The organism is Nitratireductor sp. GZWM139 (assembly GCF_030068685.1).
In the GTDB taxonomy this organism is placed as follows: Bacteria; Pseudomonadota; Alphaproteobacteria; order Rhizobiales; family Rhizobiaceae; genus Nitratireductor; species Nitratireductor aquimarinus.
Genome location: NZ_JAMQML010000014.1, coordinates 55,166 through 110,085, shown reverse-complemented (window position 1 = coordinate 110,085; position 54,920 = coordinate 55,166). Strand labels below are relative to the sequence as shown.

Here is a 54,920-nt window from a genome sequence, read left to right as displayed (position 1 = left end):
TTGTCCTTGCCAACGATATCGATGCATCGGGTACGGCAGGCTGGAATGGCGGTGCAGGCTTCGACCCGATCGGCGTCTACGGCGCCGAATTCAGCGGCAGTCTCGACGGACAGGGGCATGCGATCAGCGGTCTGACCATCGACCGCGCCGCCGACGACTATGTCGGCCTGTTCGGCTATGCCGCTGCCGGTTCGTCCCTGTCGGATCTCATCCTGTCCGGCGGCAGCATCACCGGCAATGGTCATGTTGGCGCACTGGCTGGATACGCCGGATCCACCATCGGTGATGTGCAGACCTCGACGGACGTTTCCGGCACAGCCCACAGCATCGGCGGTCTGGTCGGCACGCTGGATGGGACGGTCGCCCGATCCTCCGCCACCGGTGCGGTGACCGGCATTGGCGGCGTCAGCGATATCGGGGGGCTGGTTGGTGTCGCCTATGGCGGATCGACGATCCATCAGTCCTACGCCACCGGCAATGTGACCGTCGGCGGCGCGATCAACCTGAACTTCAACTTTGGCGGTCTGGTCGGGTACAATACGGGCTCCATCACGCAATCCTTCGCTACCGGCAATGTGACGGCAGGCGGCAACGGGGCCGGTGGCCTGGCCGGCGTGAATGACGGGTCGATCACGGATTCCTATGCGACGGGCGCCGTGTCGGCTGCCGCGTTCGCGGGCGGCCTTCTGGGGCAACTGGCTACATCCGGATCGGTTGCAAGAGCCTATGCCACAGGCTCTGCCTCTGCCGGCGATGGCAATGAGGGCGGCATTGCAGGGCTCGTCGATACCGGCGCTTCCTTCAGCGCGACTTTATGGGACACCGATGCGTCTGGCCTGACGGATGCTGTCGGCTTCTCGTATGATCCCACGGTTCCCGGCGTGACCGGCCTTACAGGCGCGCAGATGACGCAGCTCTCGACCTTCACCGCTTATGGCTTCAACATTGATGATGAGGGCGGGACAGGCGCGGTCTGGCGCATCTACGATGGGTATACGACCCCGCTCCTGCGCGGTTTCATGACCGGTCTCAGCGTGACGGGCGGCAGCGTCAGCAAGGTTTATGACGGCAGCGCAGCAAGTTCCGATGTGGGAACGCTCGTTTATGGCGGCCCCTATGACGGCTCCCGGATTTTCGGCACGGCAGGCTATCTTGCAGCCAACGCAGATGCCGGAACCTACACAGGCGGCAACCTGACCCTGGCGGGGCTATATTCCGGCCAGTTTGGCTATGATCTGACGCTTGAATCGGGTTCTCTCGCCATCACGCCGGCGACCCTGTGGGTGACGGCGAATGCGGCGAGCATGACCTATGGCGACGGTGCGCCGACCCTTGGCTATTCCCACAGCGGACTGGTCGGCGGCGACAACGCATCGGTATTCACCGGAGCGCTGTCCAGTGGCGCGACCTCCACCAGCGATGTGGGCGCCTATGGGATCACGCAGGGGTCGTTATCGGCTGGCGGCAACTATCAGATCGCCTTCACCGGCGCTGACGTGACCGTCAACAGGCGCGCAGTCACGGTGCGGGCGGACGATCTGCAGCGCGACATTGACGAAGCCAATCCCGCGCTGACCTACGCCATCGTTTCCGGATCGCTGGTCAATGGCGACCAGATGAGCGGCAGCCTGTCCACGACGGCGAACCTGAACTCACCGGTCGGCGCATACGCCATTGGTCAGGGCTCACTGGCGCTCTCGCCCAATTACGAACTGACCTATCTCGGCGGCATTCTCACCGTCCTCGACGGGTCGAATATCCCGACACCCGATATCCAGCCTCAGGCATATGAGTCTTCACCGCCTCTGCTGATCGAAGCAGAGGATGGAAAGACCGAGACCTGTGAACCGGTGGCTGTCAGCGAAAGCGGCCCGCTGGCCGTCTACCCCTGTAACCGATCTTACGGCGCATGGCTGAGCGCTGCGGTGGAATGATGATGACATCAGAGTTTTCGATCCGTCAGCATCTGCTGACGCTGCCCATCGCACTGAGCGCTGGCATCCTGTTCCTTCATCCGGCAGCTTTTGCGCAGTCGGCTCTCGAGCGCAACCTGCCGCAGGTTGCGCCGGGTGAGCCGGTTTCTCTCGGCGTTGATGAACAGGAGTTCGGTGCGACAGACACGACGCCGCTCGGGGTTGATCTGGCCGGCGTTTATCTGATCGGGGAAGATGATGCGGCTGCCGCTGCACCGCCGAAAGGCGTCGGGGGAAAAATCGAGATCATCGACCGGCAGGCCGCCGAGACTGCACTGGGCGCGTTCATCGGCGAGCCGTTGACCCTGGCGCTGGCGGGCAAAATCCAGGCGGCAATCGCCCGCGTCTACAGGGATGCCGGTTACCCGTTTGTCTCCGTCACCCTGCCGCCGCAGGAAATCACCAGCGGTGTGCTGCAGGTTCGCGTCATAGAGTTCCGCACAGGCGATGTGACGGTCGAAGGCGTCGCCGCTGGCGAAGCCGAGGGCATCCGGAAGGGGCTGCGCGCGGCGCGCGGAGAGAAAATCGATGCACGGGCGCTGGAAGAGGATCTGAACTGGCTGAACCGCACCCCATACCGGCGCGCCGAAGGGGTGTTTCGGCCCGGCGAGGACACCGCGCTCAGCAATCTTGACGTCATGATCCGGACGCAGCGGCCCTGGCAGGTTTTTGCCGGCTGGTCGAATTCCGGCTCAAGCGACACCGGGCGGGACCGCTATTTCCTTGGTGGTTCTGCGCGTCTGCCCCTGCCGGGCGCACCCTGGATTTCCTATCAGATGACGGCAAGCGACGACATCTGGAGCGACCCGGGGATCATCATTCCGCGGGAGGGTGATTATCCGGGTTACATCAGTCATGCGGGCAGATTGACCATCCCGACCTTCGCCCGCCAAAGTCTGGAAATCGCCCCGGCCCTGGTTGCGAGCAGCGACCGGCCGAACCGCTTTTTCACCATTGAGAACACCACGTTCGAACTGCCGGTGATCTATCGGTCGGCGGTCTCCAACATCCTGCCGGGACGCTATTGGGGCGACATCTATGGCGGTGTTGAGTTCAAGCGTCTCGAACGCCGTACATTGTTCAACGGCGTGTCGGTGGCAGAGGGGAGTGCGGAGCTTTTCCAGCTGGTGCTGGGCTGGAGCGGGGATTTCGAAGACCGCTGGGGCAAAACGGTCGTCGATGTGCGCGTGAAAGCCAATCCGGGCGGTGTGCTTCACGGCAATGACATGGCCAGCTGGCACCCGTTTTCCAACGGTCGTATCGATGACCTTCGATATGCCTACCTGGCCATGGATCTCACCCGCGCCACGCCACTGCCGGCTCAGCTTTCCTGGATTTCCTCACTCTCGGGAACCCTTGCCGGCGAGGCGCTGCCGGATACCGAGCGCGTCTCTCTTGGCGGGCGCTATGCGGTGCGTGGTTACAATTACGATGATGTGAGCGTGGACAGCGGCATCATCTGGCGCAACGAGTTGCGTCTGCCGAACATCTCGCTGCTGGGAGACGGGGTCGGGGGCGACTGGCTTCCGCCCGTTCAGGACAGCCTGTCCCCCTACTTCTTCGCCGATCTCGGCTTCGGGGGCGATCACAGCACGGACCGGAGCACGACGCTGGGCGGGCTTGGAGTGGGGTTCGATTACAGTGTCGGCGAAACCTTCTCAGCCAGTTTCATAGCCGGCGTTGCTCTCAGTGACGGTGGAAACACGCAGGCCGGCGACTGGAACCTGCAGGGTTCCATAACGGCGCGTTTCTAGCTGTCTGGACCGACGCCGTCCCATGCGCGCCGGCTCATGGCATTGACGATTCGGATGTTCCTTCAGGTCGTGAGACGGCTGCTGTCGCCAAGTGATGGCGGCTGTTCCCCGTCGCCCTGCGCGGCTGCAATGCCATCCACAATTAAATAAATGCAGTTGTCGTGGCTGCCAGGCGCATTGTCTGAATACCCTGCCAATTGATGCGCACTGCCGCGGTGACACGCGAAAGCAGTGTGCTTCCGCGCGCCGCACGCGCGACAAAAACGCCGCATCGAATGCCTCTTTCGCTATGCCAAAAACGAAGGTAAATGAAAGTAATATGAAAATTCTGTGTCCGACAGGTATAGACATATTGTTCTTCAGGTGTTGTCATCCAACGGTAACAATAGCTGGTCAAGAGAGATCGGTTTCAAAATCGGCGACCAGCTCTACAGGGAGATAAGAGATGAAATTTCGCGCAATGCTTTCCGCCGCGACTGCTTTAACGGTGGCGCTGCCGGCAATGGTCGGCGTCGCACAGGCCGAAGCAACCCAGATCCAGTTCTGGCATGCTTTCACCGGTCGTCTCGGTGAACTTCTGGACAAGCAGGTAGCGGACTTCAACGCCAGCCAGGACCAGTATGAAGTCGTTGCCACGCTCAAGGGCAACTATTCGGAAGCTCTGAACGCAGGCATCGCCGCCTTCCGCGCCGGCGAACAGCCGCACATCCTGCAGGTGTTCGAAGTCGGCACCGCGACGATGATGGCTGCCAAGGGCGCGATCAAGCCGGTCTACGAAGTGATGGCGGAAGCCGAAGCCGATTTCGACCCGAGCGCGTATCTCGCGCCGGTTGCCGGCTACTACACGAACACCGACGGCGAGATGCTGTCGCTGCCCTACAACTCCTCCACGCCCGTTCTCTACATCAACAAGAACGCGCTTGAGGCTGCCGGTCTCGACCCAGAAACCAAGCCGGCTACATGGTCGGAAGTTGAGGAAATCCTCGTCAAGCTGAAGGAATCGGGCTCCGAGTGCCCGCTCACGACGGCATGGCAGTCCTGGATTCATCTTGAGAACCTGAGCGCCTATCACAATGTGCCGTTCGCCACGGAAGCCAATGGCTTTGCCGGCACCAACACCGAGCTCGCTTTCAATGGCGACCTGCAGGTGAAGCACATCGACAAGATGGGCGCATGGGCGAAAGACGGCCTGTTCAGCTATTCCGGCCGCCGCAATGAGGGCGGTGCGCGCTTCCGTTCGGGCGAGTGCGCCATGTTCACCGAATCCTCCGCTGGCTATGCCGGTGTGAAGGCCGAGGCCGACTTCCCGTTCACCGTGACGAACCTGCCTTACTGGGCGGATGCGGAAGGCGCGCCCTTCAACACGATCATCGGCGGCGCATCGCTGTGGGTCATGTCGGGCCATGAGGGCGAGGAATATGCCGGCGTTGCCGACTTCCTGAACTACCTCTCCAGCGCCGAAGTGCAGGCTCAGTGGCATCAGGACACCGGCTATCTGCCGATCACCACCGCCGCTTACGAGCTGACCAAGGAGCAGGGCTTCTACGACGAGAACCCGGGCACCGACATCGCCATCCTGCAGATGACCGGCAAGGCCCCGACGGACAACTCCAAGGGCATCCGTCTCGGCAATTTCGATCAGGTCCGCGCCATCATCGACGAGGAACTGGAAGCCGTATGGCAGGGTGAGAAAGACGCCAAGACCGCACTCGACGAAGCTGTGAACCGCGGCAACCAGCTGCTGCGCCGCTTCGAGCAGTCGACGCGCTAATCTTGTAAAATTGCGGGGCCGGCACAACAGCTGCCGGCCCCGTATCATTTGGTCGGCCCATGGAAAAACGCGTAACCTTCGACAATCGATTATTGCCATATCTGCTGCTTGCGCCGCAGCTTCTGGTGACCATTGTCTTTTTCTTCTGGCCTGCCGCACAGGCCCTCTACCAGTCGCTGCTTCTGCCTGATCCGTTCGGTCTGGGCGCGCAGTTCGTCTGGTTCTCGAACTTCGAATATCTCTTCAGCGACCCGTATTATCTCAAGTCGTTCATCACGACGGCGGTCTTCACCTTCTTCGTGACGGTGGTTTCCATGTCGGTCGCGCTGCTTTTCGCCGTTATGGCCGATCAGGTCATAAAAGGCGCGGGGACCTACAAGACGCTGTTGATCTGGCCCTACGCCGTCGCGCCCGCCGTTGCCGGCGTGATGTGGCTGTTCATGTTCCAGCCCTCCATCGGCGTCATCGCCTTTTACATGAAGGCCATCGGCATCGACTGGAACCCGGTTCTCAATGGCGGTCAGGCCATGTCGCTTGTCATCCTCGCTGCCGCGTGGAAGCAGATCAGCTACAATTTCCTGTTTTTCCTGGCCGGTCTGCAGGCCATTCCGAAGAGCCTGATCGAGGCTGCTGCCATCGACGGCGCGGGCAAGTGGCACCGCTTTCGCACGATCATCTTCCCGCTTCTGTCGCCCACCACCTTCTTCCTGCTGGTGGTCAACATCGTCTATGCCTTCTTCGAGACGTTCGGCATCATTCACACGATGACGGCAGGCGGCCCCGGTCAGTCGACCACCATTCTCGTCTACAAGGTCTATTCCGACGGTTTCGTCGGGCAGGACCTCGGCTCCTCCGCCGCCCAGTCCGTCATCCTGATGGTTGTCGTGGGCATTCTGACCGTCATCCAGTTCCGCTTCATCGAGCGGCGCGTGCATTACTGAGGAGGGCGGATCATGGTCGAAAAACGGGGTTTTGGAACCATTCTGATGCATGCGGTGCTGATCATCGGCATCGCCATCGTCTGCTTCCCGATCTATCTCACCTTCGTCGGCTCGACGCTGACGCATTTTGACATCATCCGCCCGCCCATGCCGTTGCTGCCCGGGCCGCATCTCATCGACAATTACAGCGAGGCGCTGGCTTCGGGCGTGACCGCGCCTGTCGGGCGCATGCTGTTCAACTCGTTCATCATGGCCATGGGCATTGCGATCGGCAAAATCGCGATCTCCATCCTGTCGGCCTATGCAATCGTCTATTTCCGCTTCCCCTTCCGCATGCTCGCCTTCTGGGCGATCTTCATGACGCTTATGCTGCCGGTGGAAGTGCGTATCGTGCCGACCTATGAGGTCGTGGCCTCGCTTGGCCTGCTCAATTCCTATACCGGCCTGATCCTGCCGCTCATCGCCTCGGCAACCGCCACCTTCCTCTTCCGCCAGTTCTTCATGACCGTGCCGGACGAGCTGGTGGAGGCTGCGCGCGTCGATGGCGCGGGGCCGCTGCGCTTCTTCAAGGACATCCTGCTGCCGCTCTCGGTGACCAACATCGCAGCGCTGTTCGTGATCCTCTTCATCTATGGTTGGAACCAGTTCCTTTGGCCATTGCTCATCACCACAAAGCCGGAGATGAACACCATCGTGATGGGGCTGAAGCAGATGATGCCGACCGCCGATGACTACGGCAACTGGCCCGTGACCATGGCAGCCGCCATGCTGGCCGTTCTGCCGCCGGTGGCTGTGGTGATCTTCATGCAGCGCCTGTTCGTCAAAGGCCTCGTCGAGACAGAAAAATAGAAGGACCGAAATCGGCATGGCGACGATTTCCATTCGCGATATCCGCAAATCCTACGCAAAGACCGAGGTCATTCACGGCGTAAGCCTCGATGTGGCCGATGGCGAGTTCATCGTCATTGTCGGCCCCTCCGGTTGCGGCAAGTCCACGCTTCTGCGCATGGTCGCAGGCCTTGAGCGCATCACCAGCGGCACGATGGAAATCGACGGCCGGCTGGTCAACGATCTGGAACCGCGCGAGCGCGACATCGCCATGGTGTTCCAGAACTACGCGCTCTATCCGCATATGAGCGTGTTCGACAACATGGCCTATGGCCTGAAGATTGCCGGCAAGACGAAGGACGAGATCCGCCAGCGGGTCGACAAGGCCGCCACCATGCTGCAGCTCGAGCCCTATCTCGACCGCAAGCCGCGCGCCCTTTCCGGCGGTCAGCGCCAGCGTGTCGCCATGGGCCGCGCGCTCGTGCGCAATCCTGCCGTCTTCCTGTTCGACGAGCCGCTTTCCAACCTCGATGCCAAGCTGCGTGTGCAGATGCGTCTCGAGATCAAGCAGATGCAGCGCTCGGTGGGCACCACCGCGCTTTACGTGACGCATGATCAGGTGGAAGCCATGACGTTGGCCGATCGGCTGGTGGTCATGAATGGCGGCATTGCCGAGCAGATCGACACGCCGATGAATGTCTATGAACGTCCGGCCACGCGCTTTGTCGCCGGCTTCATCGGTTCGCCGGCCATGAACATTCTGCAGGGCAGTGTTTCAGGTCAGGATTTTGAGCTGGAAGGCGGCGGCAAGCTGGCGCTCGACGCCCAGCCCGCAGAAGCTGGCCGGCCGCTTCTCTTCGGCGTGCGCCCGGAGCATCTGCAGCTTGTTTCGGCGGATGAGGCCACGCTCAACCTGTCGGTCACCGCAGTGGAAACGCTTGGTGCGGACACGCTTGCTCACGGCAAACTGTCCGGCGCCAATGGCGCGGGCGGCGAACTGATCGCCCGGCTGTCCGGCAGCGCGCAGGTCGCCCCCGGCGACACGCTGCCGCTTGCCATCCAGAAGGGCATGACGCATCTCTTCGATGCCGAGACCGGCAAGCGCCTCTGACAAAAAGCGCCGCCGGGCGAAAGGCCCGACGGGCGCTTGAAAATGTTAGCGCAAGCTTATGAAAATCAGGTGCAAAGCGGGTTCGGCATGTAACCGACAAAGCCGGTGATCTTCCAGCGCCCGTCGATCTTCGAGCAGAAATAGAGCGTTTGCCAGTTCAGCCGGTCGACGGTGCCGTCGGCCTTGGCAACCATGCCGTTGAACTTCTTGTGCAGCACCGCGCGGTCGCCATCGATGTCGATGTCGCGCATGTTGGTAACACGGAACAGGGCTTCGCGCAGCGGCTCGGCAAACGTAGTGGCCGCCGTTTCCTTGCCCTGACGCAGCCACTCGTCGCGATAGGTCTCGACGTTGGGAAACTGAAGCCGCCAGGAATCCGCATCGCTCAAAAAATGCGCGTGCATGCCAAAGAAGCGGTCTTCGGCAAAATCCCCTTCCACCATCGACCAGTCCTGCGAGAGGAACGCGTCGATATCGCGCCGCACCAGCATCTCCCATAAGTAATGACGGTCGGCGTCGCCTTCGGGAAAGGGATTCTTGTCGTAGTTCATCAGCTCCTCCGTCTTGATGATGGGGTTTGGGGCAGGGTCTAGAGCGTCCCCACTTTTCCTGGAATTGCTCTAGGTCAGGCGGCCACGCGCGGCGACCGGAACGGTCTCGGTGACGATGTCGCCATCGGCAAGGTTCACCTCGTCATAGAGGTTGGACACCGGGCAGACATGGTTGGGAATGATGCGCACTTTCTCGCCGATTTGAGGTTTTTTGGCAGAGCCTGAAAGATCGATCACGCCGTGCTCCTCGCTGAGCCCGGTAATCACCGCATCGGGATATTCCACGATGTGACCATGGCCGGGCACGGGCGCGAGGTCGGCGGCGAGCGCCTTGGAGCCCGCATCGATGACCGCGCGGTTCTCCGTCGGGCGGCTCACCACCGTGGCAAGCACCGTAAACGCGCAGTCTTCCAGCGTGCCATGGCCGAAAGCCACCTGCATCCGGTCTGAATAGATATAGGTTCCGGGCCTGTGCTCGGTCGCGCTCTTCACGCTTCCCGCCTCGTAGAAATCGGGCGAGCCGCCACTGGAAACCGTGTTCGCCCTGAGGCCGTTTTTCTCAAGTGCAGCGATGGCCTCGCTCAGCCATTCTTCCACCTCGGCGAGTTTCCCGCGCGGCGGATAGGTCATCAAGCCTTCGAAGCGCAGGCCAGGTGCTGCGTCGATCTCTTTCGCGAGCGTCACGACCTCTTCCATCGTCTGCACGCCGCAGCGCCCCGCGCCCGTATCGCACTCGATGAGAACCGGAAGGGGATGATTGGGATCGGTGAAATGCGCAGCATAACCCTCCACCGTCACCGCGCTGTCGGCGGTGACCGAGATGGTGATGCGCCGGTGCAGCGCCAGAAGCCGGTCGAGCTTGCCCGCGCCCAGAATGTTGTAGGGAATGAAGATGTCGGAAATCCCGGCATCGGCCATCACTTCGGCCTCACCGATTTTCTGACAGGTAATGCCCACTGCGCCCAGGTCGCATTGAAGCTTTGCGAACATGGGCAGTTTGTGCGTCTTGATGTGCGGGCGTAGCTTCAGGCCATGTTCGTCGGCATAGGCCTGGGCACGAACAAGGTTGGCTTTCGCCCTGGCGCGGTCGATGACCACCGCCGGCGTTTCCAGGTCGAGAATGCGCACGGCATCAGTCTCCAATGGGCAGTTCGGGATCGCGGATATTCTGGCTGGCAAGGCTATGGCGCACGCGGCGCAGCGGTTCAAGCACCTTCTTGCCGAGCGTCAGGGCCGTCGCCATGGCGATGATGTCGACGCTCGCCAGCAGCGCATACCGCATGGAGGAAGGTTTGTAGAGATTGCCGTCTTCCTTGAAGGTCAGCGGCAGAAGCGCGTCGCCGGCCTCGGCCAGCGGCGTGTTGGGCGTCGTCACCACGTAAGCCCGCGCGCCATACTGGCGGGCGATGGTCACCGCATCCATGACGGAGGGCGCCTGGCCCGAAACGGAAAACCCGATCACCACCGCTTTCGGCTCCAGAACGGAAGCGCTCATGCGCTGCAATTGCGGATCGGTGTGGGCGGTGACGTGCAGGCCAAGGCGAAAGAGCCGGTTCTGCAATTCCACGGCGGCAAAGGACGAGCTGCCGCCAGTGCCATAGATCAGGATCTGGCTTGCCCGGCTGATGCTGCGGGCCATCGGCTCCAGATCGATATCGGCCAGCGCCATCGACATGAGGTCGAGCGCGGCATGTGCGCCGGTCGCCACCTTTGCGACCACCTGACCGGAAAGCGGTAGCTCCTCCACCGGCGCGCTCGGCTCGCGCAGATAGGCCCCGCCAATGGCGAGCGCCTGCGCAAGGTGAAAACGCATGTCGCGCGTGCCGGGGAAACCGAGCGCCCGCGCCAGCCGCGTGATGGTCGGTTCGCTCACGCCCGCCCGTTCGGCGATCTGCGCAATCGGCGCATGCGCCGCGAAATGCGGGTCGGCCAGAATGCTCTCGACCAGACGAATTTCCGCGCCGCGCCCCCGCTCCAGCCGGTCCTGCAGCCGGGCGATGATATCGACCGTTCGTTCCGTGTCGTTGGGCGCGCGTTCGTCCATTTTCAGGCTGCCTTCAGTCGCTGGCCATTGTCGTGGTCGAACAGATGCACGTGCTCGACGGGCACCGCAAGCCGCAATTCCTCACCGGGCCGCGGCAGATCGCGGTCGCGCAGGACGACGCGCACATCCTCGCCCGCAATCGTTCCGAACACATGGATTTCCGGTCCTGTCGGCTCCACCACCGCCACTTTGAGCGCCAGCGGTCCCTGCGGGTCACGCACATAGGATTCAGGCCGGATGCCGATCGTGACCGGGCGTCCGTCGCCCGCGCCGGCGGCGATGGGCAGTTTGCTGCCATCGCCCAGAACGGCAACCGGCGCGCCATCGGCGCTTTCCGTCCGCGCCTGAAGGAAGCTCATGGCAGGCGAGCCGATGAAGCCGGCGACAAAGGTGTTTGCGGGGTTGTCATAGAGCTCCAGCGGCGTGCCCACCTGCTCGATATTGCCGCCATTCATGACAACGATCCGGTCGGCCATTGTCATGGCTTCGATCTGGTCGTGGGTCACATAGACGATGGTGGTGCCGAGCTTCTGATGCAGCGCCTTGATCTCGGTGCGCATCTGGATGCGCAGCTTGGCGTCGAGATTGGATAAGGGCTCGTCGAACAGGAATACTTTCGGATCGCGCACGATGGCGCGGCCCATGGCGACGCGCTGGCGCTGACCGCCGGAAAGCTGTCCCGGCTTGCGATCCAGATAGTCGCCAAGATTGAGAATTTCAGCCGCCTTTTTGATGCGGCGCTCCGTTTCGTCCTTGGGCTCGCCGCGCACGCGCGGACCGAAGCTGATATTGTCGCGCACGCTCATATGCGGAAAGAGCGCATAGGACTGGAACACCATAGAGGTGTCCCGCTTCTGTGGCGGGATATCGTTGGCGCGCGCGCCGCCGATCATGAGGTCGCCGGCGCTGATCGCTTCCAGCCCCGCAATCATGCGCAGAAGCGTGGACTTGCCGCAGCCGGACGGCCCGACCAGAACGACAAACTCGCCATCGTCGATGGCCAGAGACAGTTTCTCGATGACTGTCAGAGAGCCGTAGCGTTTGCAGATATCCGTCAGTTTCAACTCAGCCATGAAGGGGCTCCTTAGCCGGCGATCTGTTCGAGAAAGGGCAGGTTTCCGGCGGAAATGCCTGCATCCACGGGAAGCACCGTGCCGGTGATGCCGCTTGAAAGCGGGGAGGCGAGGAAAGCGGCGGCGCGCGCCACTTCCGTGGGCTCCACCATGCGGCGCAGCGGATAAAGCGCTCCGACCTTGCCGAGAATCTCCGGGTCGCGCTCGATGCGATGATCCCACGCCATGGTGCGAACGGAACCAGGTGTGATCGCATTGGCGCGGATCCCGTTCCGGCCTTCTTCCGTGGCGACCGCGCGCATCCAGGCGATCAGCCCCGCCTTGGCAGCCGCATAGGCGGGGTTGCCGTAATGGGAAAGCGCGTTGATCGAGGAGATGAAAACAAAGGCCGCACCGCCTTCGCGCTGGCGCAGGGCGGGCAGAAACGCCTGCGAAAGACGCGCCGCGCTGCGCAGATTGAGGTTCAGCTCATGGGTCAGCGCTTCGGGCGTGACATCATCCAGCGTTTCGGCGCGTGTCCACCCGGCATTGGAGATGATGGCGGAAGGGATCCCGTTTTCGCAGATCCGTTTTGCAGCCGCCTCGACCGCTTTATCGTCCAGCAGGTCGAAACGCTGCGCCTCGGCAACGCCGTCGAACGATAAGTCAGCCTCATCCAGATCGCACGCGACGACTGAAGCCCCGAAACCCGACAGAACCTCCACCATGGCCCGGCCAATGCCACCGGCCGCGCCCGTTACGACGATTCTCTGGCCACCAAGATCGATCATTGCACTCCCATTCATTCGCTCGTTTCGTCCGCCGCTTTTGTGCTCGTGTTTTTCGTTTCACAGGCAGACGGGGCGTCGGCAGTTACACCAGCCGACATCTAAAGCTTGCCGAAAAATCGTAATTTAGCAACACGATTGTGCGATTTTCCTTGCCAGAAGCGAATTTCTGTAAAAAAATTACATAAAAGATTGCCGCTCACGCCGAGAAGGCAGCCGGGAAAACAGGTCAGGCCGCCGCCTCCCGAACGGGAGATGGAACAGGAACCCAAGAGAGGAACAGGGAGACAGACATGAAAAGGACTGCACTCAGGACAGCCGTTGCCGGCGCTGCTTTGTTAGCCGCGATGGGATGGGCGCATGCAGAGACCGTGCGCGTGACCGTTGCGGAATACAGCTCGAAAACCGGCCCGTATTTCGAGGAAGCCGCAAAAGCCTTTGAGGAAGCCAATCCGGGCTCCGAAATCCAGGTCGAAGTGGTGCCGTGGGATGTGCTTCTGCAAAAGCTGACCACCGATATTTCCGGCGGCGCCAATGCCGATCTCTCGATCATCGGAACGCGCTGGCTGATCGACTTTGTGGATCAGGGCATTGCCGCGCCGCTCGATGATTACATGACTCAGGACTTCAAAGATCGCTTCTTCCCGGTCTTCCTTGAGCCTTCGGTGATGCAGGAAAAGACCTATGGGCTGCCGGTCGCCGCATCGGCCCGCGCCATGTATTACAACAAGGACCTGTTCGAGCAGGCCGGCATTACCGAAGTTCCCGACACGTGGGATGAGCTTGCCGAGGCAGCCAAGAAGATCGGCGCGCTGGGCGATGATATTGCCGGCTTCGGACTTCAGGGCAAGGAAATCGAGACGGACGTCTATTTCTACTATGCGTTCTGGGCCTATGGCGGCGAGCTGGTGGAAGAAGACGGCACGTCCGGCCTCGACACCGACGCCGGCTACAAGGCGGCGGAAATGTACAAGTCGCTGATCGATTCCGGCGCAACGCAGCCGGGCGTCACCTCTTACAATCGTGAGGACGTGCAGAACCTGTTCAAGCAGGGCAAGGTCGGCATGATGATCACCGCGCCGTTCCTTTCCAACCAGATCAAGGAAGAAGCGCCGGATCTCAAATATGGCGTGGCGGCCATTCCGGCCGGTCCCGAGGGTGACCGTGGCACCTATGGCGTGACCGATTCCATCATCATGTTCGAGAATTCCGAGAACAAGGATCTGGCCTGGAAGTTCCTCGATCAGCTGTTCACCACCGAATGGCGCGCCAAGTTCACCTCCGGCGAGGGCTTCCTGCCGGTCAATCCGGAAGTCGCGGCGCAGCCGGCCTTTGCCGACAATGCCGATCTGAAGGAGTTCACCGCGCTTCTGCCGGACGCCCGCTTTGCACCGGTCATCGCCGGCTGGGAGGAGATCGCGGCCACCACGTCGGATGCGGTCCAGACCATCTATCTGGGCAATGGCGAGGCCAAGGCCACGCTTGATGCCGCTGCCGGCGAGATCAACAGCATTCTCGGCAACTGATCACGGCCTGACCGAACCGGCATGCGCGGCCCAGCGCCGCGCATGCTGACTTCCAAGTTTCATCCGGCGATGAGCCGGCAAAACGTGACGGGACCATGATCCGCTCGCCTTTGACCAATCCCTATCTGCTGATCCTGCCGGGGTTCCTGCTCGCCGCGTTCATCATCCTGTGGCCGCTCTACCAGCTCGGCACGATTTCGCTCAATGACGTCAATCGTTTCGGCCAGTTGCGCGGTTTCAACGGTGTCGAAAATTACGTGGCGGTCTTCACCGATCCGGATTTTCTGGGCGCGCTGTGGCGCACCTTCATCTGGACCGGCGCCATTGTCATCGGCACGCTCGTCGTTTCCGTGCCCGTCGCCATGATCCTCAATGAGGATTTTTATGGCCGCGCGATTGCGCGCGTCATCATCATGCTGCCCTGGGCCGTGTCGCTGACCATGACCGCCATTGTCTGGCGCTGGGCGCTGAACGGCGAAAGCGGCATGCTCAATTCCGGCCTTCATGGCCTCGGTCTCATCGACCAGAACATCCAGTGGCTCGCCCGCGCCTCCACCGCCTTTCCGGTGCAGATCATGATCGGCATTCTGGTCACAGTGCCCTTCACCACGACGATCTTTCTGGGCGGCCTCTCCTCCATTCCCGACGATCTTTATGAGGCGGCGAAGCTTGAGGGCGCGTCGCGCTGGCAGACATTCCGCGAGATCACCCTGCCGCTGATGAAGCCGTTCCTGAACATCTCCATCGTGCTGAACATGATCTATGTGTTCAACTCGTTCCCGATCATCTGGGCCACCACGCAGGGCGGTCCTGCGAACTCCACCGACATTCTCGTCACCTATCTCTACAAGCTGGGCTTCCGCTTCGGGAAACTCGGCGAGGCCTCGGCCCTTTCGGTGATGATGTTCGTGCTGCTGCTTGCCTTCACCGTTCTCTATGTCTCGCTGGCCATGCGGAGGGAGCGCACATGAGCCCGAAGCTGAAGAAATCCTTCCTCTACTGGGCGCTGCTCTCGCCGCTCATCGTGTTGATCCTGTTCCCGTTCGCCGTGATGTTCATCACCGCGATCAAGCCGGCAAATGAAGTGCTCTCGCCCACCTGGTGGCCGCGCGAGCCGGCATGGCGCAACTTCATCGACATGTGGGCCGTAACCAATTTCGGCAATGCGTTGTGGAACTCGGTCTATGTTTCGGTTCTGTCGACCGTGCTGGCGCTCGCCGTCTCCATTCCCGCAGCCTATGCGATGAGCCGTTTCCGTTTCGCGGGACAGGGCTTCTTCCGCCAGTTCCTTCTGGTCACGCAGATGCTGTCGCCCATCGTGCTGGTGATCGGCCTGTTCCGACTGGTCGTGTGGCTCGGCCTGCTCGACAATGTGAATTCCATCGTCTTCGTCTATGGCGCGTTCAACGTCGCCTTCACGGTGTGGATGCTGCAGAGCTATTTCTCCACCATCCCGAAGGATCTGGAGGAAGCCGCCTGGATCGAGGGCGCGAGCCCGGCAAAGGCGCTGGTGATGGTGTTCCTGCCGCTTGCCCTTCCGGCGATGACGGTCACCGCCATCTTCTCCTTCATCAATGCCTGGAACGAGTTCGTGATCGCACTCACCATGCTGCGGCGGCAGGAGAGCTACACGCTGCCGATCCAGATCTTCTCGCTGGTTGCCGGCCGCTACACGGTCGAATGGCACCATGTCATGGCGGCCACGTTCGTCGCCACAATTCCCGTCGCCATCATCTTTGCCTGGTTGCAGCGCTATCTCGTGCGCGGCCTCGCCATCGGCGCGGTGAAATAGGTCTCAAAACGGAGTTTATCGATGACCAAGCAGTGCTTTGGCACATCCCATGTGCCGCTTTCCCCCGCCGTTCGCGCCGGTGACTTCGTCTACATTTCGGGCCAGGTGCCCGTTGGTGAGGATGGCGTTGTCGTTCAGGGCGGCATCACCGAGCAGACCCAGCAGGTGATGGCCAACGTCAAGGCCGCGCTGGCGCTCGCCGGCTGCTCGCTGGACGATGTGGTCAAGACGACCGTCTGGCTGGAAGACGCGCGCGATTTCGGCCCCTTCAACGCCGTCTATGGAAAGCACTTCCCCAAGGATCCACCGGCCCGCACCACCGTTGAATCGCGGCTGATGCTCGACATCAAGATCGAGGTCGAGGCCGTCGCCTACAAGCCGCTCTGATCCAGACAAACCGGAATCTCATCGCATGCGTGTCTTCACGGCGTCGCTCGCCACCGAAACCAACACCTTTTCGCCCATCCCCACGGATCGCGGGGATTTCGAGATGGCTTTCTACGCCGGACCCGGCGACCATCCCGAAACCCCGACGCTCTGTTCCGCGCCGATCCCGGTTCTGAGGAGGCGGGCGAAGGAGGAGGGGTTCACCCTGATCGAGGGCACCGCCACCTGGGCGGAACCGGGCGGTTATGTCCGTCTCGATGTCTATGAGGCGCTGCGCGATGAGATTCTCGATCAGCTACGGGCCGCCATGCCGGTGGACTGCGTGGTGCTCGGCCTGCACGGCGCGATGGTGGCGCGCGGGCTCGACGACTGCGAGGGCGATCTGCTCGCCCGTGTGCGCGAGATCGTCGGCCCCAATGTGATCGTTGCCGCCGAACTCGACCCGCACAGCCATCTGACGGCGAAGCGCGTTGCGGCGGCGGACATTCTCGCCGCCTTTCTGGAGTTTCCGCATACGGATTTTCTGGAGCGCGCCGAGCATGTGGTGGATCTGGCGCTGCGCGCCACGCGCGGCGAAATACGCCCCGTGATCTCCACCTTCGACTGCCGCATGATCGACGTCTTTCCCACGAGCCGCGAGCCCATGCGCTCCTTCGTGGACCGCATGAAGGCGCTGCAGGGCAGTAGGGGCGTTCTCTCGGTCTCGCTGATCCATGGCTTCATGGGCGGCGATGTGCCCGAGCTTGGCACGCAGGTCATGGTCGTCACGAACAATGCGCCGGAGGCCGGTGACGCACTGGCCGAAGAACTGGGGCTGGAGGTGCGCGGCATGCGTGGCGTGACCGCGATGAACAGCCTCTCCATCGATGACGCCATCGCGAAAGCCGGCGCCGGCGGCAGGAGCGGAAAACCCGTCGTGATCGCGGATATGTGGGACAATCCCGGTGGCGGAACCGCAGGCGACAACACCGCGCTTTTGCATGCGCTTGTTGAAAGCGGCATCACGCGCGCGGGTGTCGCGACCATCTGGGATCCGCAGGTCGTCGGCTTTGCCCATGGCGCGGGCGAGGGCACCATTCTCGACATGCGCATCGGCGGCAAGGCGAATGCGGCCAGTGGCACGCCATTTGACGGCACATTCGAAATCCGCAGGCTGGCGGAAGAAGGGTGGCAGACCTTCGGCACCAGCCGCGTCACACTTGGCCCGGCGGCTGTGGTGCGGCTTGTCGGCACCGAGATCGACATCGTGCTCAACACCAACCGCACCCAGACCTTCGAGCCGGATATCTTTTCCAATCTCGGGGTCGATCCGCTGGAAAAGCAGGTGCTTCTCATCAAGTCGACCAACCACTTCCATGCGGGTTTTGCGCCCATCGCGGAAGAGATCATCTACGCGGCGGTGGAAGGGTGCTATCCGAACAATCCGAAGACGGCGGGATACACCAAACTCGCCCGCCCAATCTGGCCGATAGACGAGAACGCATTCCAGTAGAAAAGCTGCGCTCAAATGCGGCCTGTTTGACCAATCGCAAAGTGTGCCTCCATGTCGACGGCTAGAAGGAGCCGTCGATATCAAGCGTTCGAAGCCGAACCCAGGAGACCATTCATGAAAGCGATCAAAACTGCCGCCGTGGCACTAGTTGCCGGCCTTGCCCTTGGCATCGTCGCAACGCCCGGCTTCGCCGCCGAGTTTGAGATCAGGATGCTCAACAAGGGCGAGAAGGGCGTGATGGTTTTCGAGCCGGATTTCGTTCGCGCGCAGCCCGGCGACACGATCAATTTCGTCTCGGTCGATCCCGGCCACAATGCCGAGACCATCAAGGGCATGGTTCCTGAGGGCGCCGAAACATTCCGCAGCAAGGTCAGCAAGGATTTCTCGGTGACGCTGACGGAAGAAGGCATTTACGGCGTCAAATGCACCCCGCATTACGGCATGGGGATGGTCGCCCTGGTGGTGGTCGGCGAGCCGGGAAATGCCGACGCTGCGGCGAAGGTCAAGCACCCCGGCAAGGCGAAGAAGCACTTTGCCGAACTGTTTGAAGCGCTGCCGGAAAAACTCGCCGCCAACTGATCCGGGCAGGGCTATGCCGGGCGGGTTTCCTGCCCGGCTTTAGTTCAGGGCCGGGGCCGCAGGAGGCTCCAGCGCAAGGCCCAGAAGCCCGGCAAGCGCGGAACGCTCGGCCACGAGATCGGCAAGCGAATAGCGGTCGAACACCGCCAGATATGCATCCAGCGCCTCGGCCACGACGCCCCTCAGGCGGCAGGCCGGGTTCAGTGCGCAGCGCGTCGCGCCACCGCCCATGCAGGCGACCAGCGCGAAACTTTCCTCCATCTCCCGCACCACCGCACCAAGGGTGATTTCCTCCGGCGCACGCACCAGCGCGATGCCACCGGAGCGGCCGCGCTCCGTGGTCACCACACCCATCTGCGAAAGCCGACGCGCGACTTTCAGCAGATGGTTGCGCGACAGATCATAGGCATTCGCCACCTCGCTCACCGTGCAACCGGCATCGCCCCGCAGCGCCAGATAAATCAGCATCCTGAGCGCATAATCCGTCTGCTGCGTCATACGCATGGCGTCACCCCTGCGCTGCGCCGGAAACCCTGTGGGAGCGCACCAGACCGAACAGGGCGCAAAGCGATGCGCCAAGCAGGAGTAGCGCTTTAAGGCCCTCGCCGGAAGCGTAGATGAAGTGATGCATGGAGGCTGGCAGCGGCGAACCGGCAATGACGGCAGCCATGCGCGCGTCAAGCACGGGCAGAAGCCAGAAGGATTGCACAGCGAGGATCACCACCAGAAGCGCCGTCGTCAGAAGAAGCACGCGTCGCCGATAAACGAACACCGTCGCCATCATCAGCAGGACGGCCAGCGCCCATTCAACGCGCGAAAAGGCTGCGAAGGTGACATTGCCGATCTCCAGCGCGACAGGCAGCGACATCGAGCCCGCCTGAAATTTCACCGGTGTGGCCAGAAAGGAAACGCCGCACACCATGCCCAGCCAGATGAGGGCGATGAAGCCATAGGCGGCGAGCGCTGCGGGGCTGGTTTCGTTCTCACGCATTGCCTGCACTCCTCGCACGCGCCGCATCCGGTCCGAGCGCTGCAGGCAGGCGGAAGAACATGGCCAGCCGCAGGCTCCTTGCAATGCGCTCGGCCCGCTCGACGAAGACCGCCGCGGTGCCCGGCGCGCACAGATCTGCAACCGTCTGCCGGAAGATGCCGAGCCAGATGTCGAAGTCGGATTCCTCGACGGTGGTGAGCTTCACATGCGCAGGCACGGGTCGGCCGTGATAGCTGCCATCCTTCAGGATCACGGCGCACCAGAAGTCCGTCATCTTTTCCAGGTGCGGTTCCCAGTCGTCCTTGATCTCTCCGGCGAAAATCGGGCCGAGACGCGCATCGCTGCGAACACGGCGATAGAATTCCCGCACCAGACGGCCGATGAAAGCGCGGTCCACCGCCGGGTCTTTCAGGGCCTCGTCCGGCTGCGGCCTTGGGCGCGCCGACAATGCATCGCTCATGGCATGCTCCTAAAGTGATATATTTGATGCCACTTTTATCATGAAGGCGCGTCCACTCAACAGACGCGATGTCGCAGCGCCGATCTGCCTGGCAGGCGAGGGGGCGGCGGTCTCAGCCATGGGTTGTGCAGCGCCTCTCATTTAATCTTGACAAAGATACTCATATTAATGATGATTGGGAACGAAAACAGCGGATCACTCGTGATGCAGTATCGTCTCCTTTCGCCAGAAAGCCTGATACCGACCGAAGACGTCGACCCCGACCGGGTTGCCGGGCTTCAGGACGTCATTCTGCGCCATGGCTTCTGGACCGTGCCCATCGCGGTCGAGAGGAACGCCCTGTTCGTGATGGATGGCCATCATCGTCTCGCCGTCGCCCAGCGCCTGCGTCTTGCCGTCGTTCCGGTCGTGTTGCGCGACTATTGCGATGTGAAGGTGGAGAGCTGGCGGCCGGGCATGACGATAACGCCAGCGCGCATCTTCGCGATGGCGCGCAGCGGCCGCAAATTCCCGAGCAAGACAACGCGGCATCTATTCGTGGAGGATCTGCCCGACTGCGCGCTGCCGCTTGGCCATTTGCGTCACCCGGGCATCGCGCCGCGTTTCTTCGGGCCAGCGCCCGAGGCGCGCCCGTGACGTTTCATGGCCACAAGCCCAGTGCCGGGCTCTCCCCCGTCTTAAGCCCGGAAATCGAAAGAGTTCTGGCCGAAGAAAGCACGCTTCTAATGGAGTGGATCGACCGGCACGGCTCCCCGCTCAACCTGATCTGGCCCGGACAGCTGGCGAAGAATCTTGCCGCGATGGAGGCGGTTTTCGCGCAGTGTCGCGTCGCCCATGCGGTCTATTATGGCGCCAAGGTCAACAAATCACCGGGCCTCATGGCCACGGCATTGAAAGCCGGTGCAGGCATCGACGTATCGAGCCTTTATGAGCTTCAGGACGCCCTGCATCTCGGAGCCGATGGGGGAAAGCTCGTGGCAACGGGACCGGCGAAATCCCGGGCGTTTCACGAAGCCCTGATCGATTGTCAGGCCCTGATTTCGGTCGATTCACCGGAAGAACTCGATGATCTGATCGCCCGCCTTCCAGACCGGGAGTGTGTGCAGCCGGTGCTTTTGCGCCTGCAGCCTGCCGGTCATGAAAAGAGCCGTTTCGGCATGCCCGCACCGCGCCTGCGCGCCTGCCTTGCGCGCATTGCCGCCGAAAAGAGACTGCGCTTCGATGGGCTGCATTTTCATATAAGTGGTTATGCCTGGGAGAAGCGCGCAGAAGCGCTGCTTGAGGCCGCTCCGCTGATCGCTCAAGCCCGCGCCATGGGGCTCGCCCCGCGCATGATCGACATTGGCGGCGGATTGCCGGCGCAATATGTCGATCCGCACGCCTATCGCGCGCATTTGCAGGCGCAGAGGCCTGACGATTATCGAACCGGAAGAGTGCCATCCGCGTTCTATCCCTATGGGGGCGCGCTTTCCGCCGCCGACTGGCTGCGCCATCTGCTCGACGCTCCCATGGGTGATGGCCACAGCGTTGCGGATTATCTGAAGCGCGAAGCGCTGACGCTTGGGCTGGAGCCGGGGCGCGCGCTCGCCGATCAGACGGCGCTGACGCTCTTTCGGATTCTGCGGGTCAAGGCGCTCACCGCCGATGACCATGTCATCTTCGTCGAAGGCAGCAGTTTCAGCGCCTGCGAGACGTGGTTTTCGTCCGAATTTCTGGTCGATCCGATCCTTTTGCCGACGGCGCGCGCAGCACGTTTATCCAGGCCCGTTCGTGCCTACATCGCAGGCCACAGCTGCCTGGATGAAGACGTGCTGTGCAACCGATGGCTCACTTTTCCGGTTGCACCACGCGCCGGAGACATTCTGGTCTGCGCCAACACTGGCGGCTACCAGATGGACCTCCTCGAAAACGAATTTCATCGCCACCCGATGCCGGGCCGCCTTCGCGTGGTTCAGGACTCAAATGGGCAGCCAGCTCTTGTTCCTGACTCACTGACGAGAGGCGCACATGCTTTGCAGCACCATTGGCCAGTTGATCGGTTATACGCCGGTCATGACGATCCCTGTGCCGAATAGCGACGCTACGCTGGCACTCAAAATCGAGAAGAACAATCCAGGCGGTTCGATGAAAGACCGCATGGCGCGCAGCATGGTCATTGCCGCACTTGAAGACGGAAGGCTTTCCCCCGGCGGGACGATTGTTGAATCCTCTTCCGGCAATACCGGCATAGGCCTGGCGCTTGCCGCACAGGAGTTCGGTCTGCGCTTTATCGCCGTGGTTGACCACCACGCCGCACCCGACAAGATCCGCACCATGCGGGCGCTCGGCGCGGAGATCCGCTTTGTCGAAGGCGATTTTCGCGAAGACGAGGTTGCGGTGGTGGAGCGGCAGCGGCTTGCCGCACAGCTTGGCGCGCAGCTACCCGGCGCGCTCTTCATGAACCAGTCCGACAATCCGGCGAACCCGGATGGCTATGCCGGCTTTGTCGATGAATTGCTCGTTCAGTTTCCCAGAGGGATCGACGCCTTTGTGGGCTGTGTCGGTACCGGCGGCTCCATGACCGGCATCGCCCGGCGTCTGAAGCGGCACAACCCGCGCATTCGCACGATCGCGGTGGAGCCTGCCGGCTCCATCGTCTTCGGCAAGCCGGGACATGCCTATTATCAGTCTGGCACGGGAACCCCGGCCGGCGACGAAGTGGGCAAAGTGCTCGATTACACCTGCATCGATGAAGGCGTGCAGGTTACCGACACGCAGGCGTTTGAAACCGCGCGCCATGTCGCCCGCCATCATGGTCTTCTGGTCGGGGGCTCCACGGGCGGTACCATCTACAAGGCGCTGGAATTCATCGCGTCGGGCCATCTTTCGGGCACGGTTGTCACCGTGGTGGCCGATGGCGGCGAGAAATATCTGGGCTCCATCTTCGATGATGACTGGATGCTCAAACGCAACCTGCTCGACCCCGCGATTGGCGAGCAGCTCGAATTCTGGCTCTCCGGCATGGCGTGCGCGGCATGAAGGTCACGATCTGCGGCGCGGGCCGCACCGGACATCTCAACGCAGTGCTTTTCAGGCAGCAGCCGAATGTCAGCGTTTCCGTCTTCACCCGGAACGCCGAACTGGCCGATTTTTGGGCCTCTGGCGAGGGCCAGTGGGAGGCGCACACCGCTGACGGCGGTGTGCTCTCGGCGCGGCCAGACTATGTGGGCGCGGATGCCGAGCGGGCGCTCTCGCAGACGGATCTCGTTGTGGTGACCCAGCCCGCACAGGCGCGCGCCGGGCTTCTTGAACAGCTTGCGCCACACCTTCCGCAGGAGAGGCGCGTCTTTCTCGGCGCGATTCCCGGCTTTTGCGGGTTCGACTGGCTGGCCGCCGAGATTCTGGCTGGACACGACAATGTCGTGATCTGGGGCATGAAGGATGTGCCCCACACGGCGTTCGACCTGACGCCCGGAAAGCGCGTGCGCATGGGCGGTGCAAAGGCGCAGCTTTATGCAGCGCTTCACCGCCGCGAGGATGACGCCCACGGTGCGGAACTGGCTGGCCTGCTTGCCAGGCTGTTTGCGGCCCCGGTGACGATGCTGCGCGACTATCTGGAAATCACGCTCACCCCCGGCAATGCGCTCATGCACCCGGCCGTGCTCTACGGCCTGATCGGCCCGGACGGGCCATGGCAGGGCAGAGCGTTCGACGCACCGGTCTGCTGGTGGAGCGATTGCCCGCAAAATGGCGCGGATCTGCTTGAGGCGTGTGATGCGGAAAATCAGGCGATCCGCCATGCGGCAGAGGCGAAGCTCGGCATCGATCTCAGCAGCGTGAAGCCGCTCCGGCAGGAATTGATCGAAGCCTATGGCGACCAGATCGGGGATGCCCGAAGCCTCTATTCGCTCCTGCGCACGAACCGCGCCTATGCCGGTATCGAAGCCCCCATGACGCCTGATCCGCAGGGGCGGGGGCTGGTGATCGACCGCGAAAGCCGCGCCTTCCACGAGGACATCGGTTTCGGGCAGGCCCTGCTGGTTGAGATGGCGAAACGGCTCGGCGTGGCGGTTCCCAACATCGCGAAAACCTATCGCTGGGCCTGTGATTATCACGGCGGGTTGGCCGAAACCGCGCCGGCCTATCTGCCCCGCAACTGGCCGGAGGCTGCGTGATGGATGACATTCGCCTTTACACCGCCGCCAGTCTCGATGAAGCGCCTTTGCGGGAAAACGCAGTGCAGAACGCACTACGAAGGCTCATCCGCTGCCTGTTCGCCGAAGGCCTGCTCGATCCGGCGGCCCTGCAATGGGCCGGGGACAGAAATGAGGCGGAACTTCCGCTCTGGCCATCGCGCCGGGTTCTCCATTTCGCTGATCTGCGTCGTGCGCCCGCCGGCACACTGCGCAATTTCGGACCGATGGAGCTTGTGGATGCGGCAGGCGTTCGCGCCCGCATCGAGCACCCCGTCACGCTGGTGCGGGCGATTGCCCCGAGCCTTGCCATGTCGCCCGCGGCCAATGGCATCACACATCTCCTGCGCGACATCGAAAACAGCATGGCAAACGACATTCTGGCGCGTCGCTACCGCGCGGATTGGAGCGCGGGGCTGCGACGCCGGATCGATGATGGGAAGGCCCCCGGCCTCCTTGCCTATCTGCAGGAGACCCTGCCGCCCCATCTGGCGGCGATGTTCCTCGATCAATGGGGCGCGCTTGAAGGGCACCCCTTCTATCCAACGTGGAAGGCGCGCCCGGGCCTCTCGGCAGAAGACGTGGAAGCGTTCTCGCCCGAGTTCGGCGCGCGGGTGCCGGTGCGTATTGCCGCGCTGCGCAGGGACTGGGCCCATGTCGAGAGAATGCCTCATGTGGCCGATTATTCCGACTGGTTCGCGCAGAATTTCCCCGATTGCTGGCGGGACTGGTCGCACCGGTTGGAGGCGTGCGGCCAGGTGGTAACGGAGTGGATACCGCTGCCGATCCATGCTTGGCATCTGACGCATTTCGTGCGCCACGAATTTGCAGACGAGATCGCCCGTGGCGTGCTCGACCCGGAAGGCCCCGACTTGGTGACGCTGCCTTCCATGTCGTTCCGCACCATGCTGCCGGAGACGCAAACCCCGCGCCCCTTCATCAAACTGCCGGTCGCGATCTGGATGACCAGCGAGCAGCGCACCCTGCAGGCCAAGTCCATCCATATGGGGCCGCGCCTCAGCACGATGATCCGCGATATCCTGATGCGCGAAGGGGAGGCGCTAACCGACAGGCTCGACATTTTCACCGAGGAGCTGGGCGCGATCCTCCGCGATCCCGAAACGGGCGATGAGCATCCCGGCCGCTTTCTCTCGGTTGTCTATCGCAACACCGATGTGCTGAAGCTTGCCGACGGTCAGATCGCGGTCGCCGTTGCCGCCCTTCTTGCCGAAAGCCCGCTCGATGGCCGGCCTCTCATCTGCGAGCTGATCGCCCGGGGAGACGAGGGCGGCGAGGGCGATGCGGCGGTGGAAGCCTTCTTCCGCTCCTATGCACGCACCATCATCGAGCCTGTGCTCACCATGTATCTGCTCTATGGCATCGCCTTCGAGGCGCATCAGCAGAACAGCACCATCCTGTTCGATGCGGCGGGCAGGCCACGAAAACTGCTGATCCGCGATTTCGGCGATGGCCGCAGCTTCGCACCGCTTTTCGAGGAACGCGGCTTCCGGCTGAAACCCTTCGTGCGGGAGGGCATTCTGCCCACCACGTTCGACGAGGATATCGGCCCGGTGCGGTCCTTCCTCATTGATGCCTGCTTCGTCTGCCATCTGCACGAGATCGCGCTCACCCTCACCGATCACTATGAGCGCGGCGGCACAGGCCTGTGGCGCATTCTCAGAGAAGAAGCGGAAAGCGTTTTCGACGCGCTGCGCCCGCGCATGCTGAGCGACGCCTTCTGGCAGCGGGAGCGAACGGCGTTTCTCGAAGAGCCCTGGCCGACGCGCTCCGTTCTGCGCATGCATCTGGAGCGATACCGCGACTACCGCGCCGAGCACACGCTGCCCAATCCGCTGGCGGAGGTGCAATGACGCTCACGGCAACGGTCATTCGCGGCTTCGGGCCGGTCTTTGTTCTGCTCTTTGCGCTGCAATTCGTTTCCATGGGCGCAATGGAGATGAGCGGGCCGTTCTGGCCGCTGCACATCGAGGCGCTGAGCGCTTCTGAAAACGCCTTCGCCCTTGCCGGCATCGGCGTCTACGTGCTCCCCATGCTCGGCATGTCGCTGACCAGCGCTTTCTGGGGGCGGATGGGAGACCGCTACGGCAACCGGTTGATGATGGTGCGCGCGCTTGCGGGGCTGGCCGTCACGCAATTGCTGGTGGCCTTCGCAACCGATGTGTGGACCATCATGGCCCTGCGCTTTTTGCAGGGGGGATGCGCGGGCTATATCGCCCCAGCGCAGGCCTATGGGGTTCAGGTCACCGGGGGCAGGGACCGCACAAGCCTGTTCGCCTGGCTCCAGGTGGCCACCAATGTGGGCTCGCTTGGCGGCGCGTTTCTGGGCGGGCTGATCCTCGATGCCTATCCCTTCGCCGTGATCAACCTCACCGCCGGCGCGGTCTGCGCCCTCTGCGCCCTTGTCGCCTGGCTAAGCCTGCCGACACCGCAGGGCGAAGCGCCCGCCGTGGGCGCGGGCAGGGTGCAGGCGCGGCCGGCCGAAGCGCCTGTCACCGCGCTCTTTGTTTTGATGAGCACGCTCATTGCCAGCCGCATGGTGCTTCAGGTTCCGTTTGCGCTTTACATGACGCAGGTCTTCGGCGCGGCCCACTGGGTTGCCGGCTTCAGCTACGGCCTGCTCGCTCTCGGTTTCGTGCTTGCCGCGCCGCTGTGGGCGCGGTTCCTCGAAGAGCGGCCCAACGCCTTTGTGCTGGGCTGGAGCGTGCTGATCTCGACCGCGTGCCTGCTCGTCACGCATCTCGCCGGGGCCACCAGCTCCGTTGCGACGTTCACCATGCTCTATTTCCTCTGGGGTGTGCTTCTGGGCGGCACCACGCCCGTTCTGCTCTCGCTTGTCTCGGCAGCCACGCCGGGCGACCGGCAGGGGCGGGCGCTTGGCCTCGCGCAAAGCTGGCAGCAGGGCGCATCCGTGATCGGCATCACCGCCGGCGTCATCGCAACGCGGCTCTTGGGACTGGAAGCCGCGTTCCCACTCGTCTCATCCCTCTACGCCCTCTCCACCTGCATCGCGCTCGGCACATGGCTGAGGGAGCGACACTCAAACAAACAGGAGATTTCAAATGACTGAAAGACGAACCCTGCTTGGCTCCATCGCCATGGCAGTTCTGCTGACCCTGACCGTGCCATCAGGGTTGGCTCTTGCCAAAGACAGGCCGGCGGCTCAGGCGCAGGCACCGCTTGTCGTGACCGATATTGCAGGCCGCGAGGTCGCCGTTCAGGCGCCCGTTCAGCGGATATTGCTGGGCGAGGGCAGACAGCTTTACCTCATTGCATCGCTCGCCCCGGAAAACCCGCTTTCGCTCATCGTCGCCTGGCGCAACGACTTGATCGAGGCGGACCCCGCCACCTATGCGCAGTATCTGATGGCGTTTCCCGAGCTTGCGGACCTCACCACGTTCAAGGGGCAGGAAGACAGTCTGATCGATATCGAGTCGGCCATCATCCAGAAGCCCGATGTGGTTCTGCTCAACCTCGAGGCCATGCGCGCCAATGAGGACGCCGAATATGTCGAGAAGCTCGCCGCGCTCGATATTCCGGTTCTCTATGTGGACTTCCGGCACATGCCGCTCGAAAACACCGATCCGACAATCCGCCTTCTCGGCAAGATCATGGGCCGCGAGGACAGGGCCGAGGAAATCGTCGCCTTTCGGCGCAAGGCAATGGCCGAGGTGACCGATGTCATCGCCGCGCAGAGGCCTGAACGACCGAACGTGTTCATCGAGCGCATCGGCGGCTATTCGGAGGAATGCTGCCTCACATTCGGGCCGGAGAATTTTGGCAAATATGTCGAGCTCGCCGGCGGCCACAATATCGGCAGCGATTTCCTGCCCGCGACCTTCGGCCAGCTCAACCCGGAGCAGGTGATCGTCTCCAATCCGGAGCATGTGGTCGTTACCAGCGCGGACTGGGAAGCCTATGTTCCAGGCGGACGCTGGATACCGGTCGGTCCGGGCGAAGACACCGAAAACGCGCGCGAAAAGCTGGACTGGTACACGACGCGCAATGCCTATGCCGGCACCGAGGCGCAGGAAAAGCAGAATTTCCACGGCATCTGGCACCAGTTCTACAACAGCCCCTATGATTTCGTGGCCGTGCAGCAGATGGCGAAATGGTTCCATCCCGAGCTCTTTGCCGATCTGGACCCGGACGAGACATTTGCGGAATATCACCGCCGCTTCCTGCCCGTGGACTATCTGCCGGGCTACGCCGTGAGCCTGTCCGACAATCCGTCATGACCGGCATTCGCAGTGAAACAGCGCCCCTTTCGGGGCGCACCTCCTATCAGGCGCTGACCCTGCGGCGAAAGCTCGTTCTCGCCGCACTCTCCGTCGCTCTCGTTCTTGCGCTGATCGGTGACATCGCCACCGGCCCTGCAAGCTATGGCCTTTGGGATGTGGCGCGCACGCTGATCGCGCCGGCCGAGGCCGATGCGCAGATGCGGGTCATCGTCTGGTCCATCCGCACGCCGGCCGCCTTAATGGCCATCGTCGTGGGCATGGCGCTCGCCATTGGCGGGGCGCAGATGCAGACCATTTTGAACAACCCGCTGGCGAGCCCCTTCACGCTGGGCATTTCAGCCGGCGCGAGCTTCGGCGCGGCGCTGGCCATCGCCTTCGGTGTCGCGCTCATTCCGGCAGCGGGCGAATATGTGGTTGCGGTCAACGCTTTCGTGGTCGCCATGGCGACGGCCTGCCTCATCCACATGGCGAGCATCAGGCGCGGGGCGTCCATCCAGACCATCGTTCTGTTCGGCATCGCGCTTGTCTTCAGCTTCAACACCGCGCTCGCCATCACCCAGTATTTCGCCAATCAGGAGGCGGTTGCTGCCATCGTGTTCTGGACCATGGGGAGCCTCGCCAAGGCCACATGGCCAAAATTCTTCATGACCGCGTTTGCCGTGGCCATCACGCTGCCGATCTTCCTGCGCCGCCGCTGGCAGCTTTCCGCGCTGCGGCTGGGCGAGGCGAGGGCGGCCAGCTTCGGCATACCGGTGCGCCGCCTGCGGCTTGAAACGCTGATCCTCGTATCGCTCCTTTCGGCCATTCCGGTGGCCTTTGTGGGCACGATCGGCTTCGTGGGGCTCGTCGGCCCGCATATCGCGCGCATGATGGTGGGCGAGGACCAGCGTTTTCTCCTGCCGGCAAGCGCGTTGACCGGCGCGCTGATCATGTCGCTGAGTTCGATCCTGGCAAAGGTCGCCGTGCCCGGCGTCGTGCTGCCCATCGGTATCGTGACCGCGGCCGTCGGCCTGCCGGTCTTCCTCTATCTGATCCTCAAGAACGGGAGAGAGATATGGTAGTTTTGAGCACGGATCGCCTCGGCGTCCGCTTCGGGTCGCGCGATGTGCTGCGCGACATCACGCTGCCGCCCTGCGACGGCGGCAAGGTGGTTGCCATTGTCGGCCCCAACGCGGCGGGCAAGTCGACCCTCTTCCGCCGCATCGCCGCCCTTCTGCCAGGGCCGGGCTCCTTCAGCATCAGAAATGTGCGCGATCCCGCCCGGGCCATCGCCTACATGCCGCAGGACCAGAGCGGCAGTGCGGTTCTGACCGTCTTCGAGGCCGTTCTTCTGGCCCGCAAGCAGGTGAGCGGCTGGCGGCTGCGAAACGGTGACCTGATGGCGGTCGACCAGACGCTTCAAACGCTTGGCATCGACCATCTCGCCGACGAGGTGTTGTCGGAACTGAGTGGCGGGCAGCGCCAGCTTGTCGGGCTTGCCCAGTGCCTCGTGCGCGATCCGCAGGTGTTGCTTCTGGACGAGCCGACCAGCGCGCTCGACATGAACCGCCAGCTGGAAGCCCTGAGCTGTGTGCGCGGGCTGGCGCGCGAAAAGGACATGCTCGTCCTGATCGCGCTGCACGACCTCAACCTGGCGCTGAAATTCGCCGACGAGGTGGCGATTCTGTCAAACGGAACGCTTCATGCTTTTGGGCCGGCGGCCAATGTACTGACCCCCGACAACCTCGCCACCAGCTTCCGCGTGCGCGCCCGCGTCGAGCCCTGCTCACGGGGCGAACCGCATCTCATCGTGGATGAGGCGATCTGAGGGAGCCATTCGACGTTCAGTCTTGCGCGACCCGCCCGGAAATGCTTCGAACCGGCTGCAATCTATAACTGTTGTGGCTGAGTGCATCATGGCTTGCCTGATCGGCGCCTGCGCACATCTCGGCCGATTTCGGGAGCGGCAACATGCAGGACCCATTCAGGCGCGCCACGCTGGGGGCGGGCGTCTTCTACCGCGATCCGACCGCAGCACTGGACTGGCTCGAACGCGCATTCGGTTTTGAGCGTCATACCGTGGTGCGGGACAGGGACGGTGAACTCGTTCACTCCGAAATGCGCATCGGGGATGCCTACATCATCGTCGATTCCGAATGGTCTTCCCATGTCGCCAGCCCGGCCTCGGTGGGTGCGAAGAACACGCAGGCTCTCTACATCAAGCTCAAGGGCGCGCTCGACGATCATTGCGAGCACGCCCGACAGGCCGGCGCAGAGATTTTGCAGGAGCCGGAAGACCAGATCTACGGCGACCGCACCTATCGCGCACGCGATCCCGAGGGACATGTCTGGACATTCATCCAGCCTGTCCGATCCGTTTCCCGCGAGGAGGTTCAGAACCTGACAGGCTGGTCCATTGAGGGCTGGCACGGGGAGTAGGTGTGTGATGGGAGTAGTGAAGCCAGAGCGATGGCGGAGAGTGAAACGCCGGCGGCTGCATGCTTGTTACGGAGTTGTATAGTTCGTCCCTGAGGAACCGGAAGTTTGTCATGAGCCGGAGAACTCCACGCTAGCATGGTTCCTTACGCGAATTTGCTCACCGTAAATCAACGCGCTGGCGCCTGCCTGCATCCTCTTGAAATCGATGGTGAGACGGAGCCGCTTGTTTGAAGATTGCAACAAGTGTAGCCTTTTAGGGTGCCAATGGGTGGATTTTTGTGAGGTACACGATGGTTCGGAATATACTTGTCGTTGCAGCAGCCGCCTTTGCCATAGCTGGCTGCACCACCACAGAGCGGGACGTTGGCGTGGGGGCCACAGCAGGCGCCGTCGTTGGCGGATTGGCCGATGGTGGTCGAGGAGCGCTTATTGGCGCCGGCGCAGGGGCGCTGGGCGGGCTTCTCGTTCGAAACCTTCGCAACGGATATTGCGAATATCGCGGTCGCGACGGTCGGATCTACAGGGCCCGGTGCCGTAAGTAGTTCCCGATCCGAATGTGCAGGATTTTCAATTGGCGGAATTAGACGTCCGACAGGATTTTCTGCCGGATGCGCCGCAATCCCTGAGGCATCGACAATCGTTCGTGCCCAGGGAACTTCATTGCTCGGCCCGGTGACGCTTTCGCGCGGCCTTAGACAGTTATGAATTGACGCGCTTCATTTTCGTGATCTTTTGCGGCGATGTTCGGCGTTGCCGTTTTCTCACCGCAGGCTGATCCCTGCTGGCTTCGCACCATTTTTCTGTCCTTAGTCCTCTGGCTTTTACTTTGACAGCCTGATCGTCTCCTTCTGGAGAAGGACAGGTGGCGGCTCCATCTCTGTCATCCCATGAGTACTGGCGGCTGCCCGAAAGCTGGCGTTCCGAGCGTAGACGGCAACCGGAGAACCCCATTCCTTGTCGTAATAGTCGAGGAACTCCGGCGCCGCACCTGACCAGCTACAGCGTGGTTCACCATCGGCTCATGTGAAGAGCTTTGGCATCGTTCAGGCTTTCAAGAAGTCAAGCGCGGGTGTTGTCTTCTTGACGTCGACTTCGGTGATCTCGGCAATGACGACATTGTGCTCTACGAACGGATCGGTATTGATACGCCTCTCGATCTCTTCGCGGCTTTCTCCTGTCGCCAGAATCGCGCCGCCGCCTTCCGGTGTCAGGGAGCCCACACACTGAAAGATGCCGTCGCCGAAACCCTGAGCGATCCATTCGTTGTGGGCCGGCATGAAATCCGAGGCGGCTGATTTGTTTTCGGAGAAGCGGAGATAGATGATGAACACTGTTGTCTAGTCTTTCGTTGAGGTTTGAACGGGAAGTCGGTCAAGCCACGCCTCCAGCGCGGAGACTTCCGCCCTGAGGAATGCCTCATCCTTGAGGGCGGAGACCATCACTGCGATGCCTTGCGAGCGGGCGAGAACATGCAACGCCAGAGCATCGGCATCGTCCTTATGCCCGAGCGCCCTGAACTGATCCGCAAGCCAGTCGCGAAACAGGCCGAAAATCTCGGCGGCGCGCGATTCTGCGATGTGATCCAGCTTGGCCAACTCGGTCGTTAGCGTCCCGACCGGGCATCCGAATGCCATGATCTTGGTCCGATTGGTGATGAGGATACGGATGAAAGACCGTATTCGGTCTTTCGGTGCGGAATCCGTTTCCCAGGACTCGAGCAGTGTCTGTGTTGCTGCCAGGCGACGGTCAATGACCGCGTCGAGAATATCGTCCTTGGATTTGAAGTGGTGGTAGAAATTGCCGCGGGAGATGCCGACCGCTCCCGCAATGTCCGCAAAGGATGTCGCCTCGAAACCTGCTTCGTAGAAGAGGGCATCGGCCTTTTCTTCGATACGTTTGCGAGTGGCTGATCGTGACATGGAGGCCCCTGAAGAGTCGCTGCAGTCGAGATTAGGGCGAGCGTCCTAATCCGTCAAACACGAACTCCGAAAGCGGCCGTCGTGCATCGCGCAGCATTCGGTAGCATGGGCTCAGAGCGGTCGCCGGGGCCGTACACCAGCAATCCGAATGACTGCTGTCAAAATGGCGGGTTGGAGCCCGGAGTGCGTGATGCTGCGCAGCCGCTGAATGTCGGCTTTCTTCAAGACCGCCATCCCATCGTGGCCTATCGTTGTGGTCGCATTGTTGGAGACACCTCACATGATCTTTCGCTACACGATTCTCTACGTGGATGACGTCTCGTCGTCGCTCGACTTCTTCGAAAAGGCTTTTGGGTTCGAACGCGGCTTCCTTCACGAAAGCGGCGATTACGGCGAGCTGCTAACAGGGGAAACCAAACTGGCTTTCTCCTCAAGAACCCTCATGCGTCAGTTGGACAAGGACCCGGCGCTGCCGAGACCGGACGCCCCGACGTTCGAGATCGCATTCGAGACGGAGGATGTGGCTGGCACCCTGCAAAGGGCGCTCGACGCGGGGGCCACGCTCATTCAGGACGCGCGCGATGAACCATGGGGGCAGACAACGTCATACGTGGCGGACCCGAATGGGTATCTGATCGAAATCTGCACAGCAGTACAGTTGCCGGGTTGAGGCCATGATGGAGGAGTCAGAGAAAGCCAAAATTGTCGCTCAGTTGAAAGCTGTTGTCGCAACGGTCGAGCCGGAGGCGGCCTTTGTCGCGAAATATGGGGGAACCATGGTCGAGAGCGTTCCCGGGCAGCCCAAATCGCAGTTCTGCGGGATTTTCGCCTACAAGGACCACGTTTCCCTAGAGTTCACCAACGGCGCGCAGCTGGCTGATCCGGAAAAGGTGCTAGAAGGCGGCGGAAAGCACCGGCGTCACATCAAGCTCGCCAGCCTCGCCGACATCGTGGACAAGCGATGCGGGGATTTCCTACGTCAGGCCCGCGATCTCCAATGACCAGTTGCCAAGCCCGGGTTGCGCCAGATCGGCAATCGCAGCAGGGTTCCGGCGGAGTTGGACGGGCGTCCAGCCGAACCACCGCACGAACTCTCGCGTCATGTGGGCCTGGTCGCTATAGCCGTAGTGCGCCGCGATCTCGGCAAGCGGAACGCGACATGGTAGGGCCTGAACCGCCCGCCGGGCCCGACCCAGCTGACGCCAGAAGGCCGGGGTTGGAAGCGACAGGTGCCTGAACCGACGTTGCAGGGTTCTTTCCGATACGCCCTGTTGCCGGGCCAGGCGATGAACGCTGTTGCCCGGCAAGCAAAGGGCATCGATGATTTCCGAAATCTCTTGGTCATGCCGCGTGAGGGCTTCGATCTCTGTATCAAGGTTCGACACGTCACGGTCCGCGATCTCGAATTCGGCAAGGTCTAGCGTGGTGCCAGGCCGCAGCCGATATCCAGTCAGGCAGGTTCCTGCGTCGAGCCTGACCAACCTTGGCGCGAAGTCCCAGTCAGTGACTTGAAGAACCTCGCTTCCCGCCCTGCCGCAGGACAAGACAAGCAGATCGACACAACCATCTGGAAGAACCACCGAGACTTCGTTGGCCCCAACTGCGTAGGTCCAGCGATGAACGCAGGGGGGGTAGCTTGGGTCAATGCGGGCATGACAGTCAAAGTAAACGAATAGCTGCCGCTGATCCAGAGCGAAGCAACGGCTGGCTCGTCCGCATGACAGTCATTGGAGGCTGCTGGCAGGTGGCTTTGTCACGAATGCCCGCTATTTGACCTCGCGGAAAAACGTTGAACGATGCCGGTCGAGTTTCGCGGCGTTGTGGTCAACGCTAATGCCGGCCATCCGCCAGCGGGCAATCTTGCGGCGTTCATCCACGCCAATCTGTGAGTAGGTGCGTTTCATGGGGTGTTCCTTGCGAGAGATAAGTCGTTGTTATCTCTCGCAAGTCGCAAGTCGCACTTCAAGATAGGACTCACCCTGTTATATCAAATGATCGCATAACATACATTATGGAACCAATCTAACCATCCGAGCGCTCCGGCGGTGCGATGAGTGAGCCGGCGGTGTAGACGAGGATCGAAAGTCCCACCGCGCCCAGCGCCGCGATGCCGAGGAAGATGATGACGTCAATCGGCCCGCCGAGATCCGACAGGCTGGATTTCGTCACCCACAGCACCAGCGCCACCGCCGCCACCGCGCCGAACGGCATGGAAAGCTGCGCCCACAGGAACTTCTTCATGGAAACCGAGCGGTCGCGGATCAGCACATAGATATAGGCCAGCGTGATCACCACGGCCGCCACAACCAGAAACCAGAACAGACCGCGTCCGAACATTTCTTCGAACACCGCGATCATCGTGCCAAATGTAAGGTCTTTCATGATCCTGTCCTCTCAGGCTTCGCCGCGCAGCATCGCGTTGTAGGTCGGCTTGAGCGCCAGCTCCTTCATCAGCCAGCTGATCCATAATTCCTCCAGCGGCGCGATGATGCCCGGAAACGATGGAACGAGATTGTTCTGATAGTCGAACTCGACCAGCATCGCCCGGCCCACGCGGGTAATCATCGGGCATGAGGTGTAGCCATTGTAGCTTGCCGTGCCTTCGTTCCCCGCAATGGCCGCGACCAGATGATCCTCGACCACCGGCACCTGCCATTTCACGCTGGCTGCGGTCTTTCCCTTGGGCACGCCAGCCACATCGCCCAGCGCGAAAACATCGGGATAGCGCAGGTGGCGCAGCGTCTGCATGTCCACCTCGACCCAGCCCTGATCGGTCCATTTGTCCGCCCAGGAAAGGCCCGACTGGCGCACCACATCGGGCGCGCGCTGCGGCGGGATCACGTGGAGATAGTCGTAACCAAGCTCCTTCTCGCCCTCCGGCGTGTCGAAGGTGGCGATCCGGCGGCCGGCGTCCACACGCTTCAGCACATGCGAGAGCGCCGGCGCGATGCCGCGATCCTGAAACAGCATGCGCACCTTCTCGGCCACGATGGGCACACCGAATAGCGCCTGCGAATTGTTGGCGTAGATGATCTCCGTTTTGCCGGCATTGCCGTTGGTTCTGGCAATGTCGTCGATGAGGAAGGTGTGCTTGAGCGGCGCGCCCGCGCACTTCATTTCGGTGGCGGGCCGTGTGAACACGCCGATACCGCCCTCCTCGGTGAATTTCGAGGCCGCAGCCCAGGTCCGCGCGGCATAGTCCGGTCCCGCATAAAGCGCGCCGATGCCGTTTTTGCCGACCATGTCGAGCGAGAACCCCTCGATGGCGTCGTGATCCAGAACCAGGCCCGGTGCCACAACGAGGAGATCATAGCGAACCGTCTGGCCGCCGCTGGTCGTGACCGTGCGGGCTTCCGGGTCGATTTCCGTGGCGGCCTCGGCAATCCAGTCGATGCCGTCCGGCAGCCAGTGCGCCGTCGAGGAGACGACGTAATCTGCCGGTTTCAGCCCGGCTGCAACGAGGGAGAGTCCCGGCTGATAAAGATGCCGCTCGCTTGGATCGACGATGGTGATCTTCGCGCCATCGAGCCTGCGCACCAGGCGGTTGGCGAGCGATGTGCCAGCGGCCCCTGCCCCGATGATCACGATGGAAGCGGATGTTTTCACGGTCTGGGCCGGCGCGGTGTGGGCGGATGCGCCAAGAAGGGCGCCGGCGGCGGAAAGAGTGATGAACTGGCGTCTGTTCAAGGTCAGAGCCTCCCTGCTTGTCGTGGCCTGCGGGATACTTCATCCGGAGCCACATTCATTGCGATGGATAAGACAATAGACGGCTATTTTCCTTGATTAAGATCAAGCGGGGTGATGCAATACTGTCGACGCGCAGATCTCGCATCCTGTCGACAGGAATGGAATGCCCTTGATCTGCATCAACGACTTTCAGTCGGTTTCGGCTGAAGGTCAGAGGCAATGGCAGCAGCAGGAAACAGGCTCGATGATCATTCGCTCCCTGACAGAAGAAGAATGCGTCGCGGTGCTGGATCGCAACCGGCTCGGCCGGCTTGCCTGCGCCCGGGATGGCGAGCCCTATCTGGCGACGATCCACTATGTGCATGCGCAGGGCAGCCTTTATGCCTTCTCGCTTCCCGGTCGCAAGATCGATTTCATGCGCGCCAATCCGCGTGTTTCGATGCTGATTGAGGAGAAGGACGAGAAGGGCTGGCGCAGCGTGGTCGTCAATGGCCGTTTCGAGGAACTGCCAAACGAGATCGGCCACAAGAAGCAGCGTGAGCAGGCGTGGCAATTGCTGAGCCAGCACGAAAACTGGTGGCTGCCTGGCGGTCTGAAGCCGGTTCTTCCCGTCACGACGAAACAGCCGCACCTGTTCTTCCGCATTGGGGTCGAGGAAATGTCGGGCCGGCTGGCCGACCGTGAGGCGGAGTAGAGCCATGGCGCAGCCTTCCGCCTTGATCCAGAACAAGGCGGATGGGCCGGACAGAGACCATACTTGATTGCATTCAACGGTTTTGGGAGAGCGACGATGTCTTACAAGACAATACTCTGTGTGATCTCTGCCAGTCAGGGCGACAATGACCTGAAGCAGGCGCTGACGCTTTGCGAGCAGAACGAGTCTCATCTGGCCGTTCAGGTGCTCGGCATCGCCGCTCCACCGCCGGTTGGCACCTATGCCGCCACCGTTTCGGAAACCTGGGCCGTCGAGCGCCAGGCAGATATCGAGCGCCTCAGCCAGCGGGTGAAAGAGGTCAATGATATCATCGCCAGGGCGCAGGTTTCGGCGGATGTCGACAGTGTTTTCGTGGAGCGGACCGTGGTGGACGATGTGGTCGGCCGCCGGGCGCGCTATGCGGATCTCGCCGTCATTGGAGCGGATCTCAGAAACAACGAGGATCTGCGCGGCCCGGTGCTGAACGGCCTGTTCTTCCATGCCCAGATTCCCGCCATGATCTTCCCGGACGACAGGCCCATGGCGCTCGTCGCGAGCAACATCATGATTGCCTGGGATTGCCGTCTGGAGGCGTCGCGGGCCGTGCATGAGGCAAGGCCCCTGCTCGCGGCTGCCGGCAATGTTCATGTGGTGATGATCGACCCCGAGGCCGGCGAGCGCGCGGATGGCGAAGAACCGGGCGCGGATCTTGCGACTTATCTGGCCCGCCTGGGTGCGAAAGTGACCGTGGAGCGCGTCACCAGCTCCGGCCGCAGCGTCGCCGATACGCTTCAGCGTCGCGCGCAGGACATGCAGGCCGATCTTGTGGTCATGGGCGCTTACGGGCATTCGCGGCTGCGCGAACGCATTTTCGGCGGCGTCACGCGGTCGATGATCGAAGAACCGGCAGTGCCGGTCTTCATGGCGCGCTGAGCACGGGGCACGCTGAATGGGGGCACGCTGAACGAGAGGCGCGCCAAACCGACGAAAGGGAAACGTCTGCAATGTCGATCACACCCGAACAGTGCCGCGCGGCGCGGGCCATGACCCGCGTTTCCAGAGAGGTGCTGGCCAATGCCGCGAATGTGCCGATCTTCGTTATCGAGCAATATGAGCAGATGCTGTCGGAACCGGATGATGCGCAGCTTGAAAGCATCGAGACGGCGCTTGAGACGCTTGGCGCGGAGTTCATCGATGAAGACAGATATGGCGGCGCAGGTGTGCGCCTTCGGTTCGATGCGACCCTTTCCAGAAGCATGTCCGACTGGGAAAGCGAAGGCGGCCGCGCCGCCGACAATGACGTGCCCTGAGGGCCTTCTTCAGGAGAGAACGCCCTGCTCGCGCAGCATACCGATCTCGGCGCGGATCGTGTCGATGAAGGCGTTTTCGATGCGGCTCAGCGGGCGGTCTTCGTGATGGAAGATCGCCATTTCCCATGGGATGGAGGGCTTTAGCGGCCGCTCGATCACATCGTCGCCCGAAGGCAGAAGACTGCTGAACGGATCGACGATGGCAATGCCGACGCCACGCCGCACGAGGCCGTGCACCGCGCGCAGGGTGCGCGCCTCCGCCGCGATCTGGCGCTGCGCGCCGGCGGTCTGCATCATGTAGTCGACGCGGGTGCGCAGCGGGCTGCCGATCGCCAGCTCCACAAACACTTCGCGCCGCAAATCTTCAATCTGCACCACATCCCTGCCCGCCAGCCTGTGCCCTTTCGGGATCAGGCAACGCGCCTCGCAGGCCCCCAGGTTAATCAGGCTCGCGCCATAGGGGCTCGCATCCAGCGTGATGCCGACGCCCAGATCGCAGCTTCCCTCGTTGAACATGCGCAGAAGCTCTTCAAGGCCCGTATCGACGATCTTCACCGCCACGTCCGGATGCGTCTGCTTGAAGCGCGCCACCACATCCAGCAGGAACGTGTCCACATAGATCGGCTGTGCAGCCACCACGATGCGCCCCACCTGCCGGTTGGCGATGGCGCGCGCTTCGCGCTCAAGCTCCTGAAACGCGGTCAGTGAACGCGAGACATTGGTGTGGAACAGGATCGCCTCATGCGTCGGCATGAGCTGGTTGCGTTTGCGCACGAACAGGGGGAAGCCAATCGTCTCTTCCAGCTGGCCGAGAAGGCGGCTCACCATGGGCTGGCTGATCTTCAGCGCCGCTGCCGCGCGCGTTGCGGAACCATGGCTCATGAAGGCGTCGAACGCCTCGAGCTGCTTCAGGTTCATCTGCGCATCCTCAATAGTCACTATTAATAATAGTAATACTAACAGGCATAATTTGCGAAATAAAGCATGCTGTGCAAAAAAAGCGTGCGCTCGGTCCATCCGGGCGAATGGCTTCACTCTCCCAGGGAGGACCCTGCATGAAATCTGTACTGAAAAACATTGTGGCTGCTGCCGCTCTCGTTCTCGCCGCCGGCACGGCGCACGCGGGCGATTATCCGGAAAAGGCCGTGACCATCGTTGCGCCTTATGGCGCAGGCGGCGCTTCGGACATGGCGGCGCGCGCATTGGCCGAGACCGCTCGTGACTATCTCGGCGACCAGCCGGTTGTCGTGGTCAACAAGCCGGGCAATGGCGGCATGATCGGCGCTCGTTTCGTTTCCGAGATCGAGCCGGACGGTTACACGCTTCTTCTCGCCCGCGTCGGCATGGCGCTCTACCCGGCGGTTCAGGAAAGCTCCCCGGTCGGTTGGGATGGCTACACCTTCCTCGGTTCGCTCGAAGCAACCCCGATGATCCTCGCCGTGGCGGAAAACTCCCCCTACAAGTCGGCTGAAGAGCTCATCGCGGCGATGAAGGCCGAGCCGGGCGCCCTCACCTATGGCGCATCCGGCGCGACCGCCATTGACGGCTTCACCGTTCAGGCGCTGCTGGCCGACAATGAACTCGACCCGCTGACGGCAGCGACCCTCGTGCCCTACAAGGGCGGCGGCGCTCTCGCGACCGCGCTTCTGGGCGGCCATGTGGATTTCCTCGCCATCGCGGCCGGTTCGCTGATGCCGCACATCGAGTCCGGCAAGATGCGCGCTCTGATGGTCTACGCACCGTCGCGCATGGACACGCTGCCTGACGTCCCGACCGCAGCCGAGCTCGGCTTCGACAAGGCTGGCCAGATCACCGGCTGGAGCGCACTCTACGGCCCGAAGGATCTGCCGGAAGAGGTCGTGACCCGCTGGCAGGAAACCCTCAACAAGGTTGGCGAGGACGAGACCTGGCTTGAGCTGGCCAAGCGCCGCGGCTCCATCTCCACGGCTGGCAAGGAAGACATGCCTGCCTATGCCAAGTCGCAGTACGAGCTGTTCAACGGGCTCGCCCGCGAGTTCGGCTACATTCAGTAAGCCAACTTAAGAACCAGGAGGACGCGGCATGCTGAACAAGGGAATGCTCCGGGGCTTTTTGATCGCCCTTTTCTTCGGCGTGGTGCTTTTTGCACTGATCCCGATCCACGTGCCGCGTCCTTCCTTCATTCCAGGCTTCGCGCCCCCGCCAGACATGTGGCCGCGCACCGTCTCGATTCTGGGCCTCGCGCTCGGCATTCTGGCGATGGTGCTTGTGGCTCTCAGCGGCGGGCGCACAGCTCCGGAAGAGGCGGAATATTCGCCTGCCTCGCCTGCGGAATGGCGCAACCGGCTGATCCGGCTCGCGCTGGCGCTCGCCGCCTTTGCAGGCTTCGTCTTTCTCGCGCCGCGCCTCGGTTTTCTGCCGTCATCGATGCTGCTGGCGCTCGCTGCCTTCATTCTCGCCGGAGCTTCGTCGCGCTGGGTCGCAGTGCTTGCGCTGGCCGTCCTGCTGCCGCTCGGCCTGCAGCTCTTCTTCGGCAATGTAACGCACACGCCCTTCCCTCAGGGGAGCTGGGGCATCTTCCCCACCTTCAACTGAGAACGCCACCAGGACCGCTCAACACATGTGGAACGATCTTCTTTTCGCATTCGAATCCGTCGCCACGCTGGCCAATGTGCTGGCCATGGGCGCGGGCATCCTGGCCGGTGTGATCATCGGCGCCATTCCGGGCATGACCGGCACCATGGCGGTGACGCTCGCCCTGCCCTTCACCTTCTATCTGTCGCCCGTCACCAGCATTCTTTTGCTCGTTGCGCTCTACAAGGGCAGCACCTATGGCGCGTCGATCTCGGCGATCCTCATCAAGACGCCGGGCACGGCGTCCGCCGCCTGTACGGTGCTTGATGGCTGGCCGCTCGCCCAGAAGGGCAAGGCCGGCAAGGCGCTCAACATGGCGCTCATCTCGTCCTGTATCGGCGATTTCCTGTCCAACATTTCGCTGATCTTCCTCGCGGCCCCGCTGGCGCTTCTGGCGCTGCGCGTTGGTCCGCCGGAATATTTCATGCTGATGGCCTTCGCGCTGACCATGGTCGCCTCCATTTCCGGCGGCTCGCTGCTGCTCGGCGTCGTGTCGGCCTGTTTCGGTCTGCTTCTGGCAACCGTCGGCGAGGACATGTACGGCTCGTTCCGCTTCGCCATGACCGAGGACATGAAGGGTGGCCTTTCCGTGGCACCCGTTCTGATCGGTCTGTTCGCCCTGCCCGAGCTTCTGCGTCTCATCGTTTTCCGCGAGGAAAACCATGGCCAGGCCATGAAACTTGGCGACAACCGGCTGACGCTGGCGGAATTCCGCGGCTCGGTGAAATCCATCATCCGCGGCAGCTTCATCGGTGTGATTCTGGGCGCCATTCCGGGCATCGGCCCGTCGGCCGCCGCCTTCTTCTCCTATGGTGAGGCGCGTCGCTCCTCCCCCAACAGCGAGAATTTCGGCAAGGGTGAGCTGGAGGGCATCGCGGCTTCTGAATCGGCCAACAATGGCTGCTGCGGCGCGACCATGATCCCGCTTCTGGCGCTCGGCGTTCCCGGCGACGTGATCACCGGCGTCATGCTCGGCGCGTTCATGATCCAGGGCCTCACGCCCGGCCCGCTTCTGTTCCAGAACAATCTGAACGAGGTCTACATGCTGTTCATCGGCATGATGTTCTCCTCGGTCCTGCTGTTCGGCGCGGGCAAGCTGACGGTGCGCTTCTTCTCGCACATCGCGTCGATCCCGCAGGTGCTTCTGACGCCTGTGGTCCTGATGCTGTGCGTCTATGGCATCTATTCGATTTCCAGCAACATGTTCGACGTCACCGTCCTGCTCATCATGGGCGTTGTCGGCTTCATCATGCTGCTTTTGAACATCCCCCCGGCGCCGTTCCTGATCGCCTTCATTCTGGGGCCGATGTTCGAGGACAATCTGCGCCGCGCGCTGGCCATTTCGCGCGGTGACCCGTCCGTCTTCTTCCAGTCCGCCATTTCCTGGATTTTCGCAGGTCTGATCGTGTTCTTCGTCGGCCTGACGATCCGCCGGGAGTGGCAAAAATACCGAGAGAACCGTGCTGCACAGAATGCCTGAGGCCGAAAAGTCCACCATGTCACTGCTTGAGAATGCCAAGAGCCACCTGAAGGATCTGGTCGCCTTCGATACGACGAGCCGCTACTCGAATCGGCCGCTCATCGACCACATGGCGGCGTTCCTGCGGGAATACGGCATCGAGCCGGTCATACTGCTGGACGAGACGGGCGAGAAGGCAAACCTGATCGCCCGCATCGGCCCTGCCGACGTTCCCGGTGTCGTGCTGTCCGGCCACACCGATGTGGTGCCAGCGCTGGAAAAGGGCTGGACCTCCGGCCCCTTCGACCTGACCGAGCGCGACGGAAAGCTCTATGGCCGCGGAAGCTGCGACATGAAGGGCTTTGCCGCCTGTGTCATGGCGATGGTGCCGCAGCTTGCAGCCGCGAAGCTGGAAAGGCCGGTCTGGCTCTGCTTCTCGCATGACGAGGAAGTGGGCTGCCTCGGTGCGCCGGCCATCGCCGAATGGCTGGCCGCGCTCGACGTGCCGCCCATGCTGGCGATCATCGGCGAGCCGACCGACATGACGCTGGTGACCGGCCAGAAGGGCAAGATCGCCATGCGCTGCCATGTGCATGGCACGTCCGGCCACTCCTCCTTCGCGCCCGATCATGTCAACGCCATCGACTACGCAGCGCGCATCGTTTCGATGATCGCCGAACGCGGTGAGCAGATCGGCGAGGAAGGCCCCTTCGACCGCGACTTCACGGTGCCGCATTCGACCATGCTGGCGACCATGATTTCCGGCGGCGTCGCCACGAATGTGACGCCGGATCTGTGCAGCTTCACCTTCGAGATTCGCAGCCTGCCGACCCATGATGCGCGGGCCGAACTGGAATCTCTGAAAAAGCGCGCAAACGAAGAAATTTTGCCGAAAATGCAGGCGAAATGGGCCGAAACCGGCATCGAATGGGAAGAAATTTTCGCCTATCCGGCGATGGGCGACAGCACGTCGACCGACGGCTTCGCCTTCTTCCGCGACATCATGCCGGAGTGGTCGGGCAAGGTGTCCTACGGTTCGGAAGGCGGTGTGTTCGAGACCATCGGCGGCATCCCCTCGGTGATCGTCGGCCCCGGCTCGATCCGCCAGGCGCACAAGCCCGACGAGTTCGTTGCCATCGAGCAGCTGGACCTTTGCCTCGATTTCCTGGGCAAAGTCGCCCGGAAGGTCACCGAACCGGCCTGACCTAAGCATTCCGGCCCGGCCGCTCATCGCGGCCGGGCCTCCCCTGACGCAGAGTTCTGCACAACCGCGTCAGCCTGCTTGACAAGCAGCACCGCCTTCGCCCACCCTAAAGCCTCACCTGGGGGGTCCCGCCAAGGGGCTGAGATTCTGCTGGCATGGTTTTCCATGCAGCGCAGTGACCCGATGAACCTGATCCAGTTCATACTGGCGTAGGGATGGTGCATGCTTGGCGGGTCACAGGCTTATCGCGGCCGAAAACCGTTTCCGTACAGGAACGTCACAGCTCTTCCTCCTCTCGGCACGAACTGGGTCTCCATTGCTGAACGAGCAGAGGAGGCTCTGAACCCATGGACGCATTTGCCCCGACCGTAACCACCGGCCCGTTGCCGGCGTCGCGCAAGGTCTACAAACCCGGAACGCTTCACCCCGAGATTCGCGTGCCCATGCGCGAAATCGCCGTGCATCCAAGCGCCGGCGAACCGCCGGTGACCGTCTACGATTCCTCCGGCCCATACTCTGATCCCGACGTGCTGATCGAGATCGACAGGGGCCTGCCGCGCATCCGCGACGCCTGGGTAAAGGCGCGCGGCGACGTGGAAGCCTATGAGGGACGCCACGTCAAACCGGAAGACAATGGTTTTGCCACCGGGGACCGGCTGACGCCGGAATTTCCCATTCGCCATCAGCCGCTGAAAGCGAAGGACGGCAAGGCCGTCACGCAGCTCGCCTATGCGCGCGCCGGCATCATCACGCCGGAGATGGAATTCATCGCCATCCGTGAAAATCTCGGACGCGCGCAGGCCAAGGCCGCGCTTGCCCGCGACGGCGAGAGCTTTGGCGCATCGATCCCCGATTTCGTGACGCCGGAATTCGTGCGTGACGAGGTGGCGCGCGGCCGGGCCGTGATCCCCTCCAACATCAACCACCCGGAAGCCGAGCCGATGATCATCGGCCGCAACTTCCTTGTGAAGATCAACGCCAATATCGGCAATTCCGCTGTCACCTCTTCCATGGCAGAGGAAGTGGAAAAGATGGTGTGGGCGACGCGCTGGGGCGGCGATACGGTGATGGACCTGTCGACCGGCCGCAACATTCACAACATCCGCGAATGGATCATCCGCAATTCGCCCGTGCCGATCGGTACCGTGCCGATCTATCAGGCGCTGGAAAAGGTGAACGGCATTGCCGAAGACCTGAACTGGGAGGTGTTCCGCGACACGCTGATCGAACAGGCCGAACAGGGCGTCGACTATTTCACCATCCATGCGGGTGTGCGCCTGCACTACATTCCGCTGACGGTCGACCGTGTCACGGGCATCGTTTCGCGCGGCGGATCGATCATGGCCAAGTGGTGCCTGCACCATCACAAGGAGAGCTTTCTCTACGAGAACTTTGCGGAAATCTGCGACATCTGCCGCGCCTATGACGTGTCGTTCTCGCTGGGCGACGGCCTGCGGCCCGGCTCCATCGCCGACGCCAATGACGCAGCCCAGTTTGCCGAGCTGGAAACGCTGGGCGAACTGACGAAGATCGCCTGGGAGAAGGACTGTCAGGTTATCATCGAAGGCCCCGGTCATGTGCCCATGCACAAGATCAAGGAAAACATGGACAAGCAGCTCGAGGTCTGTGGCGAGGCCCCGTTCTATACGCTTGGGCCGCTCACCACGGACATTGCGCCGGGCTATGACCACATCACGAGCGGCATCGGCGCGGCGATGATCGGCTGGTATGGCACGGCCATGCTCTGCTACGTCACGCCGAAAGAGCATCTGGGCCTGCCTGACCGCGATGACGTGAAGACAGGCGTCATCACCTACAAGATCGCGGCGCATGCGGCGGACCTCGCCAAGGGGCATCCGGCGGCGAAGATCCGCGATGATGCGCTTTCGCGGGCGCGCTTCGAGTTCCGCTGGGAGGATCAGTTCAACCTCTCGCTGGACCCGGAAACGGCGCGTAATTTCCATGATCAGACCCTGCCGAAGGAAGCGCACAAGGTGGCGCATTTCTGCTCCATGTGCGGCCCGAAATTCTGCTCCATGCGCATTTCCCACGATATCCGCGCCGAGGCGCAGAAGGAGGGGATGGCGAAGATGGCGGAGAAGTTCCGCGAGGGCGGCGATCTCTACATGCCGCTCGACCAGGTGGCGGCGGAGAACGGGGACTGACCCATGCATGTCCTCATTCGCGGGGCCGGCATTGCCGGCCTCACGCTGGCCCATGAGCTTGTCCGGGCGGGCGCGCAGGTGACTGTCTGCGACGTTCGCACCGGATCGGCGGGCAGCGCCTCATGGCTTGCCGGCGGGATGCTTGCGCCCTGGTGCGAGCGCGAGAGCGCGGAGGAGCCGGTTCTGACACTGGGACGCCTTGCTGCGGACTGGTGGGACACGGCGCTGCCCGGCCATGTGTTGCGCAATGGAACGCTGGTGGTCGCGCCTGCGCGCGATGCAGCGGAACTCAACCGCTTCGCCACCCGAACGGACGGCCATGCGTGGCTGGATGGCGACGCCGTGGCCGCACTGGAGCCCGATCTCGCCGGACGGTTTCGGCGTGGGCTCTTCTTCCGGGACGAAGCGCATCTCGACCCGCGCCGGGCGATGACGGCGCTGATCGCCAGGTTGAAAGCGGCAGGTGTACGCTTCGCTTACGGTAATGATACGCCGGTTGAGGCGGACAGGATTGCCGATTGCACCGGCATGGCGGCCGCTGACGACGGGCTGCGCGGGGTACGTGGCGAAATGCTTCTGCTGCGCACGAAAGAGATCAGCCTTTCACGCCCGGTGCGTCTGCTTCATCCGCGCATTCCGGTCTATATCGTGCCGCGCGAGGGGCATTACTTCATGGTCGGCGCGACGATGATCGAAAGCGATGATGACGGGCCGATCAGCGCCCGCTCGACAATGGAACTCCTGAACGCGGCCTACAGCCTGCACCCGGCCTTTGCGGAAGCGAAGATCGTGGAGACGGGCGCCGGCGTGCGCCCGGCCTATGCCGACAATCTGCCGCGGGTGAAGCAGACCCGGGAGGGGATCAGCGTGAACGGCTTTTATCGCCATGGCTTTCTGCTCTCGCCCGCAATGGCGCAGGAGGCGGCGGCCCTGATCCTGAAAGAACGCGTGGAGGCTCTGAATGAAGCTCACGGTTAATGGCGAGGAGCAGCGCGTGACGGCAACGACGCTTGCCGCCCTTCTCGACGAACTCGACTATGCGCCCGACTTTCTCGCCACGGCGCGCAATGGCGAACTGGTGCCGGCGGGAGAGCGCGTTCTCTGCACACTCGATGAAGGCGACCGGATCGAAATCCTCTCGCCCATGCAGGGAGGCTGACATGCTGACGCTCTACGGCGAAACACTGACATCGCGGCTTCTGCTGGGCACTGCGCAATACCCCTCCCCCGCCATCATGGCCGAGGCGGTGCAGGCTTCTGCCTGCGATATCGTGACCGTGTCGCTGCGACGCGAGACGGCCGGAAACAGTACGGGCGGGCAGTTCTGGGAGCTGGTCCGCGAGCTTGGGGTGCGGGTTCTGCCAAACACGGCGGGCTGCCACTCGGTGAAGGAAGCGGTGACCACGGCGCAGATGGCGCGCGAGCTTTTCGGCACGGACTGGATCAAGCTCGAAGTGATCGGCCACCATGACACGCTTCAGCCGGACGTGTTTGGCCTCGTGGAAGCCGCGCGCATCCTGAGTGCCGAGGGTTTCAGGGTGTTTCCCTACACGACCGACGATCTGGTGGTGGCCGAACGGCTTCTTGAGGCGGGATGCGAGGTTCTGATGCCCTGGTGCGCGCCCATCGGCTCGGCGCGCGGGCCTGTGAACGTGGACGGATTGCGGGCGATCCGGGCGCATTTCCCCGACATTCCGCTGATCGTGGATGCGGGGCTTGGACGCCCCTCGCATGCGGGCATGGTGATGGAGCTTGGTTTCGACGCGGTTCTTCTGAACACGGCCGTTGCAAAGGCCGGTGATCCGGTGGCAATGGCGGCAGCCTTTGCCGGGGCGGTCGAGGCCGGCCACGTGGCTTTTCGCGCCGGGCCGCTGGAGCCGCGCGACATGGCCGTTCCCTCAACCCCGATTATTGGCAAGGCCGTTTTCGAATGAAGCTTGATCCCTTTTATCTCATCGTTGACAGCGCGGCGTGGATTGCCCGGCTTGCGCCTCTGGGCGTGAAGCTGGTGCAGTTGCGCATCAAGGAGATGGATGAGCAAAACCTCAAGGCCGAGATCGCCGAGGCAAAGCGCATCTGCGCCGGTCACGACTGCCAGCTGATCGTCAACGACCACTGGCGGCTTGCCATCGAGACGGGCTGCGACTTCATCCATCTGGGACAGGAAGATCTGACGGAAGCCGATCTTGGCGCGATCCGCGCGGCGGGGATGAAGCTTGGCATCAGCACCCATGATGGAGCGGAACTGCGCACGGCGCTCGCCGAAAAACCGGAATATGTGGCGCTCGGTCCGGTCTATCCGACGATCCTGAAGAAGATGAAATGGGCGCCACAGGGGCTCGACCGGCTGGCCGACTGGCGAAAGCGTGTCGGCGATGTGCCGCTGGTGGCGATTGGCGGGCTGAACCCGGAGCGGTTGCCCGGCGTGTTTGGAGCCGGTGCGGACAGCGCCGCCGTGGTCACGGACATCACTTTGAACCCCGATCCGGAAGCGCGCACCCGCGAATGGCTGGCGGCGACGGAGAAATGGCGATGAGTGCGGCGCATGTGCTGGTGGTCGCCGGCTCGGATTCCTCCGGCGGGGCCGGTATTGCGCGCGACATCGAGACGATTTCCGCGTTCGGCGTGAAGACATGCCTTGCCGTGACGGCAGTGACCGTGCAGACGCATGAGGCGGTGAGCCGCGTCGACCTCTGCGCCCCTGAGATGGTGGAAGCGCAGATGCTTGCCGCCCTTTCGGCAAACCGGGTGACGGCGATCAAGATCGGCATGCTGGGAGCCGGTGAGACGGTGGAGCGCGTCGCGGCCATTCTGCGCGCAAATGCCGACATTCCGGTGGTGCTCGATCCGGTGATCGCTTCGTCTTCCGGGCGGGCGCTGCTTGCCGAAGACGCGATTGAAACCATGCGCGAAAAGCTGATGCCGCTTTGCAGCCTTGTGACGCCCAACCTGCCGGAACTGGCGCTTTTGACGCGAGAGGAAGAAGCGGAATGCGAGGCTGACCGGCATGCCCAGGCAGGCCGGATGCTTGCCGGGGGCGTGCGCGCGCTGCTGGTGAAGGGTGGACATGCGCGTGGTGTTCGCGCGGTTGACACGCTCTTTCGGGCGGACGGGCCACCGCTTCATTTTGACGGACCGCGCCTGCCCGGCGCAATGCGCGGCACCGGCTGCATGCTGGCGAGCGCCGTCGCGGCTGGCCTCGCCCGGGGCGATGCACTTGAGGCAAGCGTGCGGACGGCCAAAACCCATCTTTCCGAACGCTGGCTGGCTGCCTGAGGCAGGCTGCGCCCGGCTGTCACTCAGCGTCAGCCTTGGTGAGACACTAAAACCATTTCAATCCTCGTTCGATGGCGTATAAAACGCCCCGCGCCTGCGGGCGCTTTTCCTTTCAGATCACAAGTTCAGGCAAAGCCATGACCGAGAAGACGTTTCACATCAATCTTACCTGCGAAGATCGCCCCGGCATCGTGGCGGCAGTGACGACGGAACTCGCCGGTCTGGGTGCGAACATCGCTGAATCCAACCAGTTCTGGGATCGCCAGAGCAACCGCTTCTTCATGCGCATTGCCGCGACCGCGCCCGAGGGCGTGGAACGCGACGGGCTGATGCGCGCGCTGGAGCCGGCCATTGCGCGCTTCGACATGAAGACCGCGATGAGCGACACGACGCGGCGGCCGAAGATCATCATCATGGTGTCGAAGTTCGACCACGCGCTGCTGCACCTGCTCTACCAGATCCGTGTCGGCTGGCTGGACGCCGAGGTGGTGGCCATCGTTTCGAACCATGAGGATTCACGCCGCACGGCGGAGATGGAGGGCATCCCCTATCACTGCTGGAAGGTGAACAAGGAGAACAAGCAGGAGCAGGAAGCAAAGCTGCTTGAGCTGTTCAAGGAGACGGGCGCGGATCTCGTCATCCTCGCGCGCTATATGCAGGTGCTTTCGAACGAGCTCTCGAACCGTCTCTACGGCAAAGTGATCAACATTCACCATTCGTTTCTGCCGAGCTTCAAGGGCGCGAAGCCCTATCATCAGGCGCATGAGCGCGGCGTGAAGCTGATCGGCGCGACGGCGCATTATGTGACGCCGGATCTCGATGAGGGGCCGATCATCGAGCAGGAAACCGAGCGTGTGACGCATGCCATGACGGCAGAGGATTTCGTTGCCACCGGCCGCGACATCGAAAGCCGGGTTCTGGCCCGCGCCGTGAAGCTGCACCTGGAAAACCGGGTGATGATGAACGGGCACAAGACGGTCGTCTTCGGGTGACACCTGTCAACAGTGTGTCGTGAAGGGCGCTCGGGTGTTTTGATCCCGTNGGCCCGCGCCGTGAAGCTGCACCTGGAAAACCGGGTGATGATGAACGGGCACAAGACGGTCGTCTTCGGGTGACACCTGTCAACAGTGTGTCGTGAAGGGCGCTCGGGTGTTTTGATCCCGTTCTCCGGTTTTCGTCATGCCCGGCCTTGAGCCGGGTATCCATGCCGTCGTCGGCGCAAATGATTGCGGTTCTGGCATGGATCCTCGGGTCAGGCCCGAGGATGACGAAGTGTGGAGGTGGGCTGGGGGTGTTCGGCTCGCGGTAGCGCTGTTTTGCCTCTGCGCGCGGAAAGTGGCGTGGAAAACGCGTAGGACGGTGAGGCCCGGCATGCGGAGGATGTCCCCGTTCACGCTGAGGTTGGCGTTCCGCCTTTCTTCCCGGTTTTCGTCATGCCCGGCCTTGAGCCGGGTATCCATGCCGTTGTCGGTGCAAATGATCGCGGTTCTGGCATGGATCCTCGGGTCAGGCCCGAGGATGACGAAGTGTGGAGGTGGGCTGGGGGTGTTCGGCTCGCGGTAGCGCTGTTTTGCCTCTGCGCGCGGAAAGTGGCGTGGAAAACGCGTAGGACGGTGAGGCCCGGCATGCGGAGGATGTCCCCGTTCACGCTGAGGTTGGCGTTCCGCCTTTCTTCCCGGTTTTCGTCATGCCCGGCCTTGAGCCGGGTATCCATGCCGTTGTCGGTGCAAATGATCGCGGTTCTGGCATGGATCCTCGGGTCAGGCCCGAGGATGACGAAGTGTGGAGGTGGGCTGGGGGTGTTCGGCTCGCGGTAGCGCTGTTTTGCCTCTGCGCGCGGAAAGTGGCGTGGAAAACGCGTAGGACGGTGAGGCCCGGCATGCGGAGGATGTCCCCGTTCACGCTGAGGTTGGCGTTCCGCCTTTCTTCCCGGTTTTCGTCATGCCCGGCCTTGAGCCGGGTATCCATGCCGTTGTCGGTGCAAATGATCGCGGTTCTGGCATGGATCCTCGGGTCAGGCCCGAGGATGACGAAGTGTGGAGGTGGGCTGGGGGTGTTCGGCTCGCGGTAGCGCTGTTTTGCCTCTGCGCGCGGAAAGTGCGCGGGGAAAACGCGTAGGACGGTGAGGCCCGGCATGCGGAGGATGTCCCCGTTCACGCTGAGGGTTGGGCGTCCCGCTTTGCTCTCCGGTTTTCGTCATGCCCGGCCTTGAGCCGGGTATCCATGCCGTCGTCTGTGAAAATGATTGCGGTTCTGGCGTGGATCCTCGGGTCGGGCCCGAGGATGACGAAGTGTGGAGGTGGGCTGGAGCTGGTTCAGCCCGCCGCAGCGCGGTTTCGCCTGCGGGCGCGGAAGGCGAGCAGGAAGGCGAGGCCCAGCATGGTTGCGGTGATGGCGTAGAGTGTCAGCGCGATGGGGCTTGAGACCAGAATCTGGAAGTCGCCATTCGAGATGGAGAGTGCGCGGCGCAGATTGTTTTCCATGTCCGCACCCAGAAGCAGCCCCAGAATGACCGGCACCAGCGAAATGCCCAGCATGCGCAGGATGTAGCCGATCACGCCGAACCCGACCATGACGAACAGGTCGAAGGTGGAATGGCTGATCGAGTAGACGCCCAGGAAGCTGACCATCACGACGAAGGGCATCAGCACCCATTGCGGCATGGAAAGCATGCGTGTGAACAGGCCGATCATCGGGATGTTCATGATGAGCAGCGCGACATTGGCCAGGTAGAGCGCGGCGATGAGGCCCCAGACCAGTTCCGGCTGCCGGTCGAAGAGCAGCGGGCCGGGCTGGATGTTGAGCGAGATGAGCAACGCCAGCATGACGGCGGTGGTGCCGCTGCCGGGCACGCCGAGCGTGAGCATGGGGATGAGCGCGCCGCCGGACGCGGCGTTGTTGCCGGCCTCGGGCGCAGCGATGCCGCGCGGATCGCCCTGCCCGAATTTGCCGTCCTTGGCGCTCCAGCGCTGTTCGGCGATGTAAGACATGAACGCGCCGAGTGATGCGCCGGCGCCCGGCAGGATGCCGCAGACAAAGCCGATGACCGAGCCGCGCAGATTGGCCCAGCCGCCGGACATCATGTCCTTGAAGCGCGGCAGCGCACGGCCAAGCGGGACCATTTTGGTTTCGCCCTGATGCACCCGCTCCAGATAGACCAGCACTTCGGAGATGGCGAACAGGCCGACAATGGCGACGATGGGGTCGAAACCGTCATAGAGATGGAACGAACCGGCGGTGTAGCGCGCGGTGCCCGTGGCCGGGTCGAGGCCGACCGTGGCGATCATCAGGCCGATGAAGGCCGCGAGCAGCGTTTTGAACGGATTGACCGAGGTGATGCCGCCAATGGTGGCGAACGCCATGACATAGAGTGCGAAATAATCGGCGGGGCCGAAATAGATGGCGGCCTTGGCCAGAAGCGGCGCAAACAGGGTGAGGCCGATGGTGGCGAAGGTCGCGCCGATGAAGGAGGCGACGGCGGAGATGGCGAGCGCTTCCGACGCCTTGCCGGCGCGCGCCATGGGGTAGCCGTCGAGCGTTGTCATGATCGCCGGTTCATCGCCGGGGATGTTGAGCATGATCGACGAAATGCGCCCGCCATACATGCAGCCATAATAGATGCATGACAGCATGATGAGCGCCGAGGTGGGCTCCAGCCCGAGCGAGAAGGCGAGCGGGATGAGAATGGCAACGCCGTTTACCGGACCAAGGCCCGGCAGCGCGCCGATCAGCGTTCCCGCAAAGCAGCCGAACAGCGCCAGAGCCAGATTGGTCGGCGTGATGGCGACCGCAAAGCCTTGCGCAAGGGCGGAGAGCATATCCATGAAATCAGCTCACGAATTCTGGGAGAAGCGGCAGCGGCAGGCCGAGCAGCTTGTCGAAGGTGAGGAACAGGAACGCGCTCATGATTGCCGCCGAAGCGATGGATTTCGGCCAGGAACTGCGCAGAATGCGCCCGAAAAGCGCGACGGCGATGAAGGTGGCAAGCGGAAAACCGAGCACTTCCAGAAAGCCCGCATAGGCAAGCAGCAGCGAGACCGCCGCCACCTGCAGCAACAGCGGCTTGCCCGTGACCCAGGCCGGTTCCTCATCGGGCCGGATGATCATGACCAGGCTGAGAATGGCCGCAGGCACGGACAGCATGACGGGGAAGGCCGCGGGGCCAAGAGGGTCGCCGAAGCTCGCCTCATAGTCTCCCGCGGTCACGCCGTACCAGATCGAAATGGCCAGAAGAAAAAGGCCGACGATCCTGTCTGTCACTTGATGACTCCGATCTCCTGGGAAATCTTGCGCATCTGCTCGGACTGATCCTTCACATAGGCTTCGAATTCGTCGCCGCCGCGCCAGACCGGAACAAGGCCGTTGGCCTGCGCCGTCTCTTTCCAGTCATCGGTGTCATAGAGGTTCTGCAGACGGTCGACCCAGGCGCTGTAGCCTTCGTCGGACACCTCGCCGCCCGTGTAGAAACCGCGCCAGTTGTAGCCGGTCACGTCGAGGCCCTGCTCCTTGGCGGTCGGGGCGTCGGGGAAGGCAGGAATGCGGTCGTCGGAAAGGGCTGCGAGAATGCGCACATCGCCCGATTCCACAAAACCTGCGATCTCGCCGAGATCGGTGGAGACCGCCTGCACCTGACCGCCGATCATCTGCGTGACGGCCGGGCTGCCGCCGTCGAACTGCACCCAGCGGATCTGCTTGTAGTCATCGCCGGAAAGGCCTGCGGCCTGCGCCAACATGAGAAGGCGGATGTGGTCCCAGCCGCCCGCACCGGACGAACCGGCGACGGCAAGCGCGCTCGGGTCTTTCTTGAGCGCCGCAACCAGATCATCGAGCGTCTTGAATTCGGAGTCCTTTGGCACGAGAATGACGCCGACATCGGTGCCGAGCATGGCAACCCAGCGCATCACGGATGTGTCTGCCGGATATTTGCCCTGCGCGATCTGCGTGACGCCCACCGTGGAGGTGGCGACCATCAGATCCGCGTCATCGGCGCGCGAGGACATGACCTTGGCATAGGCAACTGCGCCCACGCCGCCCGGCATGTTGGTGACCTGCACCGGGGCGTCCACGCGTTTCTGGTCAAAGAGCATCTTGCCGATGGTGCGGCAGGTGAAGTCCCAGCCGCCGCCGGGGTCGGCGGGCGCAATGCATTCGGCTGCCGTCGCGCCGGCAACGGAGAGCGACGTCCAAACGACGGCCGCTCCAAAGAGCTTCGATAATTTCCTCATCAAGTCCTCCCTTGTTGAAACCGAGATGCGAGATCCCGAAGCCGGTTTCCCTGACCGGCCTCAGCCTCCTTCCACGAACCCGCGCGCGCCAAAAAGGCGACGCGAATCCTCCAGCGCCTGCAGGATCTGCCCACGCACATCCTGCGCATGCCTGCGAATGGCGGCGGCGGCCTCCTCAGTCTTCCGCTGCCTTACAAGCGCTATGATTTCATTGTGTTCGCGATGGGCAATCGCGCGCGCCTCCGGCGAGCTGGCAACCAGCCAGCGGGCGCGGATCGTGCGGTTGACCGCATCCTGCACCGCGTCGCGCAAAAAGCGGTTTCCCGAAAGGGCCGCAAGCTGCACGTGAACGTCGAGCCCGGCCTCGAACCAGTCGTCCGGCGTGAAATCGCTTAAGCCCTCATCCACCGTGCGCAGAATGACGTCCAGCTCTTCGGGCCTGGCGCGTTCACAGGCAAGGCGGATCGCCGCATCCTCGA

At 62.5% G+C, this 54,920-nt stretch carries 57 protein-coding genes, 1 pseudogene and 1 riboswitch (2 of these 59 running past the window's edge); of the genes and pseudogenes, 39 read left to right on the top strand and 19 right to left on the bottom strand.

The window, feature by feature from the left end; translation table 11 throughout:
- The 6 genes from NDI72_RS16925 to NDI72_RS16900 all read left to right on the top strand — a co-directional run.
- A protein-coding gene (locus NDI72_RS16925) for a beta strand repeat-containing protein (RefSeq protein WP_283801091.1) crosses the window boundary here: on the top strand, positions 1–1,934 show its 3' portion. It extends 1,741 nt beyond the left edge of the window; only the last 1,934 of its 3,675 coding nucleotides appear in the window; its start codon lies off the left edge, out of view; it ends in the stop codon at positions 1,932–1,934.
- A gap of 2 nt (positions 1,935–1,936) precedes the next feature.
- On the top strand, positions 1,937–3,727 hold the full coding sequence (locus NDI72_RS16920; RefSeq protein WP_283801090.1) for a ShlB/FhaC/HecB family hemolysin secretion/activation protein: 1,791 nt from the start codon (positions 1,937–1,939) through the stop codon (positions 3,725–3,727).
- Positions 3,728–4,172: 445 nt separating this feature from the next.
- Positions 4,173–5,498, top strand: a complete 1,326-nt coding sequence (ugpB, locus tag NDI72_RS16915; protein WP_113157072.1) for a sn-glycerol-3-phosphate ABC transporter substrate-binding protein UgpB — start codon at positions 4,173–4,175, stop codon at positions 5,496–5,498.
- Between the two features lie 59 nt (positions 5,499–5,557).
- Positions 5,558–6,439, top strand: coding sequence for a sn-glycerol-3-phosphate ABC transporter permease UgpA (gene ugpA / locus NDI72_RS16910; RefSeq protein WP_113157071.1), 882 nt, complete (start codon positions 5,558–5,560; stop codon positions 6,437–6,439).
- A 12-nt stretch (positions 6,440–6,451) separates the two neighbouring features.
- A complete protein-coding gene (gene ugpE, locus NDI72_RS16905) occupies positions 6,452–7,288 on the top strand; it encodes a sn-glycerol-3-phosphate ABC transporter permease UgpE (RefSeq protein WP_113157070.1) in 837 nt (278 codons plus the stop codon).
- A gap of 16 nt (positions 7,289–7,304) precedes the next feature.
- Positions 7,305–8,378, top strand: coding sequence for a sn-glycerol-3-phosphate import ATP-binding protein UgpC (locus NDI72_RS16900; RefSeq protein WP_283801088.1), 1,074 nt, complete (start codon positions 7,305–7,307; stop codon positions 8,376–8,378).
- Between the two features lie 65 nt (positions 8,379–8,443).
- On the opposite strand, the gene NDI72_RS16895 is transcribed toward NDI72_RS16900, so the two are convergent.
- The 5 genes from NDI72_RS16895 to NDI72_RS16875 form a co-directional block, all read right to left on the bottom strand.
- Positions 8,444–8,929 carry a hypothetical protein gene (locus tag NDI72_RS16895; RefSeq protein WP_206548940.1) on the bottom strand — a complete coding sequence of 162 codons (486 nt, stop codon included), beginning with the start codon at positions 8,927–8,929 and terminating at the stop codon, positions 8,444–8,446.
- A gap of 69 nt (positions 8,930–8,998) precedes the next feature.
- On the bottom strand, positions 8,999–10,057 hold the full coding sequence (locus tag NDI72_RS16890; protein ID WP_283801086.1) for a D-TA family PLP-dependent enzyme: 1,059 nt from the start codon (positions 10,055–10,057) through the stop codon (positions 8,999–9,001).
- Between the two features lie 4 nt (positions 10,058–10,061).
- Positions 10,062–10,973, bottom strand: a complete 912-nt coding sequence (locus NDI72_RS16885) for a MurR/RpiR family transcriptional regulator (protein WP_113157066.1) — start codon at positions 10,971–10,973, stop codon at positions 10,062–10,064.
- Between the two features lie 2 nt (positions 10,974–10,975).
- Positions 10,976–12,046, bottom strand: coding sequence for an ABC transporter ATP-binding protein (locus tag NDI72_RS16880; RefSeq protein WP_113157065.1), 1,071 nt, complete (start codon positions 12,044–12,046; stop codon positions 10,976–10,978).
- 11 nt (positions 12,047–12,057) lie between these two features.
- Positions 12,058–12,816, bottom strand: coding sequence for an SDR family NAD(P)-dependent oxidoreductase (locus NDI72_RS16875; protein ID WP_283801084.1), 759 nt, complete (start codon positions 12,814–12,816; stop codon positions 12,058–12,060).
- Positions 12,817–13,106: 290 nt separating this feature from the next.
- Between NDI72_RS16875 and NDI72_RS16870 the strand changes: the two genes are divergently transcribed.
- The 6 genes from NDI72_RS16870 to NDI72_RS16845 all read left to right on the top strand — a co-directional run bounded on the left by NDI72_RS16870 (position 13,107) and on the right by NDI72_RS16845 (position 18,589).
- Complete coding sequence (locus NDI72_RS16870; protein ID WP_283801083.1) at positions 13,107–14,339, top strand: ABC transporter substrate-binding protein; 1,233 nt, start codon at positions 13,107–13,109, stop codon at positions 14,337–14,339.
- 95 nt (positions 14,340–14,434) lie between these two features.
- Complete coding sequence (locus NDI72_RS16865; protein WP_113157062.1) at positions 14,435–15,310, top strand: carbohydrate ABC transporter permease; 876 nt, start codon at positions 14,435–14,437, stop codon at positions 15,308–15,310.
- Positions 15,307–16,131, top strand: a complete 825-nt coding sequence (locus NDI72_RS16860; protein WP_113157061.1) for a carbohydrate ABC transporter permease — start codon at positions 15,307–15,309, stop codon at positions 16,129–16,131. The genes NDI72_RS16865 and NDI72_RS16860 overlap by 4 nt, the downstream gene beginning before the upstream one ends.
- 21 nt (positions 16,132–16,152) lie before the next feature.
- Positions 16,153–16,518, top strand: a complete 366-nt coding sequence (locus NDI72_RS16855; protein WP_113157060.1) for a RidA family protein — start codon at positions 16,153–16,155, stop codon at positions 16,516–16,518.
- Between the two features lie 25 nt (positions 16,519–16,543).
- Entirely contained in the window at positions 16,544–18,010 is a 1,467-nt protein-coding gene (locus NDI72_RS16850; RefSeq protein ID WP_283801081.1) for a M81 family metallopeptidase, read from the top strand.
- 114 nt (positions 18,011–18,124) lie between these two features.
- Positions 18,125–18,589 (top strand): pseudoazurin, encoded by a 465-nt coding sequence (locus tag NDI72_RS16845; protein WP_113157058.1) that lies wholly within the window; start codon positions 18,125–18,127, stop codon positions 18,587–18,589.
- Positions 18,590–18,628: 39 nt separating this feature from the next.
- On the opposite strand, the gene NDI72_RS16840 is transcribed toward NDI72_RS16845, so the two are convergent.
- The 3 genes from NDI72_RS16840 to NDI72_RS16830 are packed head-to-tail and all read right to left on the bottom strand — an operon-like array spanning position 18,629 to position 20,040.
- Positions 18,629–19,093 (bottom strand): RrF2 family transcriptional regulator, encoded by a 465-nt coding sequence (locus NDI72_RS16840; RefSeq protein ID WP_283801079.1) that lies wholly within the window; start codon positions 19,091–19,093, stop codon positions 18,629–18,631.
- A gap of 4 nt (positions 19,094–19,097) precedes the next feature.
- Complete coding sequence (locus NDI72_RS16835; protein ID WP_283801077.1) at positions 19,098–19,580, bottom strand: hypothetical protein; 483 nt, start codon at positions 19,578–19,580, stop codon at positions 19,098–19,100.
- Positions 19,573–20,040 carry a group III truncated hemoglobin gene (locus NDI72_RS16830; protein ID WP_206548946.1) on the bottom strand — a complete coding sequence of 156 codons (468 nt, stop codon included), beginning with the start codon at positions 20,038–20,040 and terminating at the stop codon, positions 19,573–19,575. Before NDI72_RS16830 ends, NDI72_RS16835 begins: the two co-directional genes overlap by 8 nt.
- Positions 20,041–20,244: 204 nt before the next feature.
- On the opposite strand from NDI72_RS16830, the gene NDI72_RS16825 reads away from it, so the two are divergent.
- The 11 genes from NDI72_RS16825 to NDI72_RS16775 all read left to right on the top strand — a co-directional run bounded on the left by NDI72_RS16825 (position 20,245) and on the right by NDI72_RS16775 (position 31,431).
- The gene (locus NDI72_RS16825; RefSeq protein WP_283801076.1) at positions 20,245–20,676 is read left to right on the top strand and encodes a ParB N-terminal domain-containing protein; all 432 of its coding nucleotides are present in this window, start codon (positions 20,245–20,247) and stop codon (positions 20,674–20,676) included.
- A complete protein-coding gene (locus NDI72_RS16820; protein ID WP_283801074.1) occupies positions 20,673–22,115 on the top strand; it encodes a Y4yA family PLP-dependent enzyme in 1,443 nt (480 codons plus the stop codon). The genes NDI72_RS16825 and NDI72_RS16820 overlap by 4 nt, the downstream gene beginning before the upstream one ends.
- Positions 22,048–23,058, top strand: a complete 1,011-nt coding sequence (locus NDI72_RS16815; protein WP_113157054.1) for a cysteine synthase family protein — start codon at positions 22,048–22,050, stop codon at positions 23,056–23,058. Before NDI72_RS16820 ends, NDI72_RS16815 begins: the two co-directional genes overlap by 68 nt.
- Positions 23,055–24,194, top strand: coding sequence for an NAD/NADP octopine/nopaline dehydrogenase family protein (locus NDI72_RS16810; protein WP_283801072.1), 1,140 nt, complete (start codon positions 23,055–23,057; stop codon positions 24,192–24,194). The genes NDI72_RS16815 and NDI72_RS16810 overlap by 4 nt, the downstream gene beginning before the upstream one ends.
- Positions 24,194–26,083: an IucA/IucC family protein gene (locus tag NDI72_RS16805; protein WP_283801071.1), complete on the top strand. Its 1,890-nt coding sequence runs from the start codon at positions 24,194–24,196 to the stop codon at positions 26,081–26,083. Before NDI72_RS16810 ends, NDI72_RS16805 begins: the two co-directional genes overlap by 1 nt.
- Entirely contained in the window at positions 26,080–27,300 is a 1,221-nt protein-coding gene (locus NDI72_RS16800; protein WP_283801070.1) for an MFS transporter, read from the top strand. The genes NDI72_RS16805 and NDI72_RS16800 overlap by 4 nt, the downstream gene beginning before the upstream one ends.
- Positions 27,293–28,468, top strand: coding sequence for an ABC transporter substrate-binding protein (locus tag NDI72_RS16795; protein WP_283801068.1), 1,176 nt, complete (start codon positions 27,293–27,295; stop codon positions 28,466–28,468). Before NDI72_RS16800 ends, NDI72_RS16795 begins: the two co-directional genes overlap by 8 nt.
- Complete coding sequence (locus NDI72_RS16790; RefSeq protein ID WP_206553084.1) at positions 28,465–29,532, top strand: FecCD family ABC transporter permease; 1,068 nt, start codon at positions 28,465–28,467, stop codon at positions 29,530–29,532. The genes NDI72_RS16795 and NDI72_RS16790 overlap by 4 nt, the downstream gene beginning before the upstream one ends.
- Entirely contained in the window at positions 29,526–30,278 is a 753-nt protein-coding gene (locus NDI72_RS16785) for an ABC transporter ATP-binding protein (protein WP_113157050.1), read from the top strand. The genes NDI72_RS16790 and NDI72_RS16785 overlap by 7 nt, the downstream gene beginning before the upstream one ends.
- A gap of 143 nt (positions 30,279–30,421) precedes the next feature.
- The gene (locus NDI72_RS16780; RefSeq protein WP_283801067.1) at positions 30,422–30,889 is read left to right on the top strand and encodes a VOC family protein; all 468 of its coding nucleotides are present in this window, start codon (positions 30,422–30,424) and stop codon (positions 30,887–30,889) included.
- A gap of 290 nt (positions 30,890–31,179) precedes the next feature.
- Positions 31,180–31,431 (top strand): YMGG-like glycine zipper-containing protein, encoded by a 252-nt coding sequence (locus NDI72_RS16775; protein ID WP_206546460.1) that lies wholly within the window; start codon positions 31,180–31,182, stop codon positions 31,429–31,431.
- 501 nt (positions 31,432–31,932) lie between these two features.
- On the opposite strand, the gene NDI72_RS16770 is transcribed toward NDI72_RS16775, so the two are convergent.
- Together NDI72_RS16770 and NDI72_RS16765 are read right to left on the bottom strand one after the other, a co-directional pair.
- Positions 31,933–32,220, bottom strand: coding sequence for a YciI family protein (locus tag NDI72_RS16770; protein WP_113157048.1), 288 nt, complete (start codon positions 32,218–32,220; stop codon positions 31,933–31,935).
- A gap of 6 nt (positions 32,221–32,226) precedes the next feature.
- Complete coding sequence (locus tag NDI72_RS16765; protein WP_283801066.1) at positions 32,227–32,808, bottom strand: TetR/AcrR family transcriptional regulator; 582 nt, start codon at positions 32,806–32,808, stop codon at positions 32,227–32,229.
- 280 nt (positions 32,809–33,088) lie between these two features.
- On the opposite strand from NDI72_RS16765, the gene NDI72_RS16760 reads away from it, so the two are divergent.
- Together NDI72_RS16760 and NDI72_RS16755 are read left to right on the top strand one after the other, a co-directional pair.
- Entirely contained in the window at positions 33,089–33,478 is a 390-nt protein-coding gene (locus tag NDI72_RS16760; protein ID WP_113157160.1) for a VOC family protein, read from the top strand.
- A 7-nt stretch (positions 33,479–33,485) separates the two neighbouring features.
- The gene (locus NDI72_RS16755; protein WP_283801065.1) at positions 33,486–33,809 is read left to right on the top strand and encodes a DUF1801 domain-containing protein; all 324 of its coding nucleotides are present in this window, start codon (positions 33,486–33,488) and stop codon (positions 33,807–33,809) included.
- On the opposite strand, the gene NDI72_RS16750 is transcribed toward NDI72_RS16755, so the two are convergent.
- The 4 genes and pseudogenes from NDI72_RS16750 to NDI72_RS16735 form a co-directional block, all read right to left on the bottom strand.
- Positions 33,783–34,289, bottom strand: coding sequence for a helix-turn-helix domain-containing protein (locus tag NDI72_RS16750; RefSeq protein ID WP_283801064.1), 507 nt, complete (start codon positions 34,287–34,289; stop codon positions 33,783–33,785). The two genes, NDI72_RS16755 and NDI72_RS16750, sit on opposite strands and share 27 nt — an antisense overlap.
- A gap of 288 nt (positions 34,290–34,577) precedes the next feature.
- A pseudogene (locus NDI72_RS16745) lies at positions 34,578–34,712 on the bottom strand (helix-turn-helix domain-containing protein); the annotation flags it as partial.
- A gap of 118 nt (positions 34,713–34,830) precedes the next feature.
- Positions 34,831–35,190 carry a DUF5368 domain-containing protein gene (locus tag NDI72_RS16740; protein ID WP_206553087.1) on the bottom strand — a complete coding sequence of 120 codons (360 nt, stop codon included), beginning with the start codon at positions 35,188–35,190 and terminating at the stop codon, positions 34,831–34,833.
- 12 nt (positions 35,191–35,202) lie between these two features.
- On the bottom strand, positions 35,203–36,495 hold the full coding sequence (locus NDI72_RS16735) for an NAD(P)/FAD-dependent oxidoreductase (RefSeq protein ID WP_283801062.1): 1,293 nt from the start codon (positions 36,493–36,495) through the stop codon (positions 35,203–35,205).
- A 244-nt stretch (positions 36,496–36,739) separates the two neighbouring features.
- Between NDI72_RS16735 and NDI72_RS16730 the strand changes: the two genes are divergently transcribed.
- The 3 genes from NDI72_RS16730 to NDI72_RS16720 all read left to right on the top strand — a co-directional run bounded on the left by NDI72_RS16730 (position 36,740) and on the right by NDI72_RS16720 (position 38,499).
- The gene (locus tag NDI72_RS16730; protein ID WP_206995926.1) at positions 36,740–37,189 is read left to right on the top strand and encodes a pyridoxamine 5'-phosphate oxidase family protein; all 450 of its coding nucleotides are present in this window, start codon (positions 36,740–36,742) and stop codon (positions 37,187–37,189) included.
- Between the two features lie 96 nt (positions 37,190–37,285).
- Positions 37,286–38,122, top strand: a complete 837-nt coding sequence (locus tag NDI72_RS16725) for a universal stress protein (RefSeq protein WP_206546453.1) — start codon at positions 37,286–37,288, stop codon at positions 38,120–38,122.
- 71 nt (positions 38,123–38,193) lie between these two features.
- On the top strand, positions 38,194–38,499 hold the full coding sequence (locus NDI72_RS16720) for an XRE family transcriptional regulator (protein WP_113157040.1): 306 nt from the start codon (positions 38,194–38,196) through the stop codon (positions 38,497–38,499).
- 9 nt (positions 38,500–38,508) lie between these two features.
- Here NDI72_RS16720 and NDI72_RS16715 read toward each other — a convergent pair whose 3' ends face one another.
- Positions 38,509–39,417 carry a LysR substrate-binding domain-containing protein gene (locus NDI72_RS16715; RefSeq protein WP_113157039.1) on the bottom strand — a complete coding sequence of 303 codons (909 nt, stop codon included), beginning with the start codon at positions 39,415–39,417 and terminating at the stop codon, positions 38,509–38,511.
- Between the two features lie 137 nt (positions 39,418–39,554).
- On the opposite strand from NDI72_RS16715, the gene NDI72_RS16710 reads away from it, so the two are divergent.
- The 11 genes from NDI72_RS16710 (at position 39,555) to purU (ending at position 50,208) form a co-directional block, all read left to right on the top strand.
- On the top strand, positions 39,555–40,532 hold the full coding sequence (locus NDI72_RS16710; RefSeq protein ID WP_113157038.1) for a Bug family tripartite tricarboxylate transporter substrate binding protein: 978 nt from the start codon (positions 39,555–39,557) through the stop codon (positions 40,530–40,532).
- A 28-nt stretch (positions 40,533–40,560) separates the two neighbouring features.
- Positions 40,561–41,073 (top strand): tripartite tricarboxylate transporter TctB family protein, encoded by a 513-nt coding sequence (locus tag NDI72_RS16705; protein WP_283801060.1) that lies wholly within the window; start codon positions 40,561–40,563, stop codon positions 41,071–41,073.
- Between the two features lie 25 nt (positions 41,074–41,098).
- Positions 41,099–42,592 (top strand): tripartite tricarboxylate transporter permease, encoded by a 1,494-nt coding sequence (locus NDI72_RS16700; protein ID WP_113157037.1) that lies wholly within the window; start codon positions 41,099–41,101, stop codon positions 42,590–42,592.
- A gap of 16 nt (positions 42,593–42,608) precedes the next feature.
- The gene (argE, locus tag NDI72_RS16695; RefSeq protein ID WP_283801059.1) at positions 42,609–43,775 is read left to right on the top strand and encodes an acetylornithine deacetylase; all 1,167 of its coding nucleotides are present in this window, start codon (positions 42,609–42,611) and stop codon (positions 43,773–43,775) included.
- Between the two features lie 109 nt (positions 43,776–43,884).
- A riboswitch (TPP riboswitch) is annotated at positions 43,885–44,009 on the top strand.
- Between the two features lie 113 nt (positions 44,010–44,122).
- A complete protein-coding gene (gene thiC / locus NDI72_RS16690) occupies positions 44,123–45,940 on the top strand; it encodes a phosphomethylpyrimidine synthase ThiC (RefSeq protein ID WP_283801057.1) in 1,818 nt (605 codons plus the stop codon).
- A 3-nt stretch (positions 45,941–45,943) separates the two neighbouring features.
- The gene (thiO, locus tag NDI72_RS16685) at positions 45,944–46,918 is read left to right on the top strand and encodes a glycine oxidase ThiO (RefSeq protein ID WP_283801055.1); all 975 of its coding nucleotides are present in this window, start codon (positions 45,944–45,946) and stop codon (positions 46,916–46,918) included.
- Entirely contained in the window at positions 46,902–47,099 is a 198-nt protein-coding gene (gene thiS, locus NDI72_RS16680) for a sulfur carrier protein ThiS (RefSeq protein ID WP_206546446.1), read from the top strand. The genes thiO and thiS overlap by 17 nt, the downstream gene beginning before the upstream one ends.
- 1 nt (position 47,100) lies before the next feature.
- Complete coding sequence (locus tag NDI72_RS16675) at positions 47,101–47,874, top strand: thiazole synthase (RefSeq protein ID WP_283801054.1); 774 nt, start codon at positions 47,101–47,103, stop codon at positions 47,872–47,874.
- Positions 47,871–48,476, top strand: a complete 606-nt coding sequence (locus NDI72_RS16670; protein WP_283801053.1) for a thiamine phosphate synthase — start codon at positions 47,871–47,873, stop codon at positions 48,474–48,476. The genes NDI72_RS16675 and NDI72_RS16670 overlap by 4 nt, the downstream gene beginning before the upstream one ends.
- Positions 48,467–49,216 (top strand): hydroxymethylpyrimidine/phosphomethylpyrimidine kinase, encoded by a 750-nt coding sequence (locus NDI72_RS16665; protein ID WP_283801112.1) that lies wholly within the window; start codon positions 48,467–48,469, stop codon positions 49,214–49,216. The genes NDI72_RS16670 and NDI72_RS16665 overlap by 10 nt, the downstream gene beginning before the upstream one ends.
- Positions 49,217–49,353: 137 nt before the next feature.
- Positions 49,354–50,208, top strand: a complete 855-nt coding sequence (purU, locus tag NDI72_RS16660) for a formyltetrahydrofolate deformylase (protein WP_113157158.1) — start codon at positions 49,354–49,356, stop codon at positions 50,206–50,208.
- 1,323 nt (positions 50,209–51,531) lie between these two features.
- Here the strand turns inward: purU and NDI72_RS16655 are convergent.
- The 4 genes in view from NDI72_RS16655 to NDI72_RS16640 are tightly spaced (at most 60 nt apart) and all read right to left on the bottom strand, a layout consistent with a single transcriptional unit that may run on beyond the window.
- Entirely contained in the window at positions 51,532–53,040 is a 1,509-nt protein-coding gene (locus NDI72_RS16655; RefSeq protein WP_206546442.1) for a tripartite tricarboxylate transporter permease, read from the bottom strand.
- Between the two features lie 4 nt (positions 53,041–53,044).
- Positions 53,045–53,476 (bottom strand): tripartite tricarboxylate transporter TctB family protein, encoded by a 432-nt coding sequence (locus NDI72_RS16650; protein ID WP_162742448.1) that lies wholly within the window; start codon positions 53,474–53,476, stop codon positions 53,045–53,047.
- Positions 53,473–54,441 (bottom strand): Bug family tripartite tricarboxylate transporter substrate binding protein, encoded by a 969-nt coding sequence (locus NDI72_RS16645; RefSeq protein ID WP_206548962.1) that lies wholly within the window; start codon positions 54,439–54,441, stop codon positions 53,473–53,475. Before NDI72_RS16645 ends, NDI72_RS16650 begins: the two co-directional genes overlap by 4 nt.
- A gap of 60 nt (positions 54,442–54,501) precedes the next feature.
- Positions 54,502–54,920 carry the 3' portion of a GntR family transcriptional regulator gene (locus NDI72_RS16640; protein WP_113157026.1) on the bottom strand. 274 nt of this gene lie beyond the right edge of the window, so 419 of the gene's 693 nt are visible here — the last part of the coding sequence; its start codon lies off the right edge, out of view; its stop codon occupies positions 54,502–54,504.

What these genes read in the sequence shown, in the direction of transcription:
- NDI72_RS16665 (WP_283801112.1), top strand. Translation starts at nt 48,467, where the DNA reads ATGGCGATGAGTGCGGCGCATGTGCTGGTGGTCGCCGGCTCGGATTCC.
- ugpB (WP_113157072.1), top strand. Translation starts at nt 4,173, where the DNA reads ATGAAATTTCGCGCAATGCTTTCCGCCGCGACTGCTTTAACGGTGGCG.
- NDI72_RS16725 (WP_206546453.1), top strand. Translation starts at nt 37,286, where the DNA reads ATGTCTTACAAGACAATACTCTGTGTGATCTCTGCCAGTCAGGGCGAC.
- NDI72_RS16755 (WP_283801065.1), top strand. Translation starts at nt 33,486, where the DNA reads ATGGAGGAGTCAGAGAAAGCCAAAATTGTCGCTCAGTTGAAAGCTGTT.
- NDI72_RS16900 (WP_283801088.1), top strand. Translation starts at nt 7,305, where the DNA reads ATGGCGACGATTTCCATTCGCGATATCCGCAAATCCTACGCAAAGACC.
- NDI72_RS16780 (WP_283801067.1), top strand. Translation starts at nt 30,422, where the DNA reads ATGCAGGACCCATTCAGGCGCGCCACGCTGGGGGCGGGCGTCTTCTAC.
- NDI72_RS16835 (WP_283801077.1), bottom strand. Translation starts at nt 19,580, where the DNA reads ATGCGTGAGAACGAAACCAGCCCCGCAGCGCTCGCCGCCTATGGCTTC.
- NDI72_RS16670 (WP_283801053.1), top strand. Translation starts at nt 47,871, where the DNA reads ATGAAGCTTGATCCCTTTTATCTCATCGTTGACAGCGCGGCGTGGATT.
- NDI72_RS16920 (WP_283801090.1), top strand. Translation starts at nt 1,937, where the DNA reads ATGACATCAGAGTTTTCGATCCGTCAGCATCTGCTGACGCTGCCCATC.
- NDI72_RS16815 (WP_113157054.1), top strand. Translation starts at nt 22,048, where the DNA reads ATGCTTTGCAGCACCATTGGCCAGTTGATCGGTTATACGCCGGTCATG.
- NDI72_RS16715 (WP_113157039.1), bottom strand. Translation starts at nt 39,417, where the DNA reads ATGAACCTGAAGCAGCTCGAGGCGTTCGACGCCTTCATGAGCCATGGT.
- NDI72_RS16730 (WP_206995926.1), top strand. Translation starts at nt 36,740, where the DNA reads ATGATCATTCGCTCCCTGACAGAAGAAGAATGCGTCGCGGTGCTGGAT.
- NDI72_RS16655 (WP_206546442.1), bottom strand. Translation starts at nt 53,040, where the DNA reads ATGGATATGCTCTCCGCCCTTGCGCAAGGCTTTGCGGTCGCCATCACG.
- NDI72_RS16675 (WP_283801054.1), top strand. Translation starts at nt 47,101, where the DNA reads ATGCTGACGCTCTACGGCGAAACACTGACATCGCGGCTTCTGCTGGGC.
- NDI72_RS16705 (WP_283801060.1), top strand. Translation starts at nt 40,561, where the DNA reads ATGCTGAACAAGGGAATGCTCCGGGGCTTTTTGATCGCCCTTTTCTTC.
- ugpA (WP_113157071.1), top strand. Translation starts at nt 5,558, where the DNA reads ATGGAAAAACGCGTAACCTTCGACAATCGATTATTGCCATATCTGCTG.
- purU (WP_113157158.1), top strand. Translation starts at nt 49,354, where the DNA reads ATGACCGAGAAGACGTTTCACATCAATCTTACCTGCGAAGATCGCCCC.
- thiC (WP_283801057.1), top strand. Translation starts at nt 44,123, where the DNA reads ATGGACGCATTTGCCCCGACCGTAACCACCGGCCCGTTGCCGGCGTCG.
- NDI72_RS16840 (WP_283801079.1), bottom strand. Translation starts at nt 19,093, where the DNA reads ATGCGTATGACGCAGCAGACGGATTATGCGCTCAGGATGCTGATTTAT.
- ugpE (WP_113157070.1), top strand. Translation starts at nt 6,452, where the DNA reads ATGGTCGAAAAACGGGGTTTTGGAACCATTCTGATGCATGCGGTGCTG.
- NDI72_RS16710 (WP_113157038.1), top strand. Translation starts at nt 39,555, where the DNA reads ATGAAATCTGTACTGAAAAACATTGTGGCTGCTGCCGCTCTCGTTCTC.
- NDI72_RS16810 (WP_283801072.1), top strand. Translation starts at nt 23,055, where the DNA reads ATGAAGGTCACGATCTGCGGCGCGGGCCGCACCGGACATCTCAACGCA.
- NDI72_RS16855 (WP_113157060.1), top strand. Translation starts at nt 16,153, where the DNA reads ATGACCAAGCAGTGCTTTGGCACATCCCATGTGCCGCTTTCCCCCGCC.
- NDI72_RS16795 (WP_283801068.1), top strand. Translation starts at nt 27,293, where the DNA reads ATGACTGAAAGACGAACCCTGCTTGGCTCCATCGCCATGGCAGTTCTG.
- NDI72_RS16895 (WP_206548940.1), bottom strand. Translation starts at nt 8,929, where the DNA reads ATGAACTACGACAAGAATCCCTTTCCCGAAGGCGACGCCGACCGTCAT.
- NDI72_RS16775 (WP_206546460.1), top strand. Translation starts at nt 31,180, where the DNA reads ATGGTTCGGAATATACTTGTCGTTGCAGCAGCCGCCTTTGCCATAGCT.
- NDI72_RS16850 (WP_283801081.1), top strand. Translation starts at nt 16,544, where the DNA reads ATGCGTGTCTTCACGGCGTCGCTCGCCACCGAAACCAACACCTTTTCG.
- NDI72_RS16870 (WP_283801083.1), top strand. Translation starts at nt 13,107, where the DNA reads ATGAAAAGGACTGCACTCAGGACAGCCGTTGCCGGCGCTGCTTTGTTA.
- NDI72_RS16800 (WP_283801070.1), top strand. Translation starts at nt 26,080, where the DNA reads ATGACGCTCACGGCAACGGTCATTCGCGGCTTCGGGCCGGTCTTTGTT.
- NDI72_RS16765 (WP_283801066.1), bottom strand. Translation starts at nt 32,808, where the DNA reads ATGTCACGATCAGCCACTCGCAAACGTATCGAAGAAAAGGCCGATGCC.
- argE (WP_283801059.1), top strand. Translation starts at nt 42,609, where the DNA reads ATGTCACTGCTTGAGAATGCCAAGAGCCACCTGAAGGATCTGGTCGCC.
- thiO (WP_283801055.1), top strand. Translation starts at nt 45,944, where the DNA reads ATGCATGTCCTCATTCGCGGGGCCGGCATTGCCGGCCTCACGCTGGCC.
- NDI72_RS16740 (WP_206553087.1), bottom strand. Translation starts at nt 35,190, where the DNA reads ATGAAAGACCTTACATTTGGCACGATGATCGCGGTGTTCGAAGAAATG.
- NDI72_RS16875 (WP_283801084.1), bottom strand. Translation starts at nt 12,816, where the DNA reads ATGATCGATCTTGGTGGCCAGAGAATCGTCGTAACGGGCGCGGCCGGT.
- NDI72_RS16860 (WP_113157061.1), top strand. Translation starts at nt 15,307, where the DNA reads ATGAGCCCGAAGCTGAAGAAATCCTTCCTCTACTGGGCGCTGCTCTCG.
- NDI72_RS16825 (WP_283801076.1), top strand. Translation starts at nt 20,245, where the DNA reads ATGCAGTATCGTCTCCTTTCGCCAGAAAGCCTGATACCGACCGAAGAC.
- NDI72_RS16790 (WP_206553084.1), top strand. Translation starts at nt 28,465, where the DNA reads ATGACCGGCATTCGCAGTGAAACAGCGCCCCTTTCGGGGCGCACCTCC.
- NDI72_RS16865 (WP_113157062.1), top strand. Translation starts at nt 14,435, where the DNA reads ATGATCCGCTCGCCTTTGACCAATCCCTATCTGCTGATCCTGCCGGGG.
- thiS (WP_206546446.1), top strand. Translation starts at nt 46,902, where the DNA reads ATGAAGCTCACGGTTAATGGCGAGGAGCAGCGCGTGACGGCAACGACG.
- NDI72_RS16805 (WP_283801071.1), top strand. Translation starts at nt 24,194, where the DNA reads ATGGATGACATTCGCCTTTACACCGCCGCCAGTCTCGATGAAGCGCCT.
- NDI72_RS16830 (WP_206548946.1), bottom strand. Translation starts at nt 20,040, where the DNA reads ATGAGCGATGCATTGTCGGCGCGCCCAAGGCCGCAGCCGGACGAGGCC.
- NDI72_RS16885 (WP_113157066.1), bottom strand. Translation starts at nt 10,973, where the DNA reads ATGGACGAACGCGCGCCCAACGACACGGAACGAACGGTCGATATCATC.
- NDI72_RS16700 (WP_113157037.1), top strand. Translation starts at nt 41,099, where the DNA reads ATGTGGAACGATCTTCTTTTCGCATTCGAATCCGTCGCCACGCTGGCC.
- NDI72_RS16720 (WP_113157040.1), top strand. Translation starts at nt 38,194, where the DNA reads ATGTCGATCACACCCGAACAGTGCCGCGCGGCGCGGGCCATGACCCGC.
- NDI72_RS16760 (WP_113157160.1), top strand. Translation starts at nt 33,089, where the DNA reads ATGATCTTTCGCTACACGATTCTCTACGTGGATGACGTCTCGTCGTCG.
- NDI72_RS16880 (WP_113157065.1), bottom strand. Translation starts at nt 12,046, where the DNA reads ATGGCTGAGTTGAAACTGACGGATATCTGCAAACGCTACGGCTCTCTG.
- NDI72_RS16845 (WP_113157058.1), top strand. Translation starts at nt 18,125, where the DNA reads ATGAAAGCGATCAAAACTGCCGCCGTGGCACTAGTTGCCGGCCTTGCC.
- NDI72_RS16645 (WP_206548962.1), bottom strand. Translation starts at nt 54,441, where the DNA reads ATGAGGAAATTATCGAAGCTCTTTGGAGCGGCCGTCGTTTGGACGTCG.
- NDI72_RS16785 (WP_113157050.1), top strand. Translation starts at nt 29,526, where the DNA reads ATGGTAGTTTTGAGCACGGATCGCCTCGGCGTCCGCTTCGGGTCGCGC.